We start from the raw sequence: 57,671 nt of genomic DNA on the forward strand, positions 1-57,671 counted from the left end.
TAGCTGCTTTTAAGTCGGTTACTGCAGTTACGACGGTTGGAATATCCTGTGTGGCATTAGCAACGCTTTGGGCAGCCGGTGTGGCAATTCCCAGAATCAAATCTGATTTTTCGTTAACCAGTTTTTCGCTCATACTCTTTAAATTATCTTGACTGTTTTGCGCGTTTTGGTAATCAATTTTAAGGTTTTTACCCTCAACATAACCTTCTTCTTTTAAACCTTTTTTAAAACCTTCGTAAGCTTTATCAAGGGAGGGATGCTGCACAACTTGCAGCACACCAACATGTTTGACAGTTTGGCCGCTATCACTCTTTTTGTTATTACTACAGCCGCCAAGTAATAATAATCCTGCTAAACCAAGTCCCGTAATTAATTTTCTAATATGCATCTATTAAAAATCCTCCATAAAAAAATACCCACTTACTTCTAAGTGGGTATACAAACATTGTTTTGTAAATTAATCGTTGCGATTAGCCACTTAGAGTTATGTGGCTAACCGTAATCAAATCGCTCTAGCCATCATAGATAAATTCAAACTTGCGTTTCATTTGAACTCATCTTGATGAATTCAAATGCTATCTAAAGTAGCTAAAGTAATAACGGTTATTCAGTTGTGATTTTTGATTTATATTCATGATCAAAAGTACCTCCAACCTTGATGAAAAAATTATAAATTATTAAGATTTTAAAGTCAAGAAAAACCTGGCCGATAAAAAAGCTATGTGTGAGTAAGCTCAATAATAATCCTGTTAGAAAGGGCATTTGAGCTCGGCTAATTATTTAATCTTAATTTTTGGGAGCCTTGATTGATTTAGGATCAATTCCCAGGGCCTTGGCCATTTTTTTATTAACCACTAAACGCATATCGTGGGCTTTTTCAACCGGCATATCAGCGGGTTTTGCTTTGCCAGCCAAAATCTTAGCAGCCATTTTACCCGTTTGTTCGCCAAGGGCTTCATAATCAATGCCAATTGATGCTAGGCCACCCGTCTTAACCTGATCAGTTGAACCCGCAACTAGTGGTACTTTTTTCTCTTTGACCACCTTGCCGACAACTGAGGCTGCCGAGTCAAAGGTGTTATCGGTTGGAACGAAAATTCCTTGCACTTTAGAGGCTAAGGTTTCAGTTACTTGTTGAACATCATTAGTTGTATTAGCTGTTTTAATCAGCACCTTTACTCCGGCGTTTTTCAGAACTGCAGTTGCCATGTCCGCCTGAATTTTAGAATTGGCTTCACCGGCATTGTACATAATCCCGATTGTTTTTGCTTTAGGCACAATTGATAACAGTAGGTCAATTTGGCGTTTGATTGAAACCATATCGGTAGTACCGGTAACGTTTCTACCAGGCTTAGCATTGGAATTTACCAATTTGGCTGCCTTTAGGTCGGTTACAGCAGTGACAACTACCGGAATATCTTGCGTAGCGTTAGCCACACTTTGTGCGGCGGGCGTAGCGATTCCTAAAATCAAATCAGATTTTTCCTTAACTAACTTATCGCTCATGCTCTTTAAATTATCCTGACTATTTTGAGCATTTTGGTAATCAATTTTGAGGTTCTTGCCCTCAACATAACCTTCCTCTTTCAGCCCCTTTTTAAAGCCCTTGTAGGCTTTATCAAGCGAAGGGTGCTGAACTACTTGTAACACGCCAACATGTTTAACAGCTTTGTTATCGTCAGCTTTTTTACTGCTGCATCCTCCCAATAAAAGTAATCCTGCCAGACTGATTCCTGTCATTAATTTACGTAAATGCATTTTTTCCTCCAATAAAAAATACCCACTCATTTCTAAGTGGGTAACACAAGATTGCCTTGGGATTAATCATTCATTGTTAATGCAAGATCAGCCACTTAGAAAGTCGTGTGGCTAATCATACTTAAAAAGCTATAGCCATCACTGATAAATTCAAACCTTGATGTTTGAACTCACCGTGATGAATCCAAACCTTTACCTGTAATAGCTATAGTAATAACGGTTATTCTGCTGTAATTGATGATTTCTAGTCTTAATCATTGAAATTACCTCCAACCTTTGATGAGAAAATTATAAAATATTAAAAAATACAAGTCAAGACTAAATTTTTAGTTTCTACTCGGTACTAATTGGGGGTAAAAACTACCTAATTGTTAACAGTAGTTATTTTTTAAATTAATACGTACCAAAAAATAAAAAGGGGCAACTTTCCTTACGTAATAGGACGACTAGCCGATTTACAATGCTTGCTAAAAATTTAATTTTTGCAAAACTTAGAACTTAAACTATTTTTATATAGAAAGCGTTGTTATAATTCGGTATAATTAAGAAAAAATTAGTCTAAGGAGAATTGTGATGAGTAGCGCTAAACAACGAGTTTTAAATCAAATTGAAAAATTATCCGGTAACGAAACAATTAATACTAGCGATTTAGCGCGGCATTTGCAGTTGTCCAGATCAGTTGTTAGCCATTATCTTAATCAACTTGTGAAAGAGAAGAAAGTAAAGAAAATAGCCGATAGGCCAGTTAAGTGGCAAAAAATTGCTGCTAGGGAAACTAATTCTGATTTTTTTGGTGGAATTATTGGTGGTCACGGCTCACTTGAGAAAACAATCCAGCAATTATCAGCCGCTGCCGCCTATCCTCCTGATGGGTTGAACGTTTTAATCACTGGGAATTCTGGTGTTGGTAAAAGCTATTTAGCCAGCAAATTGTATACTTACGCTCAAAAAAGTGGCGTAATTGCACAAAAAGCTCCTTATATTGTCTTAAATTGTGCCAACTATGCCAATAATCCAGAGCTAATTTCTAGTATGCTATTTGGCTATGTTCGCGGCGCCTTTACCGGTGCGGATACCGAAAAAGATGGTCTGCTAAAACAGGCCGATGGTGGTTACTTATTTTTGGATGAAGTCCATCGATTAAGCAATGAAAATCAGGAAAAACTGTTTAGTTTTATTGATTCGCACCAATTTTATAAAATGGGTGACAACGTTCACCCGATAAAAGCAAAAGTGCGCATCATAATGGCGACTACGGAAAATCCTGAGCAAGTCTTATTGCCCACTTTTTTACGGCGAATTCCGGTTAGGGTCAATCTGCCAGATTATATTGAGCGGCCGGTGGATGAGCGGTTAGAATTGATTAACTCATTATTTCATGCCGAAGCTCAAAAAATTGCTAAAAAAATAATCGTTGATAAGCAAGTTACCTCTGCTCTGGTACAGCTCAAGCATTCGGGTAATATTGGCTATTTGAAAAATGTTATTGAAGTTTCTTGTGCCGCTGCTTACCAAGACAGCAGCAGCGAAGAGGAAATCGTCCTGCACTTAAAGGATTTGCAGATTGACCAGTTACCCCATTTTAAGGATTATGGCGCAATTAGTGTCGAGCCGCATGGTCAGCACTTTTTACCTTCCAACTACAGTATGACGCGCAAATTAACCAACATCATTTCTTCGTTAAAGGAATTGTTGACGGACTATTCGACAGCTAATTTAAATAAGTGTCGCCTGCAGATTCAAGCGATTAACCAATTTATCAATAAGCAGTCGCTAAATTCAGGCTTACATGTTCAACATGAATATTTATTTCAAAAAATAATTGAAAAGCAATACGGTTTAGCGAAAACAGCGTACTTAGAGCCAATCATTTATGCGCTATATGAGCATCATTTCCGCTTAAGTTATGATTTACCCCGTTTAGGTGAAGTGATTGCAGAGCATTTACCTCGCTCGCTCCATGTAGCTGAAAAATTTTATGAAGAGCTGCCAGTTTTAAATCCCAAAAGTAAAATCAGCCTAACTTATTTGTTTGCAATTTTACTTAGTGATCATGTTGATGAAAAAATTCAGTTGCGTGGACTGATGGTTGCTCACGGAGAAAATACGGCAACTAGTATTCAGGCAGTAATTAATTCGCTTTGCGGTAATTATGTGTTTGATGCAATTGATATGCCGATTGATGCTAATATTGCAACGATTGCCGGTGAGGCTAATAAGTTAATTGCCAGCTTTAACACTACTAACGGCTTTATTTTAATGGTGGATATGGGGTCATTGAGCCAGCTCTATTCTCAGATTAGTTCTCAACTAGATGGTGATTTATTGGTAGTCAATAATCTGACGACTTTAACGGCACTAGATTTAGGCTTAAAAATGAAACAGAATTTGCCGTTTAAGCAAATAGCCGAAAAGGCCGAGCAAGACTACCAGATTGGGGTTAAATACTATGAAGGGTTCTCGCAGTCGGTTAATATTTTGGTTTCCTGTATTTCGGGGTTAGGAATAGCTGAGAAAATCAGTGACCTTTTGCGAAAATATTTACCAGTCAATATCAAAGTAATTCCGCTGGGCTACAATGATTTAAAAGAAAAAATCGAAAATCAAAAGTGGGCGTACTTTAAGCAGACCCTATTTGTTTTAACAACGATTGACATTACTGAAAAAGTTAAATTTAACCATATGAACCTTTATGATATTTTGGATTCAAGTGGTGAAAATAAGTTGAAGCATTGGTTATCGCCATATTTAAATCAACAGGAACTTGACCAATTCAATAATGAGTTGTTGCGTTTCTTTTCTAAAGAAGGAATTTCAGAGCGGCTAAGCTTTTTAAATCCAGACGTGGTTTTGGGTGAAGTTGAGACGATTAATAAAAAGTATGAGGATTTTTATAATCTTAAGTTAGATGGCAAGGTCAAATTAAATCTTTATATGCATATTGCTTTGATGATTGAGCGGTTGATGGTTCGTAATACCGGTAAGATTGAAGTTGAACCGGAATCTGCAAAAGAGAAGGCCTTTTTTGAAATAACTAAAAGTATTTTTCAACCAATCGAATTAAAATATAATATTAAAATTTCTACCTATGAAATATCGCTATTGTATGAATTGTTTAAACAGTTCATCTAGAAGTGTTTAATATTGCCTAAAAGAAGTGTTTAAAACTAAAACACTTCTTTTTTATTGCCCGAAATAGCGGCTTTTCTAAGTCTTGGCACGATTGTTGCTTTAAGAAAAGTGAAGAGAAAAAGGAGTGACAAGATGACGGAGATATTGATTGCAAGCCATGGACATTTTGCAAGTGGGCTAAAAAGCTCAATTGATATTCTGACTGGCATGGGAAATCAGGTTAAGACGATTGATGCTTACGTTGATCAAACTGATTATACCGACCAGATCAATGATTTTATTAAAACCGCTAAGCGACCTGCGGTAATTTTTACCGATTTAAAAGGTGGAAGTGTAAACCAGAAGGTAGTTTTAAAAGCCGCCAGCGAAAAAGATATTTATGTTATTACTCAAACAAATTTGGCGATTGTGATGGCGGTCTTACTTGATAGTGAAAAACTAACAGAAAATCATTTGGAAGAATTGATTCAGCAAAGCCAGGTTGAACTATTTAAAGTTGATAAAGAAAACAAGGATTTGGAAGAACAGAAATCTGCTTTTTTTGATTAAGGAGAATGAACAATGATTGCAGCTCTCAGAGTAGATGAAAGATTAATACATGGTCAAATTTCAATGAGTTGGAGTAAGGCCCTAAAGATTAAAGGCATTGTTGTTGCCAATGATAAGGCGGCAGCAGATGACATGCAAAAAATGATGCTTAAAATGGCAGCCCCGTCAGAATTAAAGACAATTGTCCTATCAGTTGATAATGCAATTGAATTATTAAATGATGAACGCTCTAAACAAATGCGTCTGTTAGTCATTACAACAACCGTTAAGGATGCTTTGACAATTGCCGATGGCGTTAATGAAAAACCTGAGCAGGTCAATATCGGCAACGCCGGCAAAATGGGGGCAAAGGGTGACGAAATAACTTTAACAAAGGAAGTTCGCTTGTCACCAGATGAGATTGACTACCTAAGAAAATTGGTAGAGGAATATCCAGATACTTATTTCCAAGGCACTCCAAATATGGAAAAGCATTCGGGTAAAGAAGTTTTGCAGAAAATTGATAAGTAGGAGGTAAATAATGTTTTATGATGCTTTAATGACTGCAATAGCGGTTTTTGTAGGCACGGCTGGCCATGAATTTTTTGGTAATGCCATGCTTAGCAGGCCAATTGTTGTTGCACCCTTATTGGGCTTTTTACTGGGAGATATTCACACAGGCTTACTTGTCGGTGCGTCAGTAGAAACAATCTTTATGGGGGTTGTCAATATTGGTATTTCTAGTACGGCCGAGCCAGCATTAGCTGCGGCTTTGGCAACTGTGTTCACTATTCAGTCCGGTAATATGGGAGCCAATATTACTTTGGCCTTCCCACTGGCTGTTCTTGGTCTACAATTCTTGAATATGATTTTATCCTTTGTAATTGGGCCATTCGCTCCTCTTTTTGCTAAATTTGCTAGAAAAGGGGAAGACAAGAAAATGGTTGGCTTGCACTTTGGCTTATGGTTTTTACACTATGGCCTATATTCATTAATTCCATTTTTTGCAGTTTTATTTGGATCAAAGGCTGTTCAAATTGCATTGCAAGCTATCCCTAAGTCGATTATGAACGGTTTAACGGTTGCAGGTAATTTACTTCCAGCAGTCGGGATGGCAATGTTGCTTCTGTTATTATGGGATAACAAATTGGCCCAATATTACTTCTTGGGTGTTGTTCTTATGGCTTACCTAAAATTGCCTTTAATGGCAATAGCAGTTATTGCAGCAATTGTCGCCGTAGCAATTGCTGAACGTGACATGAGTGAAATTAAACTTGCTAAAAACAGACCCGCTGCTTCGGCTAATAATCAAGCTGATCAGTCGGCCAAAAAGACGTTTAGTCAGGAAGAGGAGGACTTCTTCGCATGAAATTGACACAAGATTTATCTAAAGATGAAAAGAAAATGATTCGGAGCATGTTTTGGCGCTCCTCAACAATGTATATTTCCGTTAACCCCGTTTTAATGGGCGGTGGCGGTTTCTGCTTCTCGTTAATGCCATTTATTAACAAATTTTACAAGCATGATGAAGCGGGAAGACGTAAGGCCTTAGAACGGGAAACGGCATACTTTAGTACAACTGTTCCAATGTCAACATTTGTCATGGGGATTGCGGCCTCAATGGAAAAAGAAAATAGTAAAGAGCCCAACTTTAATGCTGATTCTATTAATGCGGTTAAAACTAGTTTAATGGGACCATTAGCGGGTATCGGCGATTCCTTATTCTGGGGAGTCTGGCGGGCAGTTTGTGCCGCTTTAGCTATTAATTTTGCTCAAAATGGTAATTTCCTTGCACCGATTATCTTTTTGGTAATGTTTAACATTCCTAACTATATTATTCGTTATTACGGCGGCTTTTTAGGCTATTCATTAGGTTCTAGTTACGTTAAAAAGCTGTACGAAAATGGCTTGATGAATGTATTAACCAAGGCGGCTAGTATTTTAGGCCTAGTGATGGTCGGTGCCATGACTGTCCAGATGGTAATTTTTAAGACAACAATTAAATGGACGATGGGCGGAAAAACGATAATGGATGTTCAGTCCGTGATTGATCAGATCTTTAAGGGCCTGTTACCAGTAGCCATCACTTTAATCTGCTATAAGCTGTTAAAGGACAAAAAGATTGGTGTTATCAGTTTAATCTTTGCAATTGTTGTTTTATCAGTTATCGCTTCATTAATTGGAATAGTCTAAGATGAATTATGATATCCAAAATATTATTAAGATCGGTTGGCAGACGCCGTTAAATGAGTTTTACAATGTAAAAACTAGTGAAGATCAAGAAGTTTCTGCTAATCGATGCAGTTATTATAGTGACTTGCTTCCTAGTCAAGATTTTTCAGTTGAAGTCAGTAATCAAAAAATGCTTGCTAGCCTGTCAGCAACGGGCAAGATAAAGTCTATTAGCTTTTTTAGAGAAGCATATTATACTGAAGACAAGCCGGGAACTTGGGTTTCAAATGGCTTTGTTCAAGAACAGAATCTTGATACAGAAGTCGAAATAGCTAAACAAACAAAATCGCTGTCTAGTGCCGACCACCAAGTAGATTACGATTTGATGTTTAATATCATACCGCGGTTTATTCACCACTATCCGGCAGCTAATGTTTTACAACTATTTTTGCCAATTTATCAAAAAAATGGGCAAGCAATTAGTGGGCTAATTGAGCTATGTGCAATTAAAAGTAAGAATAAAGCGGATAAGATTATTTTTCCTAATTGCTATCATCTGAAATATTCAGATCGCCACCATCTTAAGCTGGATTATAGTGAAGATCAGCGTGTGCTGGCGAAAAAGAGTGGCTGGTTAGTGATAACGGATCCGAATGCTACTTTTAATGTTTCAAAGGATACGATAAGTCAAATAATTTCTGCTTCATTTATTCAAACAAAGCGTAAATTTGGCAAGCTTGAAATGAAGGATAATCCCAAATTGGCAGCCTTAATTATGCGCAAATCTGTCAATGCTCTGAACAGTATTTGCTGTTCAACATCTGGAGAAGTAGTGGGAGCAAATTGGGGCTCAAGTCCGGTTATTAACCGAACGTGGCTACGCGATATGTTTTATGCTAGTTTACCAGCAATTTATTTTGATCATGATCTAGCTAAAAAGATTATTTTGTGGTTTGCCCAATTTGAAATTAAGCCGCGTGGTGACAAATTTGCTGGTGGTATTCAGCATTCAGTTGTCAATTCATTAAATAGTACTATTTTACTGACTCTTTATTTGCAACAAACAAATGACATTGCATTTCTTAAGCAACATCCCCAGGTTTGGCAACATATTTTATATGTAATTAATTACCTGATAGCCCATCGTGATCAAAAATATGGTTTAGTACAATCAGAATGGCTTTCTGACGGGATTGCTTTGGGTAAATTCCATACGGGAACACAAATTGCGTTTTGGGCTGCTCTAAGTGGTTTAAGTAAAATTTATCGTCAGGTTTTGGATGATGAAGTAGAAGCAACTTATTATGCCGAAGTGGCTAATGACCTTAAAAATAACATTAAGAAATATTGCCTAGTCAAAGACAAAAAAGGTAATAAAAAGTTTCCAGAAGGAATTAACCCTGGTGGTAATAAGTTAGCGGTTGATGCCCGTATATACGAAAAGGACCTTTTGGACCAAGGATTGGACTTTTTAACGCGTGTAACGAAAAACCAGCAGATAAATTTGGAATTTCACGATGGTGAAGAAACTGATACGACTTTAGCCCCATTTTATGGTTTTAATGATGTTCTTGATAAATGTTATCTGAATACCCTAAAATTTGCGGCTAGTTCAGAAAATCCTAGCTACAGTTCTTTAAGTAAGGGAATTTCTTGGGGAAATCAATCTGAAGCGACATTTCCTGGTTATATTACTTTACTTATGGGCACAGTTGATGAGTCACAAAAATTTGATGATGAGATTACTTTGCTTTCCAAACTAACTGATTTAGATGGCAGCTGGTGGTGGTGGCCATATGAAGTTGGAAAGAGTGGCAAAAATGTGGTGCGCTTTAATCATTGTGGTAAATGTGGTTGGAGTGATGGAACTTTCAGCGTATTAATGATAAAAAATCTATTGGGAATCAAATATGATGCGCCTGAACGTACATTTTGCCTTGCACCATTGAAATGCGTACCTAGTTTTACCTGGCAGCATTTTCCATTAACTAATGATTTAACTATTGATATTGCTTATCAAAAGGATGGGGATAGTCAGAAATTGGAGCTAGCCCTTCATGGTACTTTTACCCAGGCAATTTCAGTTACATTTAGCCCGCAACAAGCGGCTACCGTTAAAAGTGAGCGGCTAACGGTTGGTAAAGATATTCAACTTGAAACAGAGGTTAGATAGATGTTCAACAATTTAACAGAATTTTCTTCATTTGAAACTAGGGCAATTACGCCAGAAAACCCGACAGGTGAAAAAGGAAAAGCGGCTATGACGGCTAGTAATCTAGGAAAATCACGTAAGGGCAGGGCAAGCATTACGTTACCGCAAAATGAGGAGGTCACAATTGCTGAGATAAAGGGTGCCGGAGTTATTAAGCACCTTTGGTTTACAATTCGTGATCATACAGAAATGGGCAGTTTCATTATGCGTAATACAATTTTGCGAATTTACTGGGATAATGAAACAGTTCCAGCAGTTAATTGTCCTTTAGGTGATTTCTTCTGCAATGGTTTTGGTGAGCGCTACAATGTAAATTCTTGTCCAATTGTGGTGGCCCCTTCGGGAGGGATGAACTCCTATTTTGAAATGCCTTTTAAAAAGGCTGCCAAAATCACGATTACTAACTTGTTTAAACAAGATATCCGTTCTTTTTTCTATACAATTAATTATGAACTGCATGAAGAAACTGATGTAAAGAATAAATTGTATTTTCATGCATATTGGAATAGAGAACGAGAAACAAAAATTAAACAAGATTACAGTTTATTGCCACAGATTAATGACTATGGTTATTATATCGGTACTTTTATTGCCTTAACGGCTTTAGAGCGCTATTGGTGGGGTGAAGGTGAATTTAAATTTTATCTTGATAATGATCAGGAATTTCCAACTGTGACTTCTACCGGAATGGAAGATTATTTTGGTGGTGCTTGGGCATTTCACCAGAATAATCAAGATGGCACAACATCAATGGCCACATTTTGTACACCTTACCTTGGTTTTCCTTATCATAGCAATATTGATCATTCCCGAGAGCATTTTAGTACCGGAAAACCTAATTCGCCACATGCCTTTGGTAATGATGGATTACCCCAGAATGCTTTGTATCGTTGGCATTTAGTTGATCCAATTGAATTTAAGCAGAATATTCATGTTACTCTGCAGCAAATTGGCAATGATGATATCGGCTTATTCGAACGAAGTGATGACTTATCTTCGGTTGCCTATTGGTATGGTAGTAAAGCAGCCGGAATCAAAACGGACTTACCAACATTAACAAGTCTGCGGCCACGTTAACGGGGTTATTACTAAAGTTACTTGAAGTTTGCTATAATGGCTGTGAAAAAGGAGAAAAAGCCGATGACACGATTGCAAAAAATGGTCTTAAAACCGAAAGAGCAGTTAGTTACGCGGCTTTTTTTGTCGCCCAAGCTCAAGCAAAACCTAACTGTTTTATCCTATAGTACTTATGACTTAGTCGCTGCAATGAAAGACTTAAGCGAAAGTGATCCCTTTGTTTCCTTAGGTAAATCACAAGAAGAAAGTCATAATTTAGAATGGCTTAAGGATAGTGAAAGTGAGAGCTTACTCGATCATTTGTTAGCACAGGTGCGTTTAAGTGACTGGAATAATAAAGTTAAAAAGGCAGTTAAGCTCTTAATCTATCATCTAGCTGATGACGGCTATTTACGAACCGACTTGGCTGAAATTGCACAGGGAGCTGAATTTTCAATTGATGAACTGCAAAAGGCTAAGGAATTTTTGCAGACACTTGACCCGTGCGGAATTGGAGCTAAAGACTTAAATGAGTGTTTATTAATCCAGGCAGAACAAAAAAAGGATTTTGACCAAGTTGCGTTACAGATCTTATTAGCTGATGACTTAGAAATGCTGGCAGATCCGCAAAAGTGGGGACTTACGCAATTCTCTGAAAAGCAATTAGAAAATGCCTTAGCTTGTATTCAAACATTGGATCCTGCTCCAGCAAGTGAGTATACAACTGGTACTAACACACAATACTTACTACCAGATTTAATTTTTAAGGTAGAAGATCAGCGACTGACTATTGAAACCTTTCAAGCGCAAATTCCAGAGCTATTGTTTGATGAGCAGACCTTTCAAGAATTGAAAGGCCAAGCAAAAGAGCGGCAATATTTTACGGAACAAAAACAGAGGTATCTTGAGTTAAAAAACGCAATTGAGCAACGACAACAGACCATTTTGCGTCTTGGTAAATACGTGGGGGAGTATCAACATGATTTTTTAATCACGTTGCAAAGAGAAAAGTTGAAACCATTGGGTCTTAAGGAAACCGCAAAGGCGTTGGATCTTGCTCCAAGTACGATTAGTAGGGCAATTAAAGACAAATATATCCAGTGTCAAAATAAGATTTTTAGTTTGAAAATGTTATTTCCGCGCCAAGTGGCACAGGATTTATCCCAAGAACGAATTGAATATGATTTACAAGAATTGGTAAAAGCGGAAAACAGTCTTGAACCCTTAAGTGACCAGCAATTAGTTGCCATTTTTGCAAAACATGGAGTAGAGCTGAGTCGGCGGGTAATTGCAAAATACCGGAAAAAATTGGGCATACCTAATAGTTATCACCGTAAAAGAAGCTAATAATTTTACCCAAATAAAAAGCTTAGTGCTGTAGCACTAAGCTTTTTTGTTAATAATTTTTAAGGTAAGTCATTACCAGCTGCTAAGTAGATATCGTACCATTCTTGTGCGGTCAGTCGAATATCTGCCCCTTTGGCACTGTCAACGATATGCGCTGGCGTCATTGTCCCAATAATTACTTGGTCGATTGCAGGATGACGCAAAATCCATGCCGCCGCGATGGCATTCTTGGAAACACCTTTTTGATCCGCAATTTTTTGTAAAGCATCATTAACTTCAGGGAATTTAGGATTACCAATGAAGTTGCCCTCAATTTGACCGTATTGGAATGGTGACCATGCCTGCACCGTCATGTGGCGCAAACGTGAGTAATCAAGGATGCCACGATCATGATCAATGCTGCGTGCATCTGTCATATTGGTGTGAATATTAAAATCAATTGGACCAGTATGCATGACACTTACTTGCAGTTGATTAATTAATAGTTTTTGACTTAAACCAGCTTGCAATAATTCAACTTGCATTGGGTTAAAGTTGGAGACACCAAAGTGCCGTACCTTGCCTTCCTGTTGCAGTTGATCGAAGGCAGCAGCGATTTCTGCTGGATCCATTAAAGCATCAGGTCTGTGAAGTAGTAAGCTATCCAAGTAATCAATTTTCATTCTCGAAAGAATACCGTCAACGGCAGCAATGATGTGCTTTTTAGAAAAATCGTACCGCGTAGTTTTATAATCAAGGGCTTCGTTTTCATAAATACCCGTCTTAGATTGAATATAAAAGTCGTCGCGCTTAAGTGAAGACTTTGCCAAAGCTTCACCAAAAATTTCCTCGGACTTGCCGTGTCCATAAATATCAGAAGAGTCGATATAGTTGATACCGCAGTCATGTGCTGTTTCAAGAGCCGTTACTGCATCAGCTACTTTTAATTGATTCATCCGCATAATGCCAAAAGCAATTGCAGAAGCTGTGAAGTTGGTATTGCCAATTTTAATTTGTCTCATATTATACCTCCTGCTTTTTAGTATAAGACAAACTGGCGGGAAAGTGCGCGTTACAGTGAAATTTAATTTTTACTGAAAACATCTCTTAAAAATACTAATATTTTTTTAAAGTTAAATTTATTTTAAGATAAAAACGTAATATAATAAAAGATACAATTTTTATTTATAGACTTAAAGTCTAATTAGGAGGGAAAAGTTATGAGTAATAAGATTGGGATCATCGGTGACGGCCATGTTGGGAGTACTGTGGCACAACAGTTAATTATTTCGGGATTAGTTGATGATTTGGTTTTAATCGATGAAAATAAGGCAAAAGTAACCGCTGATGAACTAGATTTTCAAGATGCCATGGCTAACTTAAAGCACCACGTTAATATTGTCATCAATGATTACTCCGCCTTAAAAGATGCGGATATTATAATTAGTGCTTTTGGTAATATTGCGTTAGAAGCTGGCGGCGAACGGTTTGCGGAATTGAAATTTAATAAAGAAAGAATTGGTGCGATTGCTTCCGCAATTAAGGAAAGTGGCTTTAATGGTATTTTAGTTGCAATCACTAATCCAGTTGATGCGATTACTAGCATGTACCAGGAATTGACGGGCTTACCGAAAAAGCACGTCATTGGTACTGGTACCTTGCTCGACACTGCACGGATGAAACGAGCAGTGGGCTCCCGCTTGCACGTTGATCCCCGCTCAGTTGAAGGCTTTAACCTAGGGGAACACGGTAATTCACAATTTACGGCTTGGTCGACAGTTAAGGTCTTGGAAAAACCAATTACGGAGCTGGCTAAAGAACAATCGTGGAAGTTGGAAGACTTAAATGATGAAATTAAATTTGGTGGTCAAACTGTCTACAAGGGTAAGCAATATACTAACTATGGTATTTCAGCGGCTGTAACTCGTTTGGTTGAAACAATTGAAAGTGACGCCCACACTGAGATGCCAGTTTCTAATTACCAGGAAAAGTACGGCACTTATTTATCATACCCAGCAATCGTTGGTCGCGATGGAATAATTCAGCAAGTTGAATTATCATTAACCGAGGAAGAAGAAAAGCTGCTAGAGGCTTCTGCCGCAACAATTAAGGAAAAATCACAAGATTAAGTAGTATTCTGGGGAAATGGTGACTATATAGTTGCCATTTTTTGCTTATATTTAAAAATAAGATGCATATGAAAATTAGTTGCGGTATTCTTATAGTAATGAAAGTGATTACAGGAGACTCATATGAATAAAATTAAGGATGACTATATTTTAGGACTCGATATCGGGACCAATTCCTGTGGCTGGGCGGTCACGGATAAGAAAAATACTCTTTTGAAGTTACGCGGTAAGACGGCAATGGGCTCACATTTATTTGAAGAAGGGCACTCTGCTGCTGACCGGCGCGGCTTTCGGACTACACGTCGTCGCCTTAAAAGACGCAAATGGCGACTAGGTTTGTTAGAAGAAATCTTCGCGGAGCCAATGGCTGAAGTTGATCCGGGCTTTTTTGTCCGTTTGCATCAATCTTGGGTATCGCCATTAGATAAAAAACATCAGAAGTACGAGGCCATTGTTTTTCCAACTGCCAAAGAAGATGCTGCCTTTTACAAGGATTACCCGACAATTTATCATCTGCGGCAGGCCTTAATGACAGAGGACAAAAAGTTCGATTTGCGTGAAATCTTTTTGGCGATGCATCATATTGTTAAGTATCGGGGCAACTTTTTACAAGATACGTCAGTTAACGATTTTAATGCTTCTAAAATTGAAGTAGAGCCGGTAATTAAGGAACTCAATAATTGTTTTAGTGATTTGGTAACTGAAAAAGATGATCAAATAGAACTACAAGTAGCCAATGCTGCAGAGGTTGAAGCAGTTATTAAGGGGGAAGATGCTGCTAGAACTATCTATAAAGCTGATAAAGTTAAGAAAATTTCCGCTTTGTTAACTAACGCTACCGACAAAGTTACTAAAAATGTGGCCAAGCAGATTGCTAATGCCATCATGGGTTATAAGACGCAATTTGAAACGATTTTAGATAAAGAAATTGATAAAAGCGATAAAGCTGCTTGGGAACTTAAACTAACCGATGCAGATGCGGATGATAAACTTGAGGCTTTACTCCCAGAACTAGAAGAGCCAGAACAAACAATTATTGCTGAGATTAGAAAATTATTCAGTGCAATTACCCTTAGCAATATTGTTGATGAAGGCAAGACTTTGTCTGAGTCAATGGTAAATAAATATAATAAACATGCGCAAGATTATCAATTGCTCAAGAAAGCAATTGATAGTCAAGCGGATAAGAAAAAAGCCAAGACATTGGGCTTAGCTTACGATTTATACGTTAATAACCGGCATGGTAAATTGCTTGAAGCTAAAAAAGAATTAAAGGTTAAGGGCGTTTTAGCTAAAGATGATTTTTATAAAATAATTCAAAAAAATGTCGATGATTCAGATGCAGCTAAACAAATTCTACATGAAATTGAGCTTGATAATTTCATGCCAAAGCAGCGCACAAATAGTAACGGTGTCATTCCATTTCAGCTGCACCAAATTGAGCTTGACCGAATTATTGCTAAGCAAAGCAAATATTATCCATTCTTGGCAGAAAAAAATCCGGTGAAGCAGCACCTAAAACAGGCCCCATATAAGCTTGATGAGTTAGTTAGATTTAGAGTACCGTATTATGTCGGTCCAATGATTACGGCTGATAAGCAGGAGCAAACTTCAGGTAAGAGCTTTGCCTGGATGGTGCGTAAAGAAGCAGGTAAGATTACGCCTTGGAATTTTGAAGAAAAGGTTGATCGAGAAAAATCTGCCAATAAATTTATTAAACGCATGACACTTAAAGATACTTACCTTCTTGGTGAAGATGTTATACCGGCGAATAGTTTACTCTATCAGAAGTTTACTGTTTTGAATGAGCTGAATAATATCAAAATTAATGGTAAGCGTCTCAGTCCAACCAAGAAGCAGAAAGCTTACGAGGAACTTTTTGAAAAGAATAAAACAGTTACAGCTAAGAAATTCGCTACCTGGGTGCAAACTAACTATGGCTCGAATGATATTAAAGGATTAGCCGATCCGACTAAGTTTAATTCTAGCTTGTCTAGTTATTACCATCTCAAAAACTTAAAGGTCTTTGATAAAGAACTTGATGATGCTAATTATGAAAAGGACTTTGAAAAAATAATCGAGTGGTCCACTATTTTTGAAGATAAGAAAATTTATCAAGAAAAATTGCGTGAAATTAATTGGTTAACAAATGACCAATTTAAGGCGATTGCTAATTGGCGCTTGCAAGGCTGGGGCAGATTATCTCGCAAATTACTAGTAGGCTTACATGATCAAAACGGCCAGAATATCATGGCTCAGTTATGGGATAGTCAAAAAAACTTTATGCAGATTGTTATGGAGCCGGACTTTAAAGATGCGATTGAGCAAGAAAACCAGGTTATCGTTAAGAAAACAGGTGTTGAAGATATTTTGGCTGATGCGTATACTTCGCCAGCCAATAAGAAAGCCATTAGGCAGGTAGTTAAGGTTGTCAACGATGTTGTTAAGGCTGCCGGTGGCAAAGCGCCCGCGCAGTTTGCTATTGAATTTACTCGTAGCCCCGAAAGTAATCCAAAATTGTCTCAGGTAAGAGGAAGTAAATTGCTAAAAGCATACCAAGATACTGCCAAAGAGTTGGTCGATAAGGATTTAACCAATAGTCTTAAGAATGCGATTACTAGTAGAAAACTTGCACAAGATAAATATTTCCTTTATTTCATTCAGGGTGGTCGGGATGCTTATACTGGTGAAAGGATCAATATTGATGACATTGAGTCCAGGTATGATATTGACCATATTTTGCCACAGAGCTTTATTAAAGATGATTCTTTTGACAATCGTGTTTTGACTTCTAAAAAATTCAACGCACAAAAATCAGACGATGTACCACTTAAGCGATTCGGCGGTAACTGGGTACCAGAGTTAAAAATGACTATTAAAGATATGTGGTCTATGTGGCAAAAAACGGGACTCATCAATAATCGCAAAAAGAACAACTTGCTACTTGATCCAGCTAATTTGAATAAGTACCAAAAATCAGGTTTTATTAATCGGCAATTGGTTGAAACCAGTCAAATTGTCAAACTAGTGTCAGTCATCTTGCAAAATATTTATCCTAAATCTGAAATTATTACGGTTCGCGCGGGTGATAACTCGGCTCTGCGTAAGAGGCTTAATCTTTATAAGAGTCGTGAAGTAAATGACTATCATCATGCACTTGATGCGTATCTCTCCATTATTTGCGGTAATTTTCTTTATCAGGTCTATCCGAAACTTCGACCATACTTTGTTTACGGTCAATTTAAAAAATTTAGCAAAGATAAAAAGTTGCAGGAAGATACTGTCAATAATACTAAAGAATTCACGTTCTTGTGGCCACTACTACAAAAGGATAATGATCAAAGAAAAGCACCCGAAGAAATCAAAGAAGATAAGGGCGACCGCGTAGTTTTTCTCAAGCACCCTGATATCTTTGATAAATTACGCCGGGCATATAACTTCAAGTATCTTTTGGTCTCGCGTGAAACGACTACGCAGGATCAGGAGATGTTTAAAATGTCTGTGTTTCCACGTACCGAACGTGATACTGTTAAGTCGCGTAGCCTAATTCCTAAAGGAAAAGACCTGGATCCTGAAATTTATGGGGGCTATACAGGAAACGCTAATGCATATATGGCAATAGTAAGAATCCGTAAGGCTAAAGATTCAACGTATAAAGTTGTCGGCGTGCCGATGCGTGCTTTGGCTAAATTAAAAAAGGCGCAAAAGCAAGGCAAATATGACGAAACCTTGAAGCAAGTTTTAACCCCACTAGTTATGTTCGATCAGAAAGGAGAGGCAAAGCGAGGAGTACAAGGCTTTGACATCGTTGCTGGGCATATTTTATATAAGCAAATAGTCCTTGATGGTGAACGTAAATTTATGCTTAGCTCTTCTAGTTATATGAGTAACGCCAAACAATTAACTTTATCTTGGGAAACAATGCGTATTGTAACAGATAACTTTACCAAAGATGAAGACCAGGATAGGTTGCTAATTAAGGCTTATGATGAAATACTTACTAAGGTTGATCACTACCTTCCATTATTTGATATAAATAAATTCAGAGAAGGCCTTCATAACGGCAGAGAGAAGTTTGTTACTCTAAAAAAAGACAAAAAGAAATTTATGCTTGAACAAATTTTAAATGGTTTGCATGACAATATGGTGGTTGGTGACCTTAAAGAGTTAGGAATTAAAACGCCATTTGGGAAAATGCAAATGGGATCTGGTATAACCCTTACGCCAGATGCAGTGTTAATTTTCCAATCACCAACAGGTTTATTTGAAAAAAGAATCAAAATTTCTAAATTATAAAAGCCAAAAAAGGGAGCTGATGGTTGTCAGTTCCCTTTTTCAGTGCATAAAAAAACCTCCGCTATAGAGCTGAGGCAGGACGATAAAAATATCGCGTTGAAACTTTGCATAAAAATGCATTGCTTGATTTTAAATCTGGTTGTTAGATCAGTGATGATTAGTTATCATCAATCGGGAGCTACCCGATAAGATTATTTTATCATTTTTTGAAGAATATACAAGGAGAAATTATGGGATGGAGATCAGTGATCATTACGCAACATGCGAAGATGACATATTCGATGAATATGATGGTTGTTCAAACGCGTGATGGAATTAATCAGATACCAATAGATGATATTAATTTGTTGTTAGTTTCGACGACCCAGGCCGTGATCACCAGTGCGTTAATTAGTAAATTGGCAGAAAACCAGACAAAAGTGATTTTTGTCGATGAAAAAGACCAGCCAGTTGTAGAAACTGTTGGTTATTATCCTAGTGCTAGAAACTTATCTAAGTTGAACAATCAGTTTAACTGGGATTTACAGTTAAAAGAAAAGTTGTGGACAAAAATAGTTGACCGCAAAATTACTAATCAGATTACGGTTTTAAAAAATTATCAGCTAGAATGGCAAAATGTCCAAGATGAGCTTGATCAGCTAGAATTAAATGATACTACTAATCGGGAAGCAATTGCTGCACGGAAATACTTCATGACTTTATTTGATAAAACTTTTGTCCGTCGTGATAATAACGCGGTCAACGGGGCGCTTGATTATGGTTATGCGATTTTATTAGCGAGTTTTAACCGTGAGATTGCCGTCAATGGGTATCTTTCATATCTAGGAATCCACCATCATTCTGAAGAAAATTGCTTTAACTTGGCGTCGGATTTAATGGAGCCCTTTCGTCCATTCGTTGATTATTGGGTAAAAGCTCATGAAAAGATTAAGCAGCTGACGCCTGATATTAAATATGGTTTAGTCGAGTTGTTGAGTTTAGAAATAAAATATAACAACAAAAAAACGATCTTATCGAATGCAATTTCTAAATATGTGCATGACTGCTTGTGCTTTTTAAGCGGAAAAACGAAAGAGTTACCTGAAATGGAGATGGCATTAACTAATGAGGTACCGAATGATGCGCTTAATGATAATGTTTGATTTGCCAACAGAAACTGCTCAGCAGCGAAGAGAATACCGTCAGTTTCGGCAAAAATTACTTAATGAGGGCTTTTTAATGATTCAATTTTCTGTTTATGCCCGGGTTTGTGTCACTAGGCAAACGGCAACTTTTCTGGAAAGTAGGGTTAAGAAGTTTTTACCTCATGGCGGAGTAGTACAATCATTGATGGTTACGGAAAAGCAGTATAATGATATGCACTTTTTAGTCGGTAAGCCCGTGGATGATGTTCGTAATAGTTCTGATCGGACGGTGATCCTGTGATATTAGCATATTTAACACATAAGAAATGGGTTTTCTCAGATTCTGGAATCAAAATACTGGCAACTCGAAGTACAATTGTGTACCGCGATTTAATTCAAGGGATTCAAGGAAAAAAATAAAATGCTAATTTGTTCGAGCGACAATTATGATCCAGTTGAAGTTACTAAAACTTTTGACATGGTAGGAGATCCTTTGTTAAGTAGCGATATTACTAAAAAATACTTAACCAAAATTGTTAGTACTTATATTACTAACTTAGACGAAGCCACGCGTAATAAGATAATCTGTGCTTTTAGCAATTTAGAATTAGCATTATCTGATTCACTGCTTCTTGAAGATTTACCGTTAGCAATTAACTTTGAAGAAGATTTAAAAAAGCTACTCAAAATGGCAGATTTGCATCTAGATGAGAACATATTGAACGAACCATATGCTATAATTGAAACAGTTCTAAAAATTCACCAAAACTGTAATTTAAAAACAGTTCCTGTGTTTTGTAATACTACAAATTATTTAGATAATCGGGAATTAGCCGAATTAGCACAGATTGCAAAGCAAATGAAGTTAATGGTCGTTCTAATTGAATTCACATCTTCGGATTTTTTGGTTGTTCCCGAGGATGCGCAATTTTATTACATTGACGAGGATTTAGTCGACTGGTACTAACTACTACATTAAAATTTGATGATAAAACATCGGTTTTAGATGGTTGTTAGATCAGTGATGACTAGAACATTGTCAAGACTTAACTAATAGTGATAAGCGTTTTAGATGGTTGTTAGATCAGTGATGACTAGAACACAACACTATCACAAGTGTTAGGAACACCAGTTTTAGATGGTTGTTAGATCAGTGATGACTAGAACTGGGGTTATTTAGCTAAATGGGGCGTATCAGTTTTAGATGGTTGTTAGATCAGTGATGACTAGAACGGCATTGCAAGCGAAGAAGATGATGATGCGGTTTTAGATGGTTGTTAGATCAGTGATGACTAGAACGTGTATTGAACATGTTAGTTGTGTTTCTGAGTTTTAGATGGTTGTTAGATCAGTGATGACTAGAACATTAAATAAGCATACGTTGCATTAAGTTGTGTTTTAGATGGTTGTTAGATCAGTGATGACTAGAACCAACCTATGATTTCAATGGCCAAAAAATAGGTTTTAGATGGTTGTTAGATCAGTGATGACTAGAACTAATTCTTAAAAATGACTGTGCAACAGTTGGTTTTAGATGGTTGTTAGATCAGTGATGACTAGAACCGATTTCTATATTGATTTAAATCACTTTAGGTTTTAGATGGTTGTTAGATCAGTGATGACTAGAACTCTTCTTCCAGCTCAGCAACAGTTCTTGACGTTTTAGATGGTTGTTAGATCAGTGATGACTAGAACATGAGCAATTAGAACCCCAATCATATCGCAGTTTTAGATGGTTGTTAGATCAGTGATGACTAGAACTCATAAAGATGGCTACAAGTTAGTACATAAGTTTTAGATGGTTGTTAGATCAGTGATGACTAGAACACGAAAAAGCATTTTATCAAGATGAATTAAGTTTTAGATGGTTGTTAGATCAGTGATGACTAGAACAGTTTTGAAGGTATATCCGCAATCATATCGGTTTTAGATGGTTGTTAGATCAGTGATGACTAGAACGTCTGAAGCATATATTATAGCCAACGGGCGGTTTTAGATGGTTGTTAGATCAGTGATGACTAGAACTCATTTTCAATGATATAAACGGTGTTCGGCGTTTTAGATGGTTGTTAGATCAGTGATGACTAGAACAAGCAAAAATGTTTTAACAGTATCAGTCGTGTTTTAGATGGTTGTTAGATCAGTGATGACTAGAACTTACTGTTTTTAGATAACGCATCATAATCTGTTTTAGATGGTTGTTAGATCAGTGATGACTAGAACAAAATACGCAGCAAAGACGTGTTAATTTCAGTTTTAGATGGTTGTTAGATCAGTGATGACTAGAACTGAATTCAACGTCATTAATTGACATCCAGCGTTTTAGATGGTTGTTAGATCAGTGATGACTAGAACCATCCCCCTTCAACCCGTAAATTACGACATGTTTTAGATGGTTGTTAGATCAGTGATGACTAGAACTGCGTTTTGTCCAGTTGTGCCAAACACGTTGTTTTAGATGGTTGTTAGATCAGTGATGACTAGAACACGTTTTACCACGTCAACAAATGACAATTAGTTTTAGATGGTTGTTAGATCAGTGATGACTAGAACAAGTGTTATACTTTAGATAGTAAAAGATAAGTTTTAGATGGTTGTTAGATCAGTGATGACTAGAACAATTTTGTTAAGGTTATTCAAAAAGATACAGTTTTAGATGGTTGTTAGATCAGTGATGACTAGAACTTGATAATAAAGATTATGAAAAATTGACCTGTTTTAGATGGTTGTTAGATCAGTGATGACTAGAACTGTATCAAGTAAAACTAATTAACGATAACAGTTTTAGATGGTTGTTAGATCAGTGATGACTAGAACTGCAGCAGTTAATGCTGTTTTAATTCTGTTGTTTTAGATGGTTGTTAGATCAGTGATGACTAGAACTAGATGGAAGCGTGGTCAGCAGAGACTTTTGTTTTAGATGGTTGTTAGATCAGTGATGACTAGAACTAATGTGGTGGTTTCATTTTTATCTGCTCCGTTTTAGATGGTTGTTAGATCAGTGATGACTAGAACGTCTCTCTATCCCTTTTCGACTCTAATAATGTTTTAGATGGTTATTAGATCAGTGATGACTAGAACGGCGTAAGTCGCACAAGGACAATACTTTTGGTTTTAGATGGTTGTTAGATTAGTGATGACTAGAACTTTTACTAAAACAAGAATGATACAATACAGGTTTTAGATGGTTGCTAGATCAGTGACGACTAGAGTTAAAAATTCATCTATCAATAAAGTTGGCTTTAGCTTGCCTTTATTGAGCCAGAGCTGTAGGCTTTTTATGACAATTTTGGACGCACAATTTCAGGAAGTAGCGAGTTCACGCCCTCTTTACTGGCAGCAATTTCAGAGATTGTTTGCCCAGAGCTTTACGCGGCCTGCTTGCCTATGTGAATTAACTAATTTTACTCAATAAAAAAAGCACATCGTTTGTGATGTGCTTTTTTAGTGCATTTACATATAACTAGCTGTGAGCTGTTTTTACCCATGAATCATTCCCTTTTAATTGGCGAATTATGGCGCGATAGGGGATAAAGGCTAGCACCCAGCGATAAAAGGCAAAGCTAAAGATTATTCTAAAAATTATTAAGCGATTTTTAGGTGGCTCTAAATTCGATTCGTGCCATTGTTTTTCAATCATTAACGTATTGACCAGGTTTTCTGTGAATAATAATGTGAAAATAATTGCTAAACCAATTAATGGCCGATAGAAAGCGTAAAAAATCAAAACGGAAACCGAAATAATTGATGATGGCACAACTATGATGGATAGATATGGCACCATTAAGAAAAAAATGATGAAAGTTTTAACAATTGTCTGAAGATGTTTGGCTTTCATTATTGCTCCGCCATAAATCTTAAGGCATTGCAGGCCACCTTGGCACCAGCGAGTCCGCTGCCGGATAAGTTTTCTTAAGTTAGAAACACCTTCTTGCTTAACACTGACAGTATTTAAGAAAGTGCCATAATAGCCTTTCAGCAATCCCTTGAGTGAGAACTCACAGTCTTCAAGCAGGGAGGAAGACCAGCCAACATTTTTGGCCATTTTTAACGTAACGAACTGACCGTTGCCAGAAGCCAGAGCTGATCCCCAATTTGTTCGTGCCATTTGCAATAGTGCATTATAAATGGAAAATTCAAAATTTTGCATTATTGTCAGGTTATCAACAGTGTTATAAACGTCAACACGCGTTTGAACAAGGTCGTAAAAGGAATTTTGAAAGGTAGCAACGACCTCTCTTAAGTAATCAGAATCAAAGTGACTATCCGCATCAATAATGCCAATAAGTGTCTTGCCAAGGGAATAATTCATTTGAATAATTTGATTGACGGTATATTCTAAAGCTGGTCCTTTCCCAATCTGTGCGTTTGGTTTAACACGGTGAATAACGTGTAAATTAGCGTGATGTGACCATTTATCAAGTAATTCCGTTGTGCCATCACTAGAATCATCATCGATAAATACTAGCTCTAAATTGATAAAATTCTTACATTGATTGTGTAATTTAACCAGATATGGCAAATCTCGCTTTAGCGTTGCGAATTCATTCATAGCAGGAATTAACAATAGCAAGGTGGTAAAATTCCGCGAGCTACCATAATATTTTTCTTGCCTAATTTTTTTACTAAATGATAAATAGAGGCTGAAAATAAAGTCGAAAACAAAGGCACAGCCATTGACAATAAGCATAACCGTGATAAAAACATTCATTTCATCATCCCTAGAGTTTATTAATTACTGTTTACAAATCTATAAAAACTAATTAAATATATAATAACGCTATTACATATTTGATTACGAAATCACATCTATACAAATACTACACACTCTTATTATAAAATAAATTTAATATATTTGTAACGCTTATTTGGTAATAGTTTATTCACTGTTTAAGTAACTAAAAATCATCGAATAATAAAATAACTAATAGCAAAAATTCATTTATAATTTTTATTTATTTAAGTAGACTAAAAGGAAACAAAACATAGTATTTTATAAACTCTGAAATTGACTAAACAAATAAATTGATATAGTTAAAAAACATTTTTGGCAAAACAAAAAGCAAGCTAAATTTTGCTTGCTTTTTCATATACTATATATTTTTTTGCTTTGACAACTATTTACCAGCGAAGGAATTATCTTCAACTTGACGAATAAAGTCAGCTAAATGTTTGTAATAAACAGCAGGATTATCAACCATGTGGTGGTGGCCGCCGTCAGGCGTAGTAACCAAACGCGAATTAGGAATTTCCTTTTGCATAATTTTAGCAGTAGCAATCGGCATGGTTTCTTCTTCACCAAAGGTAATTAAAGTCGGCACCTTAATATTCTTTAATTGGTCTCTAAAATGCCAATCTTTCAACTTCCCGGTAATGACAAATTCATTATCCCCTTGGAAGGCATGGTAAACTTCGCTGCCACCGATATCATTTAGGTGGTAAAGCTTAGAAGGCTGCTTACGGTCGACAAAATTAATGTTGAGAATATTGACATCTTCTTGATAGCGTTTGTTGTCATAGTCATCGTTTTGTTCGCATTGATGCATAAAGTCGATTTCCGTTTGTGGTAAGACTTCTTGACGGCGCCGATTAACAGCCTTTACGTAGTCGTCAATGTCATCGACCATTGATGAGATGATTGCCCCTTTTAGGTGTTGGCCGTATTTAACGGCATATTCTTGAACTAACAGGCCACCCCAGCTTTGCCCAATTAAATAAAAGTTATCTAATCCGAGCTTTTCGCGCACTTCGTCTACTTCATCTAAAAAGTAGTCATAAGTTAAATATTTGCTTGCGATTTCTGGGTCAGAATAATCTGGCTGATCTGAATAAAGGGAGCCCAGTTGGTCGTACATTGTTACTTGTACATCCAAGCCCTGTTTTTTTAATTGCTCGGCTGTGTCTTCCCAGTATTCATGATTGCCACCAGGACCGCCATGTAGGCATAGTAAGTGAATATCACCATGTCCTTGAGTATTTGTCCACAAGTGATAACCATTGTCTAAAGTAATGATTTTGGAACCAGTTTTCATTTTGTTCTCCTTCTTAATATGATTAATTTCTATTTTAGCTCATGAGCATTGAAAGAAAAACCATGCAGATAAAATACGTGGTAAAAGTAATAGCAAGATTTTTATTAGGGTAAAAACGGGGATATTATTGCTATTCTTACGTTTTGGTGAAGCGCATACATGATATAATTGAAGAATAATTATGGAAAATAAGGAGAGATATTATGGCAGAACCAAACTGGCTAAAAAAGATGGCTGAAAAAGAATATTTAGCAGAAAATTTTACCGCCGCGGGTAAAAGTCGCTACACGGTGAGTGATGTTGCTCCTGATGATCCGGATTGGCTAGAACAAGCTGCGGCCAAGACGCACGCGGCAAGTGGTGATGATTACGTCAAGCTTGATAGTGGTTTATTGACGGTGAATCAAATTAACTGGATGCTGCGCAACACGATTGGAGAACTGACTTTTGTTGACGATAACAATCAGTTTTTGTGGTACAACCGTCCGGTAGATCCAGCTACAAAGATGAAGGCAAAAAGAACGCCTGATCAAGTAGGAAGTTCGATGGGACAAGTTCATCCAGATGTACGCGATGTCATTCCTGAAGCTAAAAAAGTTGTCCACGCATTGCGGACCAAACAGGATGGTCATGATGAAGTCTATATGCCTGTCCCGACTGGTAATTTGCATCAATTAGTTTTACATTACTACAAACGCGTAGAAGATGATGAGGGTAATTATGCTGGGATCTACGAGTGGGTACAAGATCTTTATCCGCTAGTCAAGTATTTCTGCGAAACGACTGGACAAAAATTGGTTAATGACCCAGATGCAGTTACAGGCGCTACTTATCGGCGCAATTCTTCTCCAGATGCTGCAACGGGAGCATCGACTAAGGCAGCTGCTGAAAAAGAAGAACAGCCTACAGTAAAAGAAAAGGTGCCAGATGATGCGACAACTTCGGCATCGCTAAAATAAATATTCACAAGTGGTGGTTAGACAGGTTCTAACCACTTTTTGATATACTGATATTAGGTAGACTTATAAACATAGTTTAGTGAGCTAACCATGATATTACATTAATGCATCGCTTTTAATACCCGGTGCGGAGTTTTTAACTAGAGGTGGTAGTGTTATGACTTTTTACACACTCAAGTACATTGAGCAGAATCAAAATACTAGTAAAACAATTTTGTATGTCTTAATCGCAATTGCGGCGTTAACGATGATTGCTTTTACGGTTCTTTACTTGCGGCACCGGTTCGATACTCGTTACCGTGACCTAGGAATTATTGCGTTGCTTTTCTTATTATTATTTGTTGGAACACAATATGAAAAGTATGTTCAAACCAATTTGGTAAAATCCCAGTCGGAACAGATTATTCCGTTCATTAAGTCGGTTGCTAAAGACCACGGTGTTTCTAATAGTGATGTTATGGTTAGTTCAACTAATTTACAAAATGGTCTAATTGTCAGACTTCATTCAAAAGATATTGATTACCAATTGGAACTGAATGATGATAATAATAGCTACACCTTAAAGAAAGCTCATGTTATTAATCATGAAGTTAATGTCAAGAATTAATAGGGGGAAATTGACATGGATTATACGCAACTTTTTATTAAATTTGTTTTAGGTGTGTTAACATTAATTTTCCAGATTAATGTTTTTGGTAAAAGCAATATTGCCCCAACCACGGCATTAGACCAATTGCAGAACTATGTTCTTGGTGGCATTATCGGTGGGGTTATTTATAATTCCAGCATCACGGTGCTGCAGTTTCTCCTAGTGTTAATTGTCTGGACTTTAGTGGTCTTTATTCTTAAATTTGCCCGTGAACACAGCAACATTATTCGCGTGTTGATTGATGGCAAACCAATTCAAATTATTAAGGATGGAAAAGTTCTGGTTAAGAACTGCTTATCTGCCGGGATTTCTGCTAACGAGTTGATGTTTAAGCTACGGAGCCAAGGTGTTTATTCGGTTAATGAAGTCAAAAACTGTATTTTTGAGAAGAATGGTCAACTAACTGTGATTCAAGAAGATGAGAAAAATCTTCGTTTTCCACTAATTAATGATGGTCAAATTAACCAAGAAGTGCTTGAATTTATTGATAAGGATGAAGACTGGTTAAAAAAGGAAGCAAAAGATGCAGGCTATGACAATATTGGCGATATTTTCTTAGCTGATATTGAAAATGGCAAGCTTTCATTTACTAGCTATGATCAAAAATAACAATTAGAAAGTAATAGGAATAGATGGAAAATTTGAGTAAGGCGAAGCATCTGGTTGCTGATGCCGATGTGATGATTATCGTTGCGGGTAATGGAATGGCAAAACTGGAGGGACTTGACCTACTGGGGCAAGCAAGTTTTGCACAGGACTTTCCCACAATTGCAGAAAAGTATCATGTGAATTCCGTGGGAGAAGCGTTAGACCAGCAATCTGCTTCTTGGTCTGACAAATGGCTTTGTTGGAGTCAACTGATTGCGCACTATTCGCTTGAATATCAGCCAAGCCAAACAATGAAAAATTTACGCAAATTAATTGGCCAGAAAAAGTTTTTTATTGCAACATCCAGCTTTGGTCATTTCTTTGAAAGTGCTGGCTTTAATGAAAACCGGATTTTTAATGTTTTTGGCGATTGGACAAAAATGCAATGTTCAAGTGGCATTAATCACGGACTTAAAGATAGTCGTGGTGCTGTCCAAAAAATTATAGCTGCTAAACAGCAAAAGCAGGATTTAGCGGCTTTTGTGCCTAGATGTAAAAAATGCGGTCAGCCAATGGAAATTCACATGCCGTTAAATGAGCATTTCTACCCGGATACAGATGCTAATACTCGTTTTCGGTGGTTTTTAACTGGTAATGAAGAGGAAAAAACGGTTTTCCTTGAATTGGGGGTAGACGAAACTAGCCCGCAACTGCTTCAGCCAATTATTCACCTTGTCCAGCAATATCCGCAGTGGTCTTATGTTGCTGCTGATTATCGTCAAGAGCAATTACCGCTTGATATCCAAGCCAGAAGTGCTGGCATAAACGCCGATTCAGCTATTCTATTACATAACTTGCTTTAAAAAGGGGGCTTGTGATGAGTATTTATATCAAAAACGGTGTTTTGCATGTTACTGGTGCGCAAGAAAAACTCCGTGCCAAGGGCCAAGAAAATCCGGCTTTTATTGCTGACTATACGCTGCTTGATATTGAGACGACGGGGCTTAACCCTTACCGTGATCATGTAACTGAGCTTGGTGCCATTAAGGTGCGTAATAATGAAATTGTTGATCAGTTCAGCAAACTGGTAGTTTATCCGCGCTCGAATAAGGTTCCGGCTGTTATTACTAAATTAAACGGCATAACTGAGGAGCTGCTGTTAACAAAGGGTATCCCAGTTAAAGAAGCAATGACGGAGTTTCGGCAATTTATCGGTGATGACATTATTATCGGCTACAACGTCAACTTTGACTTGAATTTTTTATATGACTTAACGGAAAAGTTTAAGCTGCCTCAACTAAATAATGATTATGTTGATGTGCTGCGTTTAGCCCGAGCTTACTATCCGTTCCAGCATAACCGCTTGCTTGACTGTATGCAGCGCGCAGGCATTGCAGAAACCGAACAACATCACGGCCTAGATGATTCAATCGATACCAAAAAAGTTTACGATGATTTTCGTGCTAATTTCACAGATGAATTACTGGCTAAGGCTCAGGGTAAGATTAAAAACATAGATTTACTTGCCGCCGAACTGGAAGCCTGGGAACTTGGCTACCGCAATCCGGTCAACAATAAAAAGGTTGCGTTCGTTGACGGAATCAATATGGATAATGCGGAAGCTGCTTTGATGGTCAATAATATGAATGGTCAGGCTCAGACAATCGTTACGCCTGATACTAATTTTTTAATTATTGATGACGATAGCTTTTTTGATAAAAACAATGAGGCAATTCAGCAAGCACGAGAATATAATAAATCTGGCAGTAAAATTAAACGTCTTTCTGAGAGCTATTTTTTGAACATGCTTGATGAGTGGGCTAGAAATTAACATCTTAAGGCAAAGTAAAAAGCTTTGCTTTTTTCTTACAGCTATTGCAAACAAAAGTTCGATTAGCTATACTTAGTTATTATCAAATAAGGAGCGGATGTAATGGCACGCAGGCGGAGAAGACAAAGCAGAAAGGTAATTAATGGTGACTTTTGGGCGATAGTCATTATTATTTTGTTCTTGCTATGGTTTGTTTCGACTAAAGGCGGTACGGATCCAAGCGGTCGACAGACAATTAATCAAATAACGCGCAATGAGCCAGCAAAGAAAAATAAGATTGAGCAGGCTAAGCCAGCAGCTAAAGTCTACGGTGGTTTGTCACAGCAAGATTATGCTAAACTGGCACAGCTCAATTTTAAGAGTGGTTCTTCAGCTTATATTACGGTTAATAATGACAAGTCAACTTTGATTAAAAACGCATGGCGCGTCAACCGCGTTATTTATTCGAACCTAGATAATCTTAACCGAACATCTCATTCCAATACTGCTTTTTTAGAAAAACGCAACGTTGCCAACGGTAGTTTGCGGGTTCAGCAATTTGTGCAGCCAACTGCTTGGCATTATAATCGCCGCAATGGAACGCAAATATACAACCGCGGCCACTTGATTGCCTATTCAGTTTCTGCGGGGATAGACCAGGAAGGTAATTTTAATCCGCGTAACCTTTCAGGAGATCAAAATAATCCCAAAAATTTATTTACGCAGTCCGCTTTTTCCAATCAGCGCATTCAGACGATCTTCGAAAGTCGAGTTCGGACCGCATTGCGGGAAAATAAGCGGGTAATTTACCAGGCGACTCCGATTTTTCGCGGAGAAGAATTGATGGCGCGGGGAATTAACCTGCAAGCCGTATCGACTGATGGCAGTTTAGATTTCAATGTTTATTTATTTAATGTTCAGCCCGGTTTTTCTTTTGACTATAATAATGGACGAGCAAAAATAGACCATGAGATGCTGGTAAAAGAACAATATTAAAGCGTTGCATTTGTGTGCAACGCTTTTTAGTAATGTGAAATAACAGAACAATTTAATTACTGCTACTTATTACCCCTTAAAATTTAGGTAAAGGTAGGTGAGAACAAAAACTTAAGGGGACGCGACTTAGAACATGGAATGAATTTTCCCCGAATATAATTCTTTTAATTAAAACGATAAAATATACCCTGCTAAAGGCTATTGCAATGCAATAGCCTTTAGTCTAATTTTTTAGTTTTCGTTAAACCGATCGGCGAACTCCTTTATTTCGGTTTGTAAACCGCGATACACATCAAGAGCTTCCATTGCTTTCAAAGTATTTAAGCATTTGACAGCTTCTTCTTTATTTTTTTGACAAATGGCTAGACGACCTTTAGCTAAAAATAATTTATCATATCGACAAGTTGCTCTAGCTAGTTTACATGCTTTTTGCAAGTCAGGAATTGCTTCAGAGAATTTCCTTTTATGAACGAGAATTGCAGCTTTATTGAGTGCAAAACTTTCGTTCAATGATTTAAGAAAAGGGTATTTGGTTTCTATCGTATCAATTGCGCGGTTTGAAATGCCAATCATTGTTTCTTCATCAAAAACAAAGAAAATCATATTTAAGACATATAAATCTAGGATATTCCAGTTTTCGATTTTAGAAATTCGGTGTTTCCATACAGGTATAATTATTTTTCGCGCTTCAATAATATTTCCTGTTTTAAAAGCCTCAAGAATTGAGGTAATCATTTGAATATCATCATCATTACTAATTAGTTGGCATCGTTTTAGCAAGGAATCAATCTTTTGATTTTGAGAATTATAAGCAATATTTAGAGTATCGTAAATTATTTGTTCTTTAGGGCTTAAATTATAATTATTTCGAATATAATCAAACTCTTCTTGGGTAATTCCCAGTCGCTTAATCAATAATGAAGCATTCTGATAAGATGGCTCTTCAAGTGAGTTTTCTATCTTGGATAAAGTTGTCCGATTTAATAAGTTATTGGAAAGTTCAGCTTGAGTGATTCCACGTGACTTTCTGATTTTCTGGATTGTCTCACCAAAGGTTTTCATTATTTGCCCCCTTTTTATTAGTACTAATGTGAAATAAGCCAACATTTTAATTCGCTGGGATAAATTAGGTACTATTATTTATTTGGTTAAAGGGTATAGTAACATCACTTTGTGAAATAACAGTGAATATATCCTTTATATGTCTAATGTTTAATAGAAAGAGGGCAAAAAAATGTCAATTTCAAACTTTTTTATTTTTTTAGTAGGCTTTAGTGCAATGCACTAATCATTAACAAATCTGAAACAGTACAGATATTAAATGTGTTTTCATTTATATTTAGTCAAGCGGCTTAATTTGTACTGTTATTGGTTGTTAATGAAGTAATAGAATAATTAGTGTGTACTTGTCTAACAGGTATATTCTTACTAACACATCCTTAAAGTGTAATTTAAGGATGTGTTTTTGTATGCGAGAAATAAAAATGCAAATAAAATATACAAGAATATATAAAATAACGAAATCAAGATTTTTGCATGATTAAACTAAAAAGATAAAAATAATAATGAATGTTCGGATTAAATCCTAAGAGGCAAATAAACTCGCAAGAGCAAGTCTTGTGGTTTGATGACGCCTTTTTTGTAGTTTGCAAAATAAGAACATTAATTCTGATTTCTAACAGATAATTAGTAATTCAAGCTTAAAATACGAATAATTAAGAAAAAAAGTGATCTTTTAAGCTTAAACTCCGAATTTTTATTAAGTAAATTAAGTTGTATTCAAGCGATTTTTATCTTAAAATTAGAGGGACAAAAAATTATTTAATACAAGATATAGTGGTGCGAACTTATGGATAACAACAAATTCGTTGAAGTGAAAAATCTCAGAAAGGTTTACGATAATGGGCATGAAGCTATTAAGAATGTCAGCTTTTCTGTCAAAAAGGGGGATCTTGTTTGTCTTCTAGGCCCTTCTGGCTGTGGTAAGACGACAATTTTGAATATGCTGGCAGGTCTGCTCAACCCAACTTCAGGTGAAATTCTCTTTGATGGTAAGTCAGTGGTGAATGTCGAACCTAAAGATCGACATATTGGCTACGTTTTTCAAAACTATGCATTGTATCCTCATATGACTGTCTTGCAAAACGTAATGTTTCCATTAATTGTAGGGAAAAATAAAAAGTCTAAGGCGGAAGCCGAGAAAGTCGCACAAAAATATATGGAACTGACGCAAATTACGGAATTGGCTGATCAAAAGCCAGGCAACTTATCGGGTGGTCAACAGCAACGGGTTGCGATTGCCAGAGCGTTAGTTCAAGAACCCAAAATTTTATTAATGGATGAGCCTTTAAGTAACCTTGATGCAAGATTACGCTTGAAAATTCGAGAAGAGATTCGCGCTCTAGTTAAATCAGTGGGAATTACAACATTGTTTGTTACTCACGATCAAGAAGAAGCGTTATCAATTGGTGATAAAATCATTTTATTTAATGACGGCATTATCCAACAAGATGATTTAGGCCAAAACTTTTACTTGGAGCCAAATAATTACTTCGTAGCTAACTTTGTTGGCAATCCGGTGATTGATAACTTTAAAGTAACTAAAACTGAAAATGAATTAAAAGCTAACGACTTTACTATTCAATTAGCTGATTTAAAACAAGCACGATTTAAACGGGAACTACCTGATGGGGAATACACCTTATCGGTTCGACCAGAAAATGTTGTTCTTGCACCAGATGGTTTCTTGCATGCAACAGTTGATGATATAGAACTAATTGGACGCGAACGAGTATTGAAATTTACTTATGACAACGTTCAAGCACGGTCATTGATTGACTTGGAAGTACCGATCAAGCATGGTGATCAGGTTAATCTCACGATGAAATTGGACCGGGTATTTCTATTTACACCTGATGGAGAGCGGGTTTACTAATGAAAACTAATCAGAAAAAAGCGTGGCTTTTTTTAGCGCCAACAATCATTTTTGTCACTTTATTTAGTATTTATCCTATCCTGCGGGCTTTTGGCATGAGTTTTCAAAGCGGGTCACTCATTGATTTGACTTGGACGGGATTTAACAACTATAAGTATATTTTTAATGATCCAGAATTCTGGTTGGCAATTAAGAATACTTTGTTATATGCAATAATTTCCGTTCCGGTGGGGTTAGCAATTTCGATTATGCTTGCCTGGATTATTTTTGACAAAGTTAAGCATAAGTCGTTGTTTGAAACAACCTTCTTTATGCCATATGTTACTTCAACTATCGCGATTGGGATTGTCTTCCGTTACATTTTTAACGGTGATTATGGCATGTTGAATTTCTTATTAAGAAGTCTCCATTTGCCAGCACCTGATTGGATTGATGACCCGGCAATGTCACTGACCACGATTATCATTTTTGGTATCTGGTCATCGCTGGCTTTCAATATTGTAATCTTGATGGGTGCACTTAGAAATATTGACCCTAATTTTTATACGATTGCAGATATGTATGGGGCTAGTGGTAAGGATAAGTTCTGGAAGATTACAATGCCGGAATTAGTGCCAACGATTGCCTTTTTACTAACGATGAATATTATTGGGGCATTTAAAATCTACACGTCAGTGTATGCGCTGTTTAACGGGCAAGCTGGAGTCGGTAATTCCGGTACGACGGCAGTCTTTTATATTTACAATAAGTTCCAAACCGTTGGTACTCCAGGAGTGGCCATGGCCGCAACAGTGATCTTATTCCTGATTATTTTATTTGCTACTTTCTTGCAACGCAAAATGATGAAGAAGATAGGAGAAAATTAAATGAAACGAATTCGCTTAGGAGTCATATTCAGTTACATTATTTTGTTCATCTTTGCCTTCATTACGGTTTTTCCATTTATCTACATGATTTTGGGCGGACTAATGAATTTTCAGGAAACAACCTCAATTCCGCCAACGCTCATTCCGCATCATTTCGAATGGGGTAACTATGCGAAAGTCTTCGCTCGGGCGCCATTTGCCAGATACTTTTTCAATACGGTCTTAACCGCCTCAATTACTACGCTGGTCAGCTTATTTAATTCGCTGCTTGGAGCGTTTGCGATGGTTAACTTACGCTTTAAGGGTAAGGGCGTTGTTCAGATGGTAATGCTCTCCTTATTGATGGTTCCCGGTGAAGCAATTATCTTTACCAATTACAATACGATTGCACATATGGGTCTACTTAATACCTATATTGGTCTGGTTTTACCATTCTTAACGTCCATCTTTTATATGTATTATTTACAAAGCTACTTTGGTTCCATTTCGGAAACAATTTATAAAGCTGCCATGATTGATGGTGCAAGTGATTGGGACTACATTTGGAAAATTTTGGTGCCAATGTCTAAAAGTGGTCTTTTCACTGTAGGACTTTTGAGCTTTATCTCAGGCTGGAATTCCTTCTTGTGGCCACTACTTGTGACTAACGAAGATACAATGCGCCTTCTTAACAATGGTCTTTCAGCTTTTGCCTCTGATGCTGGTAGTGAAACCCAATTGCAATTAGCAGCGGCAACTTTAACGGTTGTTCCAATCCTAATTTTGTACTTTATCTTTAGAAAGCAAATTATTAAGGGGGTAGTTCGTAATGACCTCAAAGGCTAAGACCACAATTACCTTTTATAACGGTCTGACAACAATTGGCGGACCAATGATTGAAGTGGCTTACCGCCGCTCCCATGTGTTGTTTGACCTCGGCGAAGTCTATCGTCCAGAACTTGCTTTACCCGATGAAAAATATGAAACATTGGTCAAGCATCAACTGATTGGGGATGTTCCCAATTTTTACGATCCTGCAATTACGGGTAAACCAATTGATCATGAGCGCTGGGAACATGCGGCAGCATACATGTCACATTTACATCTTGACCATAGTAAGGCAATGAATTTTTTGGCGCCAGAAATTCCACTTTATGCTGGGCCAATTACGGCACAGATGATGCCGGCACTAAATGAACATGGTGATTTTCTTTTGCCAGCTTCTGGCCATTCTTCAAGCTATGTAAGACCAATCATTGCTGCTAAATATCAACAGCCAATCCAAGTCGGTGACATTACGCTGGAAATATGGCCTAGTGATCACGATGCGTATGGGGCAACAGGATTGATTATTAGCACACCGGATAAGCGAATAGCTTACACAGGAGATATTAGGTTGCACGGGTATCATCCTGATTGGGTACACGCCTACTTAGCTGCTGCCAAAAACTGTGATGCACTGATTATTGAAGGTACGGGCGTTTCTTGGCCGGAAGAAAAAAGTGCTGCAAGTAGCGAAGAATTTACTGGTCCAAAAAATGAGCGGGAATTGACTGCTGAAATTGTTCAATTGCAACAGGATAACCCACATAAGCAGATTACTTTTAATACTTACCCAACTAATGTTGAACGGCTCTTACGCATTATCGCCGATTCGCCGCGCCAGGTTGTTTTATATGCGCAGCGGGCACATTTGCTTAAGGAAAGTATTGAGCAGGATTACCCCTACTACTACTTGCCAGGGGATAAAATATTCACAGATTTGAAACCGGAATTAGCAGTTTCGTATGATGAACTGTTAAATGATGATCATGAATACCTCTGGCAAGCAGTTGGGAATTATGCCAATTTGCAAAAAGGCGGAATCTATATTCACTCTAACGCTGAACCGTTAGGTGATTTTGATCCGGCATATAAGCCTTTCTTGCAAGATTTAGCCCATAATGAAATTGAGTTCAAAGACTTGCGTTGTTCCGGTCATGCAGACGAAATGGAACTCAAAGAAATTATTAAAGAGGTTCAACCAGCAAAATTGATTCCGGTGCACACATTGCATCCGGAGCTGGAAGAGAACCCATTCGGAGAACGGATTTTACCGAAGCGTAATGAAACAATCACGCTTTAGTTAATCAAAAAATTGTTGTTTAGTTTTTATTTTTGGGAGGTTTACCAAATGAAGTTTAGTAAGAAGCTTGCTGCAGCTTTTGCTGTTGGTTTGACACTGGTAGGTACTGCTGCTTGTTCGAATGGTGGAAATAGTTCTTCATCATCATCGTCTAGTAGTTCAGCTAAGATTACCAAGGTGAAAAAGAATACCAATATTGTATTCTGGCATGGCATGACAGGTGTTCAGCAAGAAACCTTAAAGGAATTGACCAAGGAATTCGAAAAGGATAATCCAAAGATTAAGGTCAAATTGGAAAATCAAGGTGCATACCCTGACTTGCAGGCAAAGATTAATTCAACTTTGCAGTCACCAAGCAACTTGCCAACCATCACGCAGGCATATCCTGACTGGCTTTACACAGCAGCCAAGAACAAAATGCTTGTTAACTTAACACCATACATCAACAGTAAAGAAGTAGGTTGGGGTAGTAGTGATGCTTCTAACATTAAGACTGCTCTTTTAGATGGTGCCAAGATTGAAGGTACACAATATGGTATTCCATTTAACAAGTCGATTGAAACTTTGACTTATAATGCTGATATATTCAAGAAGTATGGTATTAAGAAGGCTCCTACAACAATGGCTGAATTGAAGGAGGATGCTGAAACAATCTACAAGAAGAGTAATCACAAAGTTGTTGGTGCTGGCTTTGATTCATTATCAAACTACTACACTTTGGGAATGAAAAACGAAGGTGTCGACTTCTCAAGCAAGATTGACTTTGCTGGTGCTACTTCGAAGAAAGTAATTAATTACTATGCTGACGGTATTAAGGCCGGTTACTTTAGAGTAGCTGGTTCAGAACACTATCTTTCAGGACCATTTGCTAACCAAAAGGTGGCAATGTTTATTGGTACTTCAGCTGGTGAAGGTTTCGTTAAGCAAGGCGTTGGCAACAAGTTTACTTATGATGTTGCTCCTCGTCCTGGCAAATACACGATGTCACAAGGTACAGATATTTACATGTTTAACCATGCTTCTGCAGACCAAAAAGCAGCTGCATTTACTTACATTAAGTTTTTAGTTTCAAAATCTAGTCAACTTAAGTGGGCTAACGCAACTGGCTACATTCCAGTTAACAATGCTGCCGCTGATTCAGCTGAATACAAGGATAATAAGAAGATTAAGCTTCCAGCTAAGTTAGAAGATGCCATGAAGAACCTTTACAGTGTTCCAGTTGTTAAGGATGCTGGTGCTGCATATGGTCAACTTAATCCAATTATGCAAAATATTTTAGCTGCTGCCCAGAAGAAGCAAAATGTGAATAGTGCAATTAATTCAGGCAAAGCAAAATTTGATGCTGCTTGGAAACAATAAAAACTAAATAGCAAGATTACTTAAAAAGGATTTGTCGTAGATGACAAATCCTTTTTTGTTTACCACTGGGTTTTTGAAATATTAATTGCTTGAGCAATATATTGGTTGATTTTATTAATATTGTTCTTTTTGTCAGAATTGACTAAAGATAGTATCCCATAAGACAGTCGTTGTTCAGTATTTAAAGGAATATATCTTAAATCTGTATCATCTTTATTGTACAGAATGCTTGGAACGATACCAATCCCCATTTTGGCCCGAACATAGGCAATTAAAATTGAGGAGTCAATCTCCTCATGAAAGTTAATATCAGTGTCGCTACTCTGCATGCTAAACTTCAGACTTTCAATAGCAGGAAAATTATCGTGTCCATTCCATAAATAGACTCGTCGATTGGCAAGATCATGAAAATTAATGCTGCTTTTAACAAAAAGACTATCTCCTTGATAAACAACGACTGAAAATCCTTTTTTGAGTATTTCCTGGTATCGTGTCTCTTCTTTTTCGTGAATAATATCCTTTTGCATTAGCATTAAATCAATGGTTCCATCGCTGATTAATTTATTAATGTTTTGTTCCTGCCCCGGATCAACAAAAAATGGTACTAGTTCGAGATTGGTCTGGGTATTAATCAATCTAAGCGCTACTGGTAACCACTTCTTTTCAAAGGGTAAATCTGTATAACCCATCTTGATTTTTGGTCTGGTAATATTTCTACTTTGGCGCAAGTTCTGAATTGTGTCATCAATTTCTGCGGCAGATAAAACCATTTGATTATAAAAAATTTTCCCTTTTTCGGTTAGGATTATTTGATGATATTTACGGTCAAATAGTTTAACCTGAATTTCTTTTTCCAAATTCTTAATATTCTTGGAAACTGTGGATTGAGAAAGATACATATTGTGGGCAGATTGGGTGAAGTTAAGTGTTTTGGCAAGAGATAAGAAACACTTAATTTGGGTAGAATTCATTGATCATTATTCCTATTCGTCATAGTGCTATTCGGTATTTAGTTCATCATAACGCTATCATTAGTTTATTATCAAGCTGTACTCAATGAAGTTTAAAAGATGAGGTGATCTAATGAGTAAGCAAAAAAGGAATATTAGACCGTGGATAGTCATGTGTTGCATTGGGCTAATTTCTGCTGCCTGTTTAGGTTCCAGTATGGTTTTGATGGGTTCGTTTTTGGCTCCTTTGAGTCAAACGCTTCATACTAAAGTATCTACGCTATCTTACTACTATACAGTTTTAGTTTTAACGATGGCGGTTATGACACCTAATGTTCCTAAAATTTTGGCTAAAGTGAATAATAAAATCTTATATACAATTGCTAGTTTAGCCGTTGCCGTCAGTCTAGCCCTGATGCCGCATTTTACTAGCATCTGGTTCTTTTTTATTATTGCTGTGATTATTGGCGTCGCAATCTCCTTTATGTCATTTACTCCTGTCGGAATATTGCTTGATAATTGGTTTGCGGAAAAAGCAGGTTTTGCAATCGGCTTATGCTGGGCAATCACATCTGTTTTTCAAGGAATTATGAGTCCTATTTTGTCTATTTTAATTGCCAAAATGGGATGGCAAGCAAGTTTAACCTTACTTGCACTGATTGTTGCTATCTTAAGCATTCCCTGTGCATTGTTTGGGATTAACTTTACCCCAGCACAAGAAGGGCGTAAGCCATATGGTGATAATGAAACAGCCAAAAAGCCTTCTGCAGAAAAAGTGTCAACTGTTTCTAATCATGAATTATTTAAATCAGCGACTTTCTGGATTTTGCTGGTTATTGTGATTTTGTTACAATTTCCGGCCGTATTAAATCAAATGTTTCCAACTTATGCTGTTTCAGCTGGCTTTAGTGGTGCTGTCGGTGGCCTGATGGTCACGTCGGCAATGATCTTTGATATCTTTTTAAATCCACTGGTTGGCTCGACCTGTGATAAATATGGGGCTGAAAAAGCAAGTATTGTCTGGCTAGCGATCTCAGTCATTTCATACGGGTTGTTGATTATGGCTACTAAGACGCACTCCGCCAATTTGGCAATTATTAGTGCAGGAATTAATGATATTTTTTACGTTTATTTGGGAACAGGAATCACTACGATTGCGACAGCAGCTTTAGGTAAAAGAGCTTTTGCTAAAGGTTTTTCCTACATTAACTCAATTGCTTTTTTAATTGGTGCGTTTGCAATGCCAGTTAATAACCTGATTGCCGAAAAGTTTGGTGGTTTCATAGCCGTTTATCTTTTCTTTGCGGTAATTGCTCTAATCATCATGTTGTTAATTGTAGTAATTTCAAGAAATCATTTTGATCAAGGAAGTAATTAAGAGGTAGTTCAATGAAAAAGCGCGAATACGAAATAATTGTTGTCGGTGCAAGTAATGCTGGTGGCATGGCAGCAGCTGCTGCGGCAGAAAAAGGGGCTAAGGTTTTAGTAATTGATAAGATGGGAAGTGCAGGCTATTTATACCGCGAAACGATTGCGGCTATTCATAGTAAGGCTCAGAAAAAAGCGGGAGTAGAAATTGATCGGAACGAATTAGTTAATTTTCTTTCTACTTTTAACCAAGGTAATGTTGACCAGAGACTGCTAAATACTTGGGCAGATAATAGTTCGGAAATGGTTGACTGGCTTGATGAGCAAGTTTTACGTCCTCATGGAGCATATATTAAAGCAACACCTGACGCATATTATGAGACAGAGCGCAATCATGCGTTTCCAACCGGTAATGAGGCCACAGCACCTGATGGCAAGTATTGGCAAATGGGCTATGGTAATTGGGTAATTGCCAAGGCAGAAGAGCTCGGCGCTGAATTTGCCTGGCACACGAAATTAGAAAAATTGGTAGTTGAGCATGGCAGGGTAACCGGTGTAATTGCTAAAAACATGAAAACCCAAGAACCGCTCGCTATTAAAGCCACAAAAGCAGTTATTTTGTGTACTGGTGGTTATGGATCTAATCAGGCCTTAATGGCAAAATGGAATCCATTAGGATTAAAGACAAATGTTTACACTGATAGTCAAAGGGATGATGGTTCAGGAATTACAGCTGCGATGGCAATTGGAGCAGCTAAAGATGAAGAGCCCGCCTCCATTGTTTTTAACCGCGGTGCTGTGCCGGTCGGAACAAATGCTGAAGATTTTTATGAAGTTGATTTAACACCTCCTGATGATCCCGGCTATTTGTGGCTTGGATCTTATCCGATGCTAAAGGTTAACCTTAATGGTGAACGGTTCTTTAATGAAAGTGCGCCATATCAGTTCCAAATGACTGCAGCTTCAAAGCAACCGGGATATTTGAGTGCCATGATTTGGACTGAAGATACAATGAGCGATGAAAATCTTAAGCAATACCATACCTTAGGCTGTTCACGTTTGGGCTTTCCTGGAATTTTTACGGGTGAAGAGGCTCGCAAAGAAGTGAATGATCGCCTAAAGGAAGGTCTAGTTCAAAAAGCTGATAGCATTGATGAACTCGCGAAGAAATTAGGTCTTCCTGCAAATAATTTGAACAAGACAGTTGAGCGGTACAACGAAATGGTGGCATCTGGCAGCGACACGGACTTTGGCAAAGAAAGCTACCGTTTAGAACCAGTTGCCAAGCCGCCTTATTATGGCGCAATTATTGGCGGGCGTTTGCTTGCAACCTTAGATGGTCTGCGTGTGAATTTACAAATGCAGGTTATTAATCAGCAAGGAAACGTGATTCCTGGACTTTATGCTGCAGGGAACTGCTCCGGTGGCTTTTTCTGGGGCATTTATCCTGACCATGTTCCTGGACTAACGGCTAGTCACGCTTTAACTTTTGGGCGTCTGGCTGGAAAATATGCGGCAGAATAACTAAAAAATGACTTATTGAGGCAATAAGTCATTTTTACTTTGTCACAAAGTAAGGAACTAGAACAAAATACGACTAATTTTAGTCAAATTGATCTAAAGCCGAACTATTTTTGCTAAAATAATAAATAAACGAAATAAAACCGAATTTTTCAGCTAATTTTTATTGTAATCTTACTTTTCATGCTATACAATAAATAAGAATAAAATGATCAACTATTTATTGTTGGTTAAACCAGTATTTTGGAGGAAAAATAGAAAAAATGAAATTTGGTAAGAAGCTAGCTGCAATTGCTGTGGCCGGTTTGGCTTTAGTAGGAACTGCTGCGTGCTCAAACAATAATTCATCTTCAACATCAACATCGAATAAGATTCCTAAGGTAACAAAGAAAACCACGGTGGTCTTCTGGCACGGAATGCAGGGAGCTCAAGCCGATACATTAAAGAGTCTTGCAAAAGAGTTTGAAGCCAAGAATTCTAATATTAAAATCAAGTTGGAACAACAAGGAAATTACGATGATTTACAGGCAAAACTGAATTCGACGATGCAATCACCGAAGAACCTGCCTACAATTACCCAAGCTTATCCTGGTTGGCTTGAAAGTGCCGCTAAAAATAACATGTTGGTCAATTTAACTCCTTACATTAATAACCATGATGTTGGTTGGGGGAGTTCAGCTGCTTCAGGAATTAAAGCTGATATGCTTAATGGCGCTAAAATTAACGGCAAGCAATACGGTATTCCGTTTAATAAATCAACTGAAGTCTTGATTTATAATCCTGCAATGCTTAAAAAGTACGGTGTAACCAAAGTACCAACTACAATGGCAGAATTAAAACAGGCTGCGCAAACAATTTACCAGAAGAGTAATCATCAGGTAGCCGGTGCCGGCTTTGATGATCTTGATAACTACTACGTGTTGGGCATGAAGAACGAAGGTCAAGATTTTTCTAGTAAGATTGATTTTACCGGTAAGGCTTCCAAAAAGGTGCTTAATTATTATGTAGCTGGTGAAAAAGCAGGCTACTTCAGAATGGCTGGTTCTGATAAGTACTTATACATTCCATTCACAAATAACAAGTTAGCGATGTTTGTGACCTCATCTTCAACAGAAACTTGGATTAAGCAGGCAGCCAAAAAAGGTTTTACCTATGAAGTTGCGGCACGGCCAAGCAAGTATACGATGCAGCAGGGAACCGATATTTACATGTTTAATCAGGCCAGTGCAATGCAAAAAGCTGCGGCCTTTAAGTTCATGAAGTTCCTGTCCTCGAAACAAGGTCAGATTAAGTGGGCCAAAAAGACGGGCTATATTCCTGTTAATGAGGATGCAACTAAGTCTACAGAATACAAGTCAATTAAGCAGTTTAAATTGCCAGCAAAATTAGAGACAATCTGGTCAACTAATTCACTTTACAGTGTTCCGGTTATTAAAGACTCAAGTGCCACTTTTAGCCAATTGACGCCAATTATGCAATCAATTCTTTCTGCGGCTCAGAAAAATAGAAATGTGAACAAGGCTATTAATACTGGAAAGACCAAGTTTGATGCAGCCTGGAAACAATAATCATTAATTGACAGAAATAAAAAGCAGGTTTTTACGCCTGTTTTTTTATTTATCGTTTTTCACATGAATGGTAAAATAAAAGAACATTAATATGACTTTTTGCGTCTATTAATTCATCAACCTAGGGGTGAAGAAAATGATTAAAGAACAGAAATTTCCGGTGGCAACCAAGTATCGGTGGTTTGACATTAGTAATCTAAGTGAAGATGACAGTAATACATTACAGGACGAGTTTAATTTTACGCCTGATATGATTTCTTACATTTCTGACCGTCATGAGCGCCCACACTATGATTACGATACCCACACGCATATCCACTTGATGGTTTATGATGTACCAATTTGGCCTACTAAAACAATTAAGCACTTTACATCACATCCGGTTACTTTTTTGGTCTCGGGTGAGAATATCTTTACTTTTCACACTGAATCAACCAGTTACGTTTTTGATGAATTCAATGATTTAGCAATGAGACGTGAATTGTCGACGGCACAAGATGTAACGGAATTATTGATGAAATTTCTGTTATTTTTATCGCAATACTTTCAGCGAGCAGTTACACAATTAGATGTACAGCGGAATACGCTTGATCAAAAATTATCAGATGACATTGATAATAAGGATTTAGTTGAATTATCAAGCATTGAAAAAAGTTTAGTCTACTTATCCAGTTCAATTCAAACCAATTTGATGATGCTGCACAGTTTAAAATTGTCGGAATTGGATTTCACTAAGCCGGCACGCGAGCGGCTGGACGATGTTTTAATCGAATCGAATCAGTCAGCAGAAATGGTTAAGATTTCGCAACAAGTAACGCAAACTCTCTCGGCAACGTCCAATAACATGATGAACAATAACCTAAATGACACGATGAAATTCCTCACGGTGTGGTCATTAGTTTTGACTATTCCGACCATTCTAACGGGTTTTTACGGGATGAATGTTAGCTTACCAGTAAGTCATAATTCGTCTGATTGGATTGCAATCATGTTGATCACGATTCTTTTAATGGTCTGGTTGATTGTATTAATGAAACGACATCATTTCTTCTAAATTGAGGCAAAAAAATGAAAAATAAAGTCCTCATCGGCTCTTTAATAACAACACTACTAGCATTTATGTTGTATTCGGTTAACATTAAGCGAGTAGAGAATTCGCAAGTTCAAATTGTAAATCAAAAAAATACCACCAATAAGTCTAAGGGTAAAACTGCCCATGAACCAAAAATGGCAGCAGTTGAATATCCCAATCACATTAAAGTTGCTTCTGGCAGTAATCAGGATTGGTCAAAGCAAATTGAAAAGGTGATGGGAAAAGATCAAAGCTATCAAGTTAGTGTTCAAGACTTGAATTCAGGTAAATTTGCGCGGGTATCAAATACTGCAAAAGCACATGAAGTTGGTGCTACGGGTAACCTCTTTTTGCTTGCGGCTATTTACTATCAGGAGCAACATGGTAAACTGAGTGACCATACTGCGATTAAGGTAAAAAAAGCGGATCGAGCTAAGGGCGATAAAATGCTTAAACCTGGAATTGCATATGGCGTAACCTTTTTAAAACAGACTTTAATGCGCAAAAATAAGACTGCTGGGAATGCTTTAACAAGAAAAGTTAAGCCCGCTAAAATCAATGAAGTAGCGCATAAAATGGGTGCGACTAACACCAAATTCGGTGAGCATTATTCGGCTGGTCCGGTGGCCACAACAACGGCTGCTGACTTAGCTGCAGTGATGAACAATTTGTACCAAAATAAAACTTTGAACCGGCAATATGCCAATATGGCGCTGGGTTCACTTAGTCTAACTGGTAAAAAGCCCAAGATTGTGGCACAAACTAACGGTGCAACCATTTATGCCATTGGTGATAGCAGAGCAAACGTTGCACTTGTGCAAAGTCACGGCCATGCCTACTGTGTGAGCGTCTGGGCTAGTTCTGACCGCAGTTTTAGTAATTTAGGTAAAACAGTTAACGGCTTTTTTAAGTAAAATAAACTAATTAATCCAAGTTTTTGGATTTTTTTATGTCCAAAAAAGTCTTGCATTACAGGCCTTCACCTAACTTTTGGCAAAAAAATAATAATAATTTACACTTTGTAGATTGTAATCTTCAAACTGTAGTGCTATATTGTTCACTATGCTGTTATAAGGAGGGGTGAATTTGGTTAAAAAGAGAAGCCTCGATCTTGATAAGGTGATTGCGAAGGCGACGGAGCTGATTGGTCAAAAAGGACTTTCTGCGACTACTCTGCCGAACCTAGCTAAAGAGTTAGGCGTTCGTTCACAGTCACTCTATCACTATGTTTCAGGTCGTAAGCAATTATTATCACTTGTTGGTGCAAGCAGGATTAAGATATTAAGTAAAAAGCTGGTTGAAAATCTGATGGGCATTGCAGGAGAGGAAGCTTTACTGAGATTTGCGGATATTGTACGTAATTTTATTTTGAATGACCCCGCACTTTTTAGTATTCTTTATCACCTGAATGAGTATAAACCCGAAGATGCTATCACTAAGGAAATCATGAATGTAATCGCATTGGCCGATAAATTGAATTTAAGAAGTGACAGTACTGTTTCACTTCATTCTTTAATCGGTGCGGTATTAGGATATGTTTTTCTAGACGTATCAGCATCTTTTGAGAATGAAACTAGTAAAGAGGCCGATCAAGGTTACCATGATTTGATTCTCAAATTAGTTCAGCCAAAAAATATTTAATTAAGAATAGAGAGGAAAAGCAGAGTGCAAAAACTATTAAAGAACCATATTTTTTCATTCATTGCATGGATTTTAATTTTAATTATTTCTGTTGTGGCTTTGCCAGATGTTACCGGATTAACGCGTGAGCACTCAAATATTTCCTTGCCGCAAGATGTTCAAAGCGAGGTCGCTAAGTCAATTCAAAATGATTGGGGACCTAAGCAAAAGGACACTTATCAAATAGCAGTTGTCTTCAACAAGGAAAAAGGCAAATTAACCGCAGATGATAAAAATGCAATCAATGAAACGATTGACCAATTAAAAGAAAACAAGAGCAAGTACGGTATTAAGATGGTCATGGCACCGGATGATAATATCGCAACGAAAAAGCAATTGCAGTCCAAGGACGACAAAGCCTGGATTTTGCAGCTTAATGTTGCGAAAAAGCATGGTCCGGTCAATGATGTTGAACAAGAGCTGAATAAAGCTGTTAAAACAACGGGAATTCGGACTTATGTTACGGGAGCCGATGTTTTACAGAATTCCTTTTCAAATTCAATCCAAGAAGGGATAAAGAAAACAGAGGTTATTACTGTCATCTTCATCTTTATCGTATTAGTGATTGTATTTAAGTCACCAATTGTGCCACTGATTTCGTTATTAACAGTTGGGGTGTCTTTCATTACCGCCTTTTCAATTGTTACTAACTTAGTGAAGTTCCAAAACTTCCCATTTTCAAACTTTACGCAGGTCTTCATGATTATTGTTTTGTTCGGAATTGGTACGGACTACAACATTCTTTTGTATGATAAGTTTAAAGAAGATTTGGGTAAGGGAATGGATCGCTATGAAGCGATGAAAAGCTCCCTCAAAGTTGCTGGGAAAACCATTCTATATTCGGGCTCATCTATCCTGATTGGATTTTCAGCCCTAAGCTTAGCTAACTTCTCCATTTACCAATCAGCAGTTGGTGTGGCAGTTGGTGTAGCAATCTTATTAATTGTTTTATTAACCTTGAACCCATTCTTTATGGCTGTTTTAGGTGAAAAAATGTTCTGGCCAGTTAAAAAATTTACTGGTGAACAAGAAGATAAATTATGGCATGGTATTTCTAAGGGAACACTAGCACACCCAATTATTTACTTAATTGTCCTTGCAGTTGTGGTAACTCCATTTGCTTTGATGTACTCAGGTCATCTAAATTATGATGATACCGACGAAATTGATAATGCAGAGCCAGCAAAAGCAGGGATGCGTGTAGTTCAAAAGCACTTCTCAGCTGGTATGGCTGAGCCTTCTACTTTGTATATCAAGAGTAATCATCGTCTTGATAACGAAGCGGACTTGCGCTTAATCGATCAACTGACGAGACAATTAAAGTCTTCAGGTGATGTCTCACTAGTAACTTCTGTCACCCAACCTTACGGTGAAGAGATTGATCAGCTTTATGTTAAAAATCAGTTGAACACTGTTAATCAAGGGGTTGACCAGGCGCGTGCTGGTCTAGGCAAACTAAGCAAAGCAAGTAAGAAGTTAGCTAATGGTGCAAGCCAATTAGCTGACGGTACTAGTCAATTACAGGATGGAACAGGTAAGCTTCAGAGCGGAGCTAACCAGTTACAAAGCGGCACTAGCCAATTACAAAGTGGTGCTGGTCAATTGCAAAGCGGCTCCGGCCGTTTACAAAGTGGCACTGCTCAGATGACTAGCGGCTTAAACCAATTAAATTCGCAGCTATCTGCAGGTTCTCAAGGAATTGCAGCCGCACAGTCAAATACTAAAGCTGCACTTGAAAAGAGCTATAAGGCTAATCTGGCACAAAGCATTAATAGTGTTCCCGGATTAACGCCACAACAAAAGATGGCCGCCATGCAAGCAGCTGGCGCAGCTCTTGAAAAATCATGGTCGCAAGTTTCGGCTTCTATGCCAAATGTCTCGGGCCAAATGGGTCAATTGCAATCAGGTGTAGGCAGATTAGCCTCTGCATCTGGTCAATTGAATTCAGGTGCTACCACATTAAATGGTGGTGTCGGTCAACTAAATTCAAATCTTGGTAAATTAAATTCAAGTGTAGGCCAGTTTAGCTCCAGTATTGGTCAACTAAATTCAAGTGTCGGTCAGTTAAATACCGGTGCAGGTCAACTTGCTTCAGGAACACCTAAATTAACTTCAGGTGTTGATGAAGTTAACAGCGGCTTAGGCCAAGGAGCAGCTTACTTAACGGGTCTTGCTAGCTCATCTGCAGCAGATAGTTTTTACATTCCGAAGGAATTTATCAAAAATGATACTTTCCAGACTTCAGTTGATAACTACCTTAGTCCAGATAAAAAGTCAGCAATGATTATGATTGTCTTTAATTCAAACCCGAGCGGAACTGAAGCAACTGAAAAAGCGCAGGAACTTAGTTCAATGGCTAAGAAGTCATTGCAAGGAAGTCGCTTAGGTAAAGCAACGATTGCCATGGGTGGTGAAAGTTCCAACATTGCCGATATTAAGGATATTGCTAATAAAGACTTTATTAGAACAGCTGCAATTATGTTGATCGGAATTGGCATTGCGTTAATCTTTGTCACTCGTTCATTGCTGCAACCAGTTTATATTCTGGGCACGCTTCTCATTGCTTACTTCTGCTCATTATCAATTACTGAATGGGTTGTAAAAGCTACAATGGGCAAGGACTTATTAACTTGGAATACGCCATTCTTTGGTTTCATTATGTTAATTGCCCTCGGAGTTGACTACAGTATCTTCCTCATGACACGTTACCGTGCAATTGAAGGTAATAAGCCAAGTGAACGAATGCTTAAAGCTTGTGGTATTATCGGAACAGTTGTGGTTTCAGCCGCAATTATTCTAGGTGGTACTTTTGCAGCCTTAATTCCGTCAGGCATTCCAACTTTGATTGAGGTTGCATTAGCAGTTATTATTGGTTTGATTATTCTCGTCTTCATCATGCCAATTACCTTATCTGCAGCAGTTAAGCTGACTTATGAAGGTGTTCATTGGAAAAAGAAGAGTAGACGAGTAAAAGGTTAAATAGCTTGAAACAGAAAGATTGATTTCTCAAATTGAGAGGTCAATCTTTTTTGTTTACCTTTAAAACTCAGGCTGCACTTGATAATATGGTGGTTTTGCAATCAGATAAATAATGAAATACAATTAAGTAATAAATGAGAAAACTAATCTAATGGAGGAAAGAGTCATGTCAAGAATAGTTGTTAATAGGTAACGCAAATTAGCATTGATGACCTTTTTTATCAAACGCTAATAGTGGCACCTACTAGTTTAACGATCGTTAACTTAATATCTAGGAGGGTAGTCCAATGAAAACTGAAGCTGGCATCAATCAGATCAGTTAATCTATTACCGAGGTAAAAATTGGAATTAATAAAAATCAATCACTTAACAGTAAATGTGGCAGCGAAAAAATTATTTGAAATTGCTAGTCTTGGAATTAATTCAAAGCAAAAGATAGGCTTGATCGGGAATAATGGGGTTGGTAAAACCACTTTGATGAAGCTAATTGCTGACATAAGTAACCCGTCTGAGCAAATTAAAGCTACGGGATCAATAACAAGACTCTGTAATTGGGCTTATGTTCCGCAGCTCTTAAATGCGCAAGATAAAAGTGGTGGCCAGCGTGAAAAGTTAGCCATTAGTAGGGCAATTGCACAATTAAGAAACGCACCAAAAGCATTGCTCTTATTGGACGAGCCGACCTCAAACTTAGACTTTGAGCAGCAAAAATGGCTGATTAACTTAATTCGTGGTCTAAAAAGTTCGTGTTTAATTATTAGTCACGATCAGCATTTTCTAAATCAAGTTTGTGACACAATTTGGTGTGTTAAGGACCAGCGTGTAATCACTTTTAAGGGAACCTACTCAGAATTTAAACGAGCGCAGGAAAAGCAGGCTGCACGTGTGCAATTAGAATATAACGAGCAGGAAAAGCATCTTAACCAATTAAAAGCTAGTTTTAAACGGCATGCTAAACAAGCTGGTTCCTTTAGCCATCCGAAAAAGCACATTAGCAGTTCTGACTGGCGCTCAAAGTCGCTAGGAAAAGTAAAAGCCGCTAATAATGTCGCTCGTGCAACCAAAAATTTATCAAGGCGAATTGAAAAAGAAGCAAAAACGCTAACTAGGCCAGTTTTTCGTAAACAAATCACCTTAAAAAACGGTGCTGCCCAGATGAAGAATGAAGCAATTGCACCTAAAAGCAAGGCTTTAAGACTAAATCCGCAAAAAGTAGTGGCATACCACAAATTACTTTTTACAATTGAACAGGAAGTCAATTTGACCTACCAAAATAAGCTTATCCTAACAGGTGCCAACGGTGTGGGTAAATCAATTTTTCTAAAAGAGCTATTTAAGCGTAAGTTAACAGGCTTTTACCATCCCCAGCTGCAGATAGGCTATTTTACGCAAAATATCATTAAGCTACAATCAGACCAAACGGTGCTCGAAGCGATTATGAAAAGCAGCATTTTTGCTACCAGTGTTACTATGCAAGTTTTGGGTGATCTTCACTTATGGCAGATACGGCATCAAAAAATTGAAAACTTATCTGGTGGTCAGTTAGTTTGTTTTAATTTGGCGCGAATATTGACGGGTAAATATAACTTGCTGCTACTGGATGAGCCTACTAATTTTCTTGACCTAGAAGCTCTTGCTGCTCTCGTGGACTTTATTGCCGCTTATCCTTACGCACTGATTATCGTTTCGCATGATCGATCATTTATTGAGCAGTTAGGGTTACCAAAATGGATGATTAATCATCAGCGGCTATCTACTAAAGTGGCGGCTAGCAAGCAATCATCAGCTAGTAATGACAATAATCTTGAATTATTAAAGTTTCAGCGCGACCAGTTAATGCTTAATCCAGAAGCTTCAGTTACAAAAATCAAGCAATTAACAGCTGAAATTGAACAATTGCAAAACCATTAGACGAGCGCCGTTTAATAGTAAAGATAAAAAAGTACGATAAAGAAGTTTTCTTTATTGTGCTTTTTGTTTTATGATTAACATATTAAATAAATATCTGAGCAAAGGGAGTTTCTTATGACTACTTGTCCAAATTGTGGCCGGTCAATTACTGATAATGACAAAGTTTGTCCTAACTGTCAGTTTAATTTACAAAAATATCGTGATACGTTCTTTACGGATCAGCACCAGACCGCCAATTATGAAAATAAAAATACTGCGAAGAAAATTGCCAGTCGTGAGGCATATCGGCAAGAGTTTTATCCTAAAAAGCAAAACTTAACGATTAAGAAAATGCTGCAATGGATGCATCTTAATAGTATGATTGTCTTTTTGCTGGGAATTGCATTGTTGTTAATAATGAGTTTTTCGCGAAGTATTGGTTGGATCTGCTTTTTTGCCTTACTAGTTTGGCTGTATGCTGTTTGCGTCCGAACTGCTGACATTGAGCGTTACACGGTAGATGAGCGACTGACAGAAAAAGTTAATCAAATTGGCTCTAACTTGTTTAATAATGTTGAAGATTCAAAACAAAAGGTCAAGTCCAGGAAGAGGTCAACCAAAGGCGAGCAGCGTGTGGAAGAAGAGGTCGCAACGGTTAAAAAGCATTTTAATTATGTGCAGCTGCTTGTAATTTTGATGGCAGTTATTAACCTAGTTGTCTTATTCACGGGTTCAGGTGCATCAGTAACTGATATTTCGTATAGTGGCAAAATGTCGATTACTAGGGTGGCATTTGGCTTAGCCGGCCGGTTATTCTCATCTAGCGAAACCATGCTTTCTGGAGTAATTGTCTGTGTGATTTGGCTACTAATTCTGCTCTTTCCACTGATTATTACCTATAATACGTTGAAAGATACAGTTAAGGGGCGCCAGATTTCCTTTGTCTTATCGTTAATTGAGACGGTATTTCTCGTCTATTTAATCTACCGCATGTCAAACAGTGCATTATCAAATACGGGTATTTTAAAGAATATTACTAGCCAGCTGCTCTTATACGCAGTTTCAATCGGAGCATCGACTTACTTCTTGATTTTATCTAGTGTGATGATGACGATTTTGCTTGGCTACAACCTATTTAAAAATAAAAATTAGGGACAATAAAAAGGCCAGACGCATCTCGTCTAGCCTTTTTTATTACTAGTTAAATTATTCGGTTGGCATACTGATTACTAGGTGCTCATTGACAAAAGCCATCATGCCAAGTTCACTTAGCTCACGACCATAGCCGGATTTTTTAATTCCGCCGAATGGCAATTCGCCTGAACTGATCCACGTGCCGTTAATAACGGTCATGCCTGTTTCAATCTGAGCAGCTACTTCTTGTGCATGCTTTACGTCGGCGCTGATAACTGATGAGCCTAAACCATAACTTGAGTCGTTTGCCAAAGCTATGGCTTCATCTTCATCTTCGACTTCATACACAATTGCAACTGGGCCGAAAAATTCTTGATCATAAGCTGGGTTTTGCTTGTCAACATTAGTTAAAATAATTGGCCGGAAAAAGGCACCAGCAGAATCAATTTCTGGATATTGGTAAAAGACCTTGGCACCTGCTTTAACTGCTTCATCAACTTGCTTAGTTAACTTGTCTTTAGCGTTAGCAGAATTCATTGGTGGCAAAGTAGTAGCTGGATCAAGCGGGTCACCTGGCTTCAGTGCAGCAAAAGAATTCTTTAATTCATGTAAGACTTCGTCGTAACGGGTTTTAACTGCAATGATTCTCTTAGAAGACGTGCAGACTTGTCCATCGTTGTATGTTCGCGCGGTACTCAAAGCCTTCTTTAAGACTTGTGGGTCAGCATCATCCAAAACAATAAACGCATCATTTCCGCCTAATTCCATCGTTGATTTCTTTAGATTCTTACCAGCATTTTCGGCAACGGATGAACCGCCCCGTTCGGAGCCAGTTAAGGCAACTCCTTGAACTCGTGGATCAGCGATAATGTCATCAAGTTGGTCATAACTTGGGTAGAGGTTGATTAAGCTGCCCTCTGGTGCACCAGCTTGCTTAATAATCTTGGCGGTCATGGCTGCTGATCCAGGAACATTGTGGGCGTGCTTTAATAAAATCGGGTTTCCAACGATAAAGTTAGGGGCAAACACGCGAATTACTTGATAAAGTGGGAAATTCCATGGTTCACATGCCATGATTACGCCAGTAGCTTGCTTAAGGTAATAGGCCTTGCCCAGCTTAGACTCGATCGGTTGTGGCTTAAGCATTTCAGGACCATGATCGGCGTAGTAATAACAGATTGAAGCACAAAGTTCAACTTCACCCTTTGATTCACCAATCATTTTACCCATTTCACGGGTCATGATTTCTGCCATTTCTTGTTCATGTTCACGAAAGGCTGTCGCAATTTGATGTAATGTCTTGCACCGGCTTTCTGGCTCTTCATGACGCCATTTTTGGTAAAGTGCATGTGCTAAGTTGATTGAGTCTTCAATTTGGCTAGCGGTCGGATTGTCGTAACTGGCAAAGGTTTCGTTAGTGTACGGATTAATTGATTGATATTTAGCCATCTTGTTATCTCCTTAGGTACTGCAACTAATTGCAGTAAAATTTATAACAACTATTATAAACCGTTTTCATCAAAAAGTGGGGTTTTTCTGGTTACCTTTACTAATTATTTATAAGTAACTTACTTAACAGGTTTTTTAGCAAGGTAAGAGATGGACTCGGCCAGATAGTCGCTAGCATAGGACATGGCATGGCGCTTGCCGGCAATTAGTTTGAGGTCAACGCTATGATCGGCTTTAGCTAGTTGACTAATAAAATCAAGTAAGTAGTCGGTTGGCGATAACTCGTTAGTGGAGTTAAGCATTAATAAACGCCCTAGATTGTCGTAATCATATGATTGTGCGTCTAATTTTTTCAAAGTCTCCTGCTTATCCGTGCCCGTGTAGGTAAGAGTAAAATACTTGTAAAAGGCATCATTAATTTGCTTTAAATCAGTTATGCCAAATTCAAAATTTGCTTGCTGAGATGGACGAACATCTTGGTGGTTTTTCATCCAAGAAGAAAAAGAAACAGGTGCAGACCAAGTTACAGTTGGGAAACCGTATTTACCCGCTAAAAATAGTGCCATTACGCCGCCGCTGCTTGCACCTAATTGGGTAACCGCATTAGTTCTATTTTGCCCATACGAACTGTTAAGCAGCCAATTTACAAAAGTAACACTGTCATTATGAGCGGCTGGAAAAATATGTTTGGGCGCTAGCGAATAATTGGGCGCAAACACAATAAAATTCTGCTCCGTAATTTGGGTGCAGTAATCCTTCAGGTTACTTTTATCACCGCGAAACCAACCACCACCGTGCCAGAATAACAGGATTTTAGTTTCCGCATTTGTTTTCTCGGGTAAATAAATATCGGTTGCCAACTGCTTTTTTTCATCATAAAGAACATCATTAATAATAGTCGTCATTGCTAACCTCCAATTCGTTCTTGAATTTATTATACTTTAAAAGGCAAAAGTGTTTATGTTTTGAAAAACAGTTACCTTCTTGGTACCTTATTTTTAGTTACTTAACATGGAATGATAAATTGCTATCTTTTAATTACCTTTTCTATAATTAATTTTAAAATATTTAAGTTATTATAATTATTGTGCTGAAGAGCTAAAAAAGTAATCATCTAAGTGAATTTTTTGGTAAAATTAGCCTAATATTGGAGGTAAGTTATGCATCTTTCAGCTAAAGCTAGTCGAAGATTAATCAATATCTTGACCGTTGTCAGCGGGATTATTATTATTCTATTGTGTATTTATTGGTACCGCTTAGGGATTTTTACTAGTCAAGCGAAGATGAAGGCATATTTGGCTGATAAGCGCATCATCGGGCCGGTGATTTTTGTCTTAATTCAAATTATCCAAGTAGTCATCCCAATTATTCCGGGTGGTGTCTCTTTGTTGGGCGGAGTAATTTTCTTCGGTCCATTAGCCGGGTTTATCTACAACTATGTCGGAGTTTGCATTGGCTCAATCATCAACTTTTTCCTTGCGCGTTTTTATGGACGACCATTTATCCTGCACATTGTTTCGGAAAAAACGCTCGATAAGTATATGAAGTGGACCAAAAACCAAAATAAATTTAACTGGTTTTTTGCAATCTGTATTGTTGCGCCAATGGCACCTGATGACGTTCTTTGCCTGCTAGCCGGGTTAACCGATATGAAATTCTGGACTTACTTTTGGATTATCATTTTGGGTAAGCCATGGACAATTGCCGCCTACAGCTTTGCCCTAATGTTTGGAATGGACTGGCTTCTTAAGGTAGTTGGCAAATAATGACTGCACGAATCTATTTGCGACCATTTAAGGCTGAAGATGCAACGACACTTCTAAAATGGGGCCAAGATAAGTACTATCACCAGTTAGCGGGTTTTGATCATTACCAAAATCTGACTCAGGCTGAAATTGCAGCTGGCCAATATGCGGCTAGAAAGTATAGTTATGGGGTCTGCTTGGAAAAAACGCATAAACTAATTGGCCTAGTTGAACTATATGATCGCGGCACTAATGAAGCCGAACTACTTACTTCTAAGGAAGTCGGCTTCTTATTAGATAAAGAGTTTTCAGGTCATGGCTACATGACAGAGGCCTTAACTTTGTTGTTTAATTTTGCTTTTGGCAAGTTAAAGCAAGAGCAGATCTGGGCCGGTACTTTTACCAATAATGAACGCTCGCAAAGATTATTGCGAAATTTAGGTTTCAAATTTATTTATGCCGTTGATTTGAGTAAAATCAGCAACTTATTTTCGTATGAAGAAAAATATTATCTGCTTAAACGGGCGGATTGGACTAACTTAAACTAGAAGAGACTAGGAAAATTGCTTTCTTAGTCTTTTTTTGTACTTAAAAATATTTTTTTCTTTTTTATCAAAATCAGTTAAGCAAAAATATGAATAAGTCAAGTGATTTTATTGGTAAGCTCAATTATTTGAACTATCACTATAATGGGAATAAGCTAAAAGTGTTAATAACCAAAGAAAAATTTCGTCTAGATTGGAGAGTGGAATTATGGAAAAGACAGGACAAGATCGTTTAAATGATCCTTTTTTGAATCATGGCACAGCTTTTACTGAAGAGCAACGTAAGCAATATCATTTAGAAGGGATGTTGCCGCCGCAAGAGCAATCGCTTGAAAGCCAGGTACGTGAAGTCTATTTGCAGTACCAAGAAAAGTCAACTAACTTAGAAAAACGCATTTTTTTAATGACTATTTTTAATACCAACCGGGTGCTATTTTTTAAAATCTTTAGTGAACATGTGACCGAATTCATGCCGATTGTTTATGATCCGACAATTGCGGAAACAATTGAAAATTACAGTCACCTGTTTGTTAATCCGCAAAATGCCGCTTTCCTTTCAATCGATAAACCTGATCAAATGGAAGCCAGTTTAAAAAATGCCGCAGATGGTCGCGATATTAAATTGATTGTAGTTACTGACGGTGAAGAGATTCTCGGAATTGGCGACTGGGGAACTCAGGGAGTTGATATCTCTGTTGGTAAATTGATGGTTTATACGGCCGCAGCTGGTGTGGATCCGGCCTGCGTTTTGCCAGTTGTACTCGATGTCGGTACTAATAACGAAAAATTACTCAAAGATGATCTTTACTTGGGTAATAAACATAGTCGGGTTAATGGCGATAAATATTACCAGTTTGTAGATCAATTTGTTCAGTGTGTTGAAAAGCTTTTCCCAGGATTGTATTTGCACTTTGAAGATTTCGGCCGTGATAACGCAGACAATATCCTGAAAAAGTACCGTGAACATATTTTGACGTTTAATGACGATATTCAAGGTACTGGAATTATTGTGTTAGCCGGAATTTTAGGAGCATTAAAGATTAGTGGGCAAAAATTGACTGAGCAAAAGTATGTCTGCTTCGGAGCCGGTACCGCCGGTACTGGCATTGTTGAACAAGTATATTCTGAAATGTTACAAGCGGGCTTAAAGCCTGAAGAGGCCCGGCAGCATTTCTACTTAGTTGATAAGCAGGGATTATTGTTTGACGATACACCTGATTTGACGCCAGCGCAAAAGCCTTTTGTCAGAAAGCGGTCAGAATTTGCCAATGCGGATCAGTTAAAGGATCTGAAGAGCGTAGTTCAAGCGGTTCATCCCGACATCTTAGTTGGAACATCTACTCGCTCTGGCGCCTTCACTCAAGATATTGTGACCGAAATGGCGGAGCACACTGAACGGCCAATTATTTTTCCATTATCCAACCCAACGCAATTGGCGGAAGCAAAAGCGCAAGATTTAATCGAATGGACCAAGGGCAAGGCGTTAGTTGCTACGGGAATTCCAGCTGATCCGGTTGATTATCAAGGTGTTAAGTATGAAATTGGTCAAGCAAACAATGCCTTAGTTTATCCAGGACTTGGACTTGGTGCTTTAGCAGTTAATGCTAAAGTTTTGAGCGATGAAATGATTAGTGTGGCTGCTCACTCATTAGGTGGAATCGTTGATTCAACTAAGCCGGGAGCTGCTGTTTTACCACCAGTTGAAAAGCTCAATATCTTTTCGCAAACAGTTGCACATG

The 57,671-nt window shown here is 37.7% G+C and carries 45 protein-coding genes and 1 CRISPR repeat array (2 of these 46 running past the window's edge); of the genes, 36 read left to right on the plus strand and 9 right to left on the minus strand.

Translation table 11 applies throughout. The features are described from left to right. A protein-coding gene (locus GYM71_RS01705) for an ABC transporter substrate-binding protein (RefSeq protein WP_220220688.1) crosses the window boundary here: on the minus strand, nucleotides 1-388 show its 5' end (the start). The gene continues 584 nt to the left of window position 1, outside the view; 388 of the gene's 972 nt are visible here — the first part of the coding sequence; the start codon lies at nucleotides 386-388; its stop codon lies beyond the left edge, outside the window. A gap of 398 nt (nucleotides 389-786) precedes the next feature. After that, nucleotides 787-1,758 carry an ABC transporter substrate-binding protein gene (locus GYM71_RS01710; protein WP_220220689.1) on the minus strand — a complete coding sequence of 324 codons (972 nt, stop codon included), beginning with the start codon at nucleotides 1,756-1,758 and terminating at the stop codon, nucleotides 787-789. A 573-nt stretch (nucleotides 1,759-2,331) separates the two neighbouring features. Between GYM71_RS01710 and GYM71_RS01715 the strand changes: the two genes are divergently transcribed. The 8 genes from GYM71_RS01715 (at nucleotide 2,332) to rpoN (ending at nucleotide 12,205) form a co-directional block, all read left to right on the plus strand. Next, on the plus strand, nucleotides 2,332-4,890 hold the full coding sequence (locus GYM71_RS01715; protein WP_220220690.1) for a sigma 54-interacting transcriptional regulator: 2,559 nt from the start codon (nucleotides 2,332-2,334) through the stop codon (nucleotides 4,888-4,890). A 132-nt stretch (nucleotides 4,891-5,022) separates the two neighbouring features. Continuing rightward, complete coding sequence (locus tag GYM71_RS01720; protein WP_220220691.1) at nucleotides 5,023-5,439, plus strand: PTS sugar transporter subunit IIA; 417 nt, start codon at nucleotides 5,023-5,025, stop codon at nucleotides 5,437-5,439. Nucleotides 5,440-5,451: 12 nt separating this feature from the next. Further along, nucleotides 5,452-5,949: a PTS sugar transporter subunit IIB gene (locus tag GYM71_RS01725; protein WP_220220692.1), complete on the plus strand. Its 498-nt coding sequence runs from the start codon at nucleotides 5,452-5,454 to the stop codon at nucleotides 5,947-5,949. Nucleotides 5,950-5,959: 10 nt separating this feature from the next. Further along, on the plus strand, nucleotides 5,960-6,787 hold the full coding sequence (locus GYM71_RS01730; protein ID WP_220220693.1) for a PTS sugar transporter subunit IIC: 828 nt from the start codon (nucleotides 5,960-5,962) through the stop codon (nucleotides 6,785-6,787). Next, nucleotides 6,784-7,611, plus strand: a complete 828-nt coding sequence (locus tag GYM71_RS01735; RefSeq protein ID WP_220220694.1) for a PTS system mannose/fructose/sorbose family transporter subunit IID — start codon at nucleotides 6,784-6,786, stop codon at nucleotides 7,609-7,611. Before GYM71_RS01730 ends, GYM71_RS01735 begins: the two co-directional genes overlap by 4 nt. Before the next feature lies 1 nt (nucleotide 7,612). After that, nucleotides 7,613-9,763, plus strand: a complete 2,151-nt coding sequence (locus GYM71_RS01740) for a glucosidase family protein (RefSeq protein ID WP_220220695.1) — start codon at nucleotides 7,613-7,615, stop codon at nucleotides 9,761-9,763. Next, nucleotides 9,764-10,879 (plus strand): glycoside hydrolase family 172 protein, encoded by a 1,116-nt coding sequence (locus GYM71_RS01745; protein ID WP_220220696.1) that lies wholly within the window; start codon nucleotides 9,764-9,766, stop codon nucleotides 10,877-10,879. Nucleotides 10,880-10,942: 63 nt separating this feature from the next. Further along, a complete protein-coding gene (gene rpoN / locus GYM71_RS01750) occupies nucleotides 10,943-12,205 on the plus strand; it encodes an RNA polymerase factor sigma-54 (protein WP_220220697.1) in 1,263 nt (420 codons plus the stop codon). Between the two features lie 59 nt (nucleotides 12,206-12,264). Here rpoN and GYM71_RS01755 read toward each other — a convergent pair whose 3' ends face one another. After that, nucleotides 12,265-13,206 carry an aldo/keto reductase gene (locus GYM71_RS01755; RefSeq protein ID WP_220220698.1) on the minus strand — a complete coding sequence of 314 codons (942 nt, stop codon included), beginning with the start codon at nucleotides 13,204-13,206 and terminating at the stop codon, nucleotides 12,265-12,267. A gap of 198 nt (nucleotides 13,207-13,404) precedes the next feature. On the opposite strand from GYM71_RS01755, the gene GYM71_RS01760 reads away from it, so the two are divergent. The 5 genes from GYM71_RS01760 to csn2 all read left to right on the plus strand — a co-directional run bounded on the left by GYM71_RS01760 (nucleotide 13,405) and on the right by csn2 (nucleotide 20,700). Continuing rightward, a complete protein-coding gene (locus GYM71_RS01760) occupies nucleotides 13,405-14,313 on the plus strand; it encodes an L-lactate dehydrogenase (protein WP_220220699.1) in 909 nt (302 codons plus the stop codon). Nucleotides 14,314-14,436: 123 nt separating this feature from the next. After that, nucleotides 14,437-18,609, plus strand: coding sequence for a type II CRISPR RNA-guided endonuclease Cas9 (gene cas9, locus GYM71_RS01765; protein ID WP_220220700.1), 4,173 nt, complete (start codon nucleotides 14,437-14,439; stop codon nucleotides 18,607-18,609). Nucleotides 18,610-18,839: 230 nt separating this feature from the next. Continuing rightward, nucleotides 18,840-19,751 carry a type II CRISPR-associated endonuclease Cas1 gene (gene cas1, locus GYM71_RS01770; RefSeq protein ID WP_220220701.1) on the plus strand — a complete coding sequence of 304 codons (912 nt, stop codon included), beginning with the start codon at nucleotides 18,840-18,842 and terminating at the stop codon, nucleotides 19,749-19,751. Continuing rightward, a complete protein-coding gene (cas2, locus tag GYM71_RS01775) occupies nucleotides 19,729-20,034 on the plus strand; it encodes a CRISPR-associated endonuclease Cas2 (protein ID WP_220221167.1) in 306 nt (101 codons plus the stop codon). The genes cas1 and cas2 overlap by 23 nt, the downstream gene beginning before the upstream one ends. 120 nt (nucleotides 20,035-20,154) lie before the next feature. Next, nucleotides 20,155-20,700, plus strand: a complete 546-nt coding sequence (gene csn2 / locus GYM71_RS01780) for a type II-A CRISPR-associated protein Csn2 (protein ID WP_244986838.1) — start codon at nucleotides 20,155-20,157, stop codon at nucleotides 20,698-20,700. A 32-nt stretch (nucleotides 20,701-20,732) separates the two neighbouring features. After that, nucleotides 20,733-22,946: a CRISPR direct-repeat array (repeat unit 36 nt; unit sequence GTTTTAGATGGTTGTTAGATCAGTGATGACTAGAAC). Nucleotides 22,947-23,196: 250 nt separating this feature from the next. Here csn2 and GYM71_RS01785 read toward each other — a convergent pair. Together GYM71_RS01785 and GYM71_RS01790 are read right to left on the minus strand one after the other, a co-directional pair. Further along, complete coding sequence (locus GYM71_RS01785; RefSeq protein WP_220220702.1) at nucleotides 23,197-24,444, minus strand: glycosyltransferase family 2 protein; 1,248 nt, start codon at nucleotides 24,442-24,444, stop codon at nucleotides 23,197-23,199. A gap of 406 nt (nucleotides 24,445-24,850) precedes the next feature. After that, nucleotides 24,851-25,765, minus strand: coding sequence for a proline-specific peptidase family protein (locus tag GYM71_RS01790; protein ID WP_220220703.1), 915 nt, complete (start codon nucleotides 25,763-25,765; stop codon nucleotides 24,851-24,853). A gap of 203 nt (nucleotides 25,766-25,968) precedes the next feature. Between GYM71_RS01790 and GYM71_RS01795 the strand changes: the two genes are divergently transcribed. The 6 genes from GYM71_RS01795 to GYM71_RS01820 all read left to right on the plus strand — a co-directional run bounded on the left by GYM71_RS01795 (nucleotide 25,969) and on the right by GYM71_RS01820 (nucleotide 30,767). Then, nucleotides 25,969-26,724, plus strand: a complete 756-nt coding sequence (locus GYM71_RS01795; protein WP_220220704.1) for a PAS domain-containing protein — start codon at nucleotides 25,969-25,971, stop codon at nucleotides 26,722-26,724. A gap of 157 nt (nucleotides 26,725-26,881) precedes the next feature. Continuing rightward, nucleotides 26,882-27,331 (plus strand): DUF3290 domain-containing protein, encoded by a 450-nt coding sequence (locus tag GYM71_RS01800; protein ID WP_220220705.1) that lies wholly within the window; start codon nucleotides 26,882-26,884, stop codon nucleotides 27,329-27,331. 15 nt (nucleotides 27,332-27,346) lie between these two features. Continuing rightward, nucleotides 27,347-27,982 carry a DUF421 domain-containing protein gene (locus GYM71_RS01805; protein ID WP_174683356.1) on the plus strand — a complete coding sequence of 212 codons (636 nt, stop codon included), beginning with the start codon at nucleotides 27,347-27,349 and terminating at the stop codon, nucleotides 27,980-27,982. Nucleotides 27,983-28,005: 23 nt separating this feature from the next. Continuing rightward, complete coding sequence (locus GYM71_RS01810) at nucleotides 28,006-28,824, plus strand: Sir2 family NAD-dependent protein deacetylase (RefSeq protein ID WP_220220706.1); 819 nt, start codon at nucleotides 28,006-28,008, stop codon at nucleotides 28,822-28,824. Between the two features lie 14 nt (nucleotides 28,825-28,838). After that, nucleotides 28,839-29,792 (plus strand): exonuclease domain-containing protein, encoded by a 954-nt coding sequence (locus GYM71_RS01815; protein WP_220220707.1) that lies wholly within the window; start codon nucleotides 28,839-28,841, stop codon nucleotides 29,790-29,792. A gap of 102 nt (nucleotides 29,793-29,894) precedes the next feature. Next, the gene (locus GYM71_RS01820; RefSeq protein WP_103753150.1) at nucleotides 29,895-30,767 is read left to right on the plus strand and encodes a DNA/RNA non-specific endonuclease; all 873 of its coding nucleotides are present in this window, start codon (nucleotides 29,895-29,897) and stop codon (nucleotides 30,765-30,767) included. 231 nt (nucleotides 30,768-30,998) lie between these two features. Here GYM71_RS01820 and GYM71_RS01825 read toward each other — a convergent pair whose 3' ends face one another. After that, a complete protein-coding gene (locus GYM71_RS01825; RefSeq protein ID WP_220220708.1) occupies nucleotides 30,999-31,829 on the minus strand; it encodes a helix-turn-helix domain-containing protein in 831 nt (276 codons plus the stop codon). Nucleotides 31,830-32,616: 787 nt separating this feature from the next. Between GYM71_RS01825 and GYM71_RS01830 the strand changes: the two genes are divergently transcribed. From GYM71_RS01830 to GYM71_RS01850, 5 genes are read left to right on the plus strand one after another with little or no spacing between them, the layout of a single operon-like run. Then, nucleotides 32,617-33,702, plus strand: a complete 1,086-nt coding sequence (locus GYM71_RS01830) for an ABC transporter ATP-binding protein (protein ID WP_220220709.1) — start codon at nucleotides 32,617-32,619, stop codon at nucleotides 33,700-33,702. After that, entirely contained in the window at nucleotides 33,702-34,568 is an 867-nt protein-coding gene (locus GYM71_RS01835; protein WP_103753147.1) for a carbohydrate ABC transporter permease, read from the plus strand. Before GYM71_RS01830 ends, GYM71_RS01835 begins: the two co-directional genes overlap by 1 nt. After that, complete coding sequence (locus tag GYM71_RS01840; RefSeq protein ID WP_103753146.1) at nucleotides 34,569-35,393, plus strand: carbohydrate ABC transporter permease; 825 nt, start codon at nucleotides 34,569-34,571, stop codon at nucleotides 35,391-35,393. After that, the gene (locus GYM71_RS01845; protein WP_220220710.1) at nucleotides 35,377-36,672 is read left to right on the plus strand and encodes an MBL fold metallo-hydrolase; all 1,296 of its coding nucleotides are present in this window, start codon (nucleotides 35,377-35,379) and stop codon (nucleotides 36,670-36,672) included. Before GYM71_RS01840 ends, GYM71_RS01845 begins: the two co-directional genes overlap by 17 nt. A 48-nt stretch (nucleotides 36,673-36,720) precedes the next feature. After that, nucleotides 36,721-38,031: an extracellular solute-binding protein gene (locus tag GYM71_RS01850; RefSeq protein WP_103753144.1), complete on the plus strand. Its 1,311-nt coding sequence runs from the start codon at nucleotides 36,721-36,723 to the stop codon at nucleotides 38,029-38,031. 59 nt (nucleotides 38,032-38,090) lie between these two features. On the opposite strand, the gene GYM71_RS01855 is transcribed toward GYM71_RS01850, so the two are convergent. Further along, nucleotides 38,091-39,002: a LysR family transcriptional regulator gene (locus GYM71_RS01855; RefSeq protein WP_220220711.1), complete on the minus strand. Its 912-nt coding sequence runs from the start codon at nucleotides 39,000-39,002 to the stop codon at nucleotides 38,091-38,093. Between the two features lie 112 nt (nucleotides 39,003-39,114). On the opposite strand from GYM71_RS01855, the gene GYM71_RS01860 reads away from it, so the two are divergent. The 9 genes from GYM71_RS01860 (at nucleotide 39,115) to GYM71_RS01900 (ending at nucleotide 52,211) form a co-directional block, all read left to right on the plus strand. Further along, on the plus strand, nucleotides 39,115-40,359 hold the full coding sequence (locus tag GYM71_RS01860) for an MFS transporter (protein WP_103753142.1): 1,245 nt from the start codon (nucleotides 39,115-39,117) through the stop codon (nucleotides 40,357-40,359). A gap of 11 nt (nucleotides 40,360-40,370) precedes the next feature. After that, nucleotides 40,371-41,873, plus strand: a complete 1,503-nt coding sequence (locus GYM71_RS01865) for an FAD-dependent oxidoreductase (RefSeq protein WP_220220712.1) — start codon at nucleotides 40,371-40,373, stop codon at nucleotides 41,871-41,873. 260 nt (nucleotides 41,874-42,133) lie between these two features. Further along, a complete protein-coding gene (locus tag GYM71_RS01870; RefSeq protein ID WP_220220713.1) occupies nucleotides 42,134-43,438 on the plus strand; it encodes an extracellular solute-binding protein in 1,305 nt (434 codons plus the stop codon). Nucleotides 43,439-43,574: 136 nt separating this feature from the next. Continuing rightward, complete coding sequence (locus GYM71_RS01875; RefSeq protein WP_103753139.1) at nucleotides 43,575-44,492, plus strand: magnesium transporter CorA family protein; 918 nt, start codon at nucleotides 43,575-43,577, stop codon at nucleotides 44,490-44,492. Nucleotides 44,493-44,506: 14 nt separating this feature from the next. Further along, entirely contained in the window at nucleotides 44,507-45,424 is a 918-nt protein-coding gene (locus tag GYM71_RS01880; protein WP_220220714.1) for a serine hydrolase, read from the plus strand. A 172-nt stretch (nucleotides 45,425-45,596) separates the two neighbouring features. Further along, nucleotides 45,597-46,151, plus strand: a complete 555-nt coding sequence (locus tag GYM71_RS01885) for a TetR/AcrR family transcriptional regulator (RefSeq protein WP_103753137.1) — start codon at nucleotides 45,597-45,599, stop codon at nucleotides 46,149-46,151. 24 nt (nucleotides 46,152-46,175) lie between these two features. Beyond that, complete coding sequence (locus tag GYM71_RS01890; RefSeq protein ID WP_220220715.1) at nucleotides 46,176-49,169, plus strand: MMPL family transporter; 2,994 nt, start codon at nucleotides 46,176-46,178, stop codon at nucleotides 49,167-49,169. A gap of 342 nt (nucleotides 49,170-49,511) precedes the next feature. Continuing rightward, nucleotides 49,512-51,080 (plus strand): ATP-binding cassette domain-containing protein, encoded by a 1,569-nt coding sequence (locus GYM71_RS01895; protein ID WP_220220716.1) that lies wholly within the window; start codon nucleotides 49,512-49,514, stop codon nucleotides 51,078-51,080. A gap of 114 nt (nucleotides 51,081-51,194) precedes the next feature. Beyond that, nucleotides 51,195-52,211, plus strand: coding sequence for a zinc ribbon domain-containing protein (locus tag GYM71_RS01900; protein ID WP_220220717.1), 1,017 nt, complete (start codon nucleotides 51,195-51,197; stop codon nucleotides 52,209-52,211). Between the two features lie 54 nt (nucleotides 52,212-52,265). Here the strand turns inward: GYM71_RS01900 and GYM71_RS01905 are convergent, their stop codons facing one another. Both GYM71_RS01905 and GYM71_RS01910 read right to left on the minus strand, forming a co-directional pair. Beyond that, nucleotides 52,266-53,642, minus strand: coding sequence for an NAD-dependent succinate-semialdehyde dehydrogenase (locus tag GYM71_RS01905; RefSeq protein WP_220220718.1), 1,377 nt, complete (start codon nucleotides 53,640-53,642; stop codon nucleotides 52,266-52,268). A 119-nt stretch (nucleotides 53,643-53,761) separates the two neighbouring features. Further along, entirely contained in the window at nucleotides 53,762-54,547 is a 786-nt protein-coding gene (locus GYM71_RS01910; RefSeq protein WP_220220719.1) for an alpha/beta hydrolase, read from the minus strand. Nucleotides 54,548-54,802: 255 nt separating this feature from the next. On the opposite strand from GYM71_RS01910, the gene GYM71_RS01915 reads away from it, so the two are divergent. The 3 genes from GYM71_RS01915 to GYM71_RS01925 form a co-directional block, all read left to right on the plus strand. Beyond that, nucleotides 54,803-55,408, plus strand: coding sequence for a TVP38/TMEM64 family protein (locus tag GYM71_RS01915; RefSeq protein ID WP_103753131.1), 606 nt, complete (start codon nucleotides 54,803-54,805; stop codon nucleotides 55,406-55,408). Next, entirely contained in the window at nucleotides 55,408-55,935 is a 528-nt protein-coding gene (locus GYM71_RS01920; RefSeq protein ID WP_220220720.1) for a GNAT family N-acetyltransferase, read from the plus strand. Before GYM71_RS01915 ends, GYM71_RS01920 begins: the two co-directional genes overlap by 1 nt. Nucleotides 55,936-56,140: 205 nt before the next feature. Next, nucleotides 56,141-57,671, plus strand: partial view of a malolactic enzyme gene (locus GYM71_RS01925; protein WP_220220721.1) — the 5' portion only. The gene runs 107 nt beyond the window's last position; only the first 1,531 of its 1,638 coding nucleotides appear in the window; it begins with the start codon at nucleotides 56,141-56,143; its stop codon lies beyond the right edge, outside the window.

It is taken from the genome of Lactobacillus panisapium (genome assembly GCF_019469265.1).
GTDB lineage: Bacteria > Bacillota > Bacilli > Lactobacillales > Lactobacillaceae > Lactobacillus > Lactobacillus panisapium.

Bases quoted from the DNA above. Each gene is read 5' to 3' on its own strand.
- GYM71_RS01710 (WP_220220689.1), bottom strand. From the start codon at position 1,758: ATGCATTTACGTAAATTAATGACAGGAATCAGTCTGGCAGGATTACTT.
- GYM71_RS01715 (WP_220220690.1), top strand. From the start codon at position 2,332: ATGAGTAGCGCTAAACAACGAGTTTTAAATCAAATTGAAAAATTATCC.
- GYM71_RS01720 (WP_220220691.1), top strand. From the start codon at position 5,023: ATGACGGAGATATTGATTGCAAGCCATGGACATTTTGCAAGTGGGCTA.
- GYM71_RS01725 (WP_220220692.1), top strand. From the start codon at position 5,452: ATGATTGCAGCTCTCAGAGTAGATGAAAGATTAATACATGGTCAAATT.
- GYM71_RS01730 (WP_220220693.1), top strand. From the start codon at position 5,960: ATGTTTTATGATGCTTTAATGACTGCAATAGCGGTTTTTGTAGGCACG.
- GYM71_RS01735 (WP_220220694.1), top strand. From the start codon at position 6,784: ATGAAATTGACACAAGATTTATCTAAAGATGAAAAGAAAATGATTCGG.
- GYM71_RS01740 (WP_220220695.1), top strand. From the start codon at position 7,613: ATGAATTATGATATCCAAAATATTATTAAGATCGGTTGGCAGACGCCG.
- GYM71_RS01745 (WP_220220696.1), top strand. From the start codon at position 9,764: ATGTTCAACAATTTAACAGAATTTTCTTCATTTGAAACTAGGGCAATT.
- rpoN (WP_220220697.1), top strand. From the start codon at position 10,943: ATGACACGATTGCAAAAAATGGTCTTAAAACCGAAAGAGCAGTTAGTT.
- GYM71_RS01755 (WP_220220698.1), bottom strand. From the start codon at position 13,206: ATGAGACAAATTAAAATTGGCAATACCAACTTCACAGCTTCTGCAATT.
- GYM71_RS01760 (WP_220220699.1), top strand. From the start codon at position 13,405: ATGAGTAATAAGATTGGGATCATCGGTGACGGCCATGTTGGGAGTACT.
- cas9 (WP_220220700.1), top strand. From the start codon at position 14,437: ATGAATAAAATTAAGGATGACTATATTTTAGGACTCGATATCGGGACC.
- cas1 (WP_220220701.1), top strand. From the start codon at position 18,840: ATGGGATGGAGATCAGTGATCATTACGCAACATGCGAAGATGACATAT.
- cas2 (WP_220221167.1), top strand. From the start codon at position 19,729: ATGCGCTTAATGATAATGTTTGATTTGCCAACAGAAACTGCTCAGCAG.
- csn2 (WP_244986838.1), top strand. From the start codon at position 20,155: ATGCTAATTTGTTCGAGCGACAATTATGATCCAGTTGAAGTTACTAAA.
- GYM71_RS01785 (WP_220220702.1), bottom strand. From the start codon at position 24,444: ATGAATGTTTTTATCACGGTTATGCTTATTGTCAATGGCTGTGCCTTT.
- GYM71_RS01790 (WP_220220703.1), bottom strand. From the start codon at position 25,765: ATGAAAACTGGTTCCAAAATCATTACTTTAGACAATGGTTATCACTTG.
- GYM71_RS01795 (WP_220220704.1), top strand. From the start codon at position 25,969: ATGGCAGAACCAAACTGGCTAAAAAAGATGGCTGAAAAAGAATATTTA.
- GYM71_RS01800 (WP_220220705.1), top strand. From the start codon at position 26,882: ATGACTTTTTACACACTCAAGTACATTGAGCAGAATCAAAATACTAGT.
- GYM71_RS01805 (WP_174683356.1), top strand. From the start codon at position 27,347: ATGGATTATACGCAACTTTTTATTAAATTTGTTTTAGGTGTGTTAACA.
- GYM71_RS01810 (WP_220220706.1), top strand. From the start codon at position 28,006: ATGGAAAATTTGAGTAAGGCGAAGCATCTGGTTGCTGATGCCGATGTG.
- GYM71_RS01815 (WP_220220707.1), top strand. From the start codon at position 28,839: ATGAGTATTTATATCAAAAACGGTGTTTTGCATGTTACTGGTGCGCAA.
- GYM71_RS01820 (WP_103753150.1), top strand. From the start codon at position 29,895: ATGGCACGCAGGCGGAGAAGACAAAGCAGAAAGGTAATTAATGGTGAC.
- GYM71_RS01825 (WP_220220708.1), bottom strand. From the start codon at position 31,829: ATGAAAACCTTTGGTGAGACAATCCAGAAAATCAGAAAGTCACGTGGA.
- GYM71_RS01830 (WP_220220709.1), top strand. From the start codon at position 32,617: ATGGATAACAACAAATTCGTTGAAGTGAAAAATCTCAGAAAGGTTTAC.
- GYM71_RS01835 (WP_103753147.1), top strand. From the start codon at position 33,702: ATGAAAACTAATCAGAAAAAAGCGTGGCTTTTTTTAGCGCCAACAATC.
- GYM71_RS01840 (WP_103753146.1), top strand. From the start codon at position 34,569: ATGAAACGAATTCGCTTAGGAGTCATATTCAGTTACATTATTTTGTTC.
- GYM71_RS01845 (WP_220220710.1), top strand. From the start codon at position 35,377: ATGACCTCAAAGGCTAAGACCACAATTACCTTTTATAACGGTCTGACA.
- GYM71_RS01850 (WP_103753144.1), top strand. From the start codon at position 36,721: ATGAAGTTTAGTAAGAAGCTTGCTGCAGCTTTTGCTGTTGGTTTGACA.
- GYM71_RS01855 (WP_220220711.1), bottom strand. From the start codon at position 39,002: ATGAATTCTACCCAAATTAAGTGTTTCTTATCTCTTGCCAAAACACTT.
- GYM71_RS01860 (WP_103753142.1), top strand. From the start codon at position 39,115: ATGAGTAAGCAAAAAAGGAATATTAGACCGTGGATAGTCATGTGTTGC.
- GYM71_RS01865 (WP_220220712.1), top strand. From the start codon at position 40,371: ATGAAAAAGCGCGAATACGAAATAATTGTTGTCGGTGCAAGTAATGCT.
- GYM71_RS01870 (WP_220220713.1), top strand. From the start codon at position 42,134: ATGAAATTTGGTAAGAAGCTAGCTGCAATTGCTGTGGCCGGTTTGGCT.
- GYM71_RS01875 (WP_103753139.1), top strand. From the start codon at position 43,575: ATGATTAAAGAACAGAAATTTCCGGTGGCAACCAAGTATCGGTGGTTT.
- GYM71_RS01880 (WP_220220714.1), top strand. From the start codon at position 44,507: ATGAAAAATAAAGTCCTCATCGGCTCTTTAATAACAACACTACTAGCA.
- GYM71_RS01900 (WP_220220717.1), top strand. From the start codon at position 51,195: ATGACTACTTGTCCAAATTGTGGCCGGTCAATTACTGATAATGACAAA.
- GYM71_RS01905 (WP_220220718.1), bottom strand. From the start codon at position 53,642: ATGGCTAAATATCAATCAATTAATCCGTACACTAACGAAACCTTTGCC.
- GYM71_RS01910 (WP_220220719.1), bottom strand. From the start codon at position 54,547: ATGACGACTATTATTAATGATGTTCTTTATGATGAAAAAAAGCAGTTG.
- GYM71_RS01915 (WP_103753131.1), top strand. From the start codon at position 54,803: ATGCATCTTTCAGCTAAAGCTAGTCGAAGATTAATCAATATCTTGACC.
- GYM71_RS01920 (WP_220220720.1), top strand. From the start codon at position 55,408: ATGACTGCACGAATCTATTTGCGACCATTTAAGGCTGAAGATGCAACG.